The following is a 57,671-nucleotide window of genomic DNA, read 5'->3' on the forward strand; positions in this document are numbered from 1 at the left end:
TTTTTGCTTTATAATTAATTTTAGTATGTGATTTCATTGCAGATAAATTATACTAAAAAACAGGTCGAAGAGCTACCGCTCTTCGGCCTGTTTTACTTTTATGGGCTTTTTATTTTGAAACAGCCCCATATTGTTTTTTACTATAGAGATTATCACATAGGCCATTTTTGGTATATATACCAAAAATGGCCTATGTGATAAATGAAATATAAGATAAGATTGAGGTGTAGGATTTTATAAAAAATTAATGGGGGTAAGATATAATGAAAAAGTTTTTCAGTAATAAGTGGGTTAAAATTATCGGAGGTATACTTTTAGTATTCATTATTATACCTTCAATTGCAAGAGGCAGTTTGCAGGATGAAGTGGACAAGTTGTCAAAAGAATTAAAAACACAAGAGAAAAAGATAAAAACATTGGAGACGGAGAAGGGAACACTAGAAACAGAAAATAAGAAATTGCAGGAAAAGGTAGATGAAGCAAAACCTTTCTTTGATTTAAGTGAGGTTGAAAGAGCTGAGGAAGAAAAAAAGGCGGAAGCTATTAAAGCTAAGCAAGAAAAAGAAAAGAAAGAAAAAGAAGAGGCAGAACGTAAAAAACAAGAAGAAGAAGAGAAAAAAGGGTATGATACTGGTATAACTTATAATCAGTTGGCCAGAACACCTGATGATTTTATAGGAAAGAAAGCAAAATTTTCAGGTAAAGTAGTACAAGTTATTGAAGGAGAAGGAGAAACACAGCTGAGATTAGCTGTTGATTCAAACTATGATACAATACTTCTTGTTACATATAGTGATGAAATAACAACAGAAAGAATTCTTGAGGATGATATTATTACAGTAATGGGAATTTCATCAGGACTAATAACTTATAAATCAACAATGGGTGGAAATATAACAATACCAGCTATGCTTGTAAATAAAATAGAATTTCAATAAGGAATATAACTTAAAAGGTTTATGATAATTAAATATATGTAATACAATTGTACTTATAGAAATCATGAAATTTTAGGGCCAAAATATGGCCTTATTTTTTTATAATATTTATATTTATTAAATTTTTTTTACATAATAATCATTTAGCGGACTAGTAGAAAATATTTCAAGAAATTATAATAATATTTGTATTGACTAGACTATAAGATGGTGGTATTATTACTTATATCCTTAGCCGTCTAAGTAAATATATAGGAGGTAAATATGAACAAAGTAGATAAAGATTCCTTATATTATGTATTTTTAGAAATATTAAGACTCCATTATTATCGTACCCATGTACTTCTTGAAGAAGTAGGTGTTTATCCTGGTCAGCCACCTATGCTTTTTATTTTAAATGAAAAAGATGGTCAAAGTCAGAAGGAATTAGCAGATAAATTGCAAATAAAGTCTTCTACTATAACAGTAATGTTAAAAAGAATGGAGAATTCAGGTTTAGTAACACGTAGGAAAGATGAATTAGATCAGAGAATAACTAGAGTATACATTACAAAAAAAGGGAAAGAAATATGTAATGAGGCAATTGGAGTAATGAATAGAGTTGAAGAAGAAATGTTTAGGAATATTACGATAGAAGAAAGGATAATTCTTAGAAGGTTATTTATGCAAATAAGGGAAAATCTTAATAATGCACTTGATATGAAATAAAAAGGCTGTAAAAGTTAATCAAGTTTAATTTAGGGAGGAAAATGATGAAAAATATTTTAAAACAGCTTAAACCTTTTACTATATTTATATTGATAATAATAGCTCTATTATTTGTTCAGGCGATGACAGATCTTGCTCTTCCTGATTATATGTCAAATATAGTTAATATAGGAATACAACAAAATGGGATAGACAATGCTGTACCACAAGTAATTAGAGCTGCAGAAATGGAAAAAATAAAGTTATTTTTAAATGAAGAAGAAAATAATTTAATAGATAATAACTATAAATTAATAAATAAAGAAAATTTAAATGAAAAGGAATATAATAATTATTCTAAGAAGTACAAGGCATTAGAAAAAGAGAGTCTCTATATATTAAATACGTCAAATAAAGAAGATATTGAAAAGATGAACTCTTTTTTAGGAAAGGCTATACTTACTAAATATAGTATAGAAAAAGGTACACCTCAAGGTATTACTTCAGGTGATAGAAACAAGATAGAAAATCCTTTTGAAAAATTTCCAGAAGGTACTGATCCTTTTATAGTGCTTAAAAATTTACCTAAAAAGGAATTTGACACTATGAAAAGTGAAATAGATAAACAATTTAAAAGTATTCCAGATACTATGATAACTCAATCTGCTATAAATTATATAAAACTTGAATATGAAACTATAGGAATAGATATGAATAAAATTCAATCTAATTATATTCAATCTACAGGAGGAATAATGTTACTTATTGCTCTAATAGGAATGGTAGCTTCAGTAATTGTAGGACTTTTAGCTGCAAGAGTTTCTGCTTCTCTTGGTAGGGATTTAAGAGATAAAGTATTTAAAAAAGTTACTTCTTTTTCATCTCCAGAGTTTGATAATTTTTCGACTGCATCTTTAATAACTAGGAGTACTAATGATATACAACAAGTACAAGTATTTGTAATGCTGTTATTAAGACTAGTATTTTATGCTCCAATTCTTGGAGTTGGTGGAGTAATAAGGGCTCTTAATACAAATACTTCTATGGCGTGGATAGTGGCAGTAGGAGTTATAGCTATTCTTGTTCTTGTAACAACTCTTTTTATGATTGCTATGCCAAAGTTTAAAAAAGTTCAAAAACTTGTTGATAAAGTAAATCTTGTAATGAGAGAATCTCTTAATGGAATAATGGTTGTAAGGGCTTTTAATACACAGAAATTTGAAGAAAAGAAATTTGATAATGCAAATAAGAATTTAACAAAAACCCATTTATTTGTTTCAAGATTGATGACTATAATGATGCCAACTATGATGCTAATTATGAATGTTATAACATTATTAATAGTATGGGTAGGGGCTCATGAAATAGATAAAGCTACTATACAAGTTGGAGATATGATGGCATTTATTCAATATGCAATGCAGATAATTATGTCATTCCTTATGATATCTATGGTTTCTTTGATTCTTCCAAGGGCTTCAGTATCAGCACAGAGGATAGCAGAAGTATTAGACGAAGATATAATAATTAAAGATCCTCAAAATCCAAGAAAATTTAATAATGATATAAAAGGATTAGTTGAATTTAAGAATGTTAGCTTTAAATATCCAGGGGCAGAAGAATATGTCCTTAAAGATATAAACTTTATTGCAAGACCTGGAGAAACTACTGCTTTTATAGGAAGTACAGGGAGTGGTAAATCTACTTTAATTAATCTAATTCCTAGATTTTATGATGTTACAGATGGAGAAATTCTTTTTGATGGTGTAGATATTAGAGATATTACTCTTGAAGATTTAAGAGAAAACATAGGATATGTTCCTCAAAAAGGAGTATTATTTACAGGTACTATAGAAAGCAATTTAAAGTATGGAAAAAACTTGAATGTAAATAATGAAGATGTATTAAAGGCTGTAGAAATATCTCAAGCAAAAGAACTTATAGAAGGAAAGGAAAAAGGTATACTGTCTAATATAGCTCAAGGAGGAGGAAATGTATCGGGAGGTCAAAAGCAAAGACTTTCAATTGCAAGGGCATTGGTTAAGAAACCAAAGATACTCCTATTTGATGATAGTTTTTCAGCTCTTGATTTTAAAACAGATGCTTTATTAAGAAAGGCAATTAAAGGAGAAATTAAAAATAGAACTATGTTAATAATAGCTCAGAGAATAAATACAATAAAAGATGCAGAAAAGATTATTGTTTTAGATGAAGGAAAAATAGTAGGAATGGGAAATCATAGGGAATTATTGCAAAATTGTGAAGTTTATAAGCAAATTGCCTTATCCCAGCTATCAGAGGAGGAACTTGTATATGAGTAAAACCAATAATAGAAATAGAGGACCAAAAGGTCATGGACATATGGGAGGAAAGTTTGAGAAACCAAAAGATTTTAAAGGAACTTTCTCTAAACTTCTCAATTATTTAAAGCCTTATAGAATCAAACTAGCTATTGTAATAATCTTTGCTATAGGAAGTACAGTTTTTTCAATAGCAGGTCCCAAAATATTAGGAAAAGCAACAACTAAAATATTTGAAGGATTAATATCAAAGGTATCTGGTGGCAAAGGAATTGACTTTAATTATATAGGAAACATAATTTTAACTCTAATAGGATTGTATGTACTATCTGCATTATTTTCTTATATACAAGGTTTTATAGTAACTGGAGTTTCTCAAAAGGTATCCTATAATTTAAGAACAGAAATTTCTCGAAAAGTGAACAAGTTGCCTCTTAAATACTTTGACTCAGTTAGTTATGGTGATGTATTATCAAGGGTGACCAATGATGTAGATACAATAAGTCAATCCTTAAATCAAAGTTTAAGCCAAATAATAACATCTGCTACTACTTTAGTAGGTGTACTCATTATGATGTTATCTATAAGTTGGCAGATGACTATTGTTGCACTTTTGATTTTACCTATATCAATGGTTATAGTAATGGCTGTAGTTAAAAGAAGTCAAAAATATTTTAAAACACAACAACAATCCCTTGGAGAAGTTAATGGACATATAGAAGAAGTATATGCTGGACACAATATAATGAGTGCTTTTAATGCCAAGGAACAAGTAGTTTCAGAATTTGAAGATATTAATGCAAAACTTTATGATTCTGCTTGGAAGGCTCAATTTCTATCAGGGATGATGATGCCTATTATGAGTTTTGTTGGCAATTTAGGATATGTTGGAGTTTCAATTTTGGGAGGTTGGCTTGCTATAAGAGGAACTATAGAAGTAGGAGATATACTTTCTTTTATTCAATATATAAGGAGTTTTACCCAGCCTATAACTCAAGTAGCCCAAATAAGTAATGTATTACAATCTACTATGGCTGCAGCAGAAAGGGTATTTGAATTCTTAGATGAAGAGGAGGAAATAAAGGAATCTCAAGGTCGTGTTAAACTTAAAGAAATAGGTGGGAGAGTAACTTTTGAAAATGTCAAGTTTGGTTATGATGAAAATAAGATAATAATAAATGATTTTTCTCAAGACATTGAAGTAGGGCAAAAAGTTGCTATTGTTGGACCTACTGGAGCAGGAAAAACTACTATAGTTAAACTTCTTATGAGATTTTATGATTTAAATGAAGGTAGAATCCTTCTTGATGGACATGATATAAAAGATTTTTCCAGAGGCGATTTAAGAAAGAATTTTGGTATGGTTTTACAGGATACATGGCTTTTTAGTGGTACTATAATGGAGAATATAAGATATGGAAGGCTGGATGCCACAGATGAAGAAGTAGTTAGAGCTGCAAAATTAGCTCATGCTCACAGATTTATAAAGACTTTGCCAGATGGCTATAATATGGTTATAAATGAAGAGGCAAGTAACATATCTCAAGGGCAGAAACAGCTTCTTACTATAGCAAGGGCAATTCTCTCAGATCCTAAGGTGCTAATATTGGATGAAGCTACATCTTCTGTAGATACTAGGACTGAAATACTTATCCAGAAAGCTATGGAAAATCTTATGAAAGGTAAAACAGCCTTTATAATTGCTCATAGACTTTCAACTATAAAAGATGCAGATTTAATTCTGGTTATGAAAGACGGAGATATTATAGAACAAGGTAGCCATGAAGATCTATTATCAAAAGATGGATTCTATTCTTCACTTTATAATAGTCAATTTGAAGATGTAGAGGTATCTTAAAACTGTCCTTTTGCCTAAATTTTATATTTTCAAGATGGTAAAATTTATTTTATAGTATTAGACATTTAATAATTAATATATTATTTTAAAGTTAAGTAAGTGCTCTTTTCTGGTAAAATAGATGTAATGCTAAAATAGAAAAGAGCATTTATTTTAATCTAGTTACTTAAAATTAATTTCTTTGTCTACTAAAATAACTTTAAGTTTTAAATTCTCCCAACATCTTTTATATAAAGTAATAACCTAAAAAACAAAACTAGCTTAGATAGAAGAATGTTTTAGAATAATAGATAAAATAAGATAAAAATTTATGCTTTATAAAAATAAAAGGTTAATCATGTGGGTATAAATACTGAAAATATGTTTGCTAATTGAATCTATGCTTTAGGTAATTTTGTATGAATATCACAGATTGAAGTTTGGGTATGGAGGAATTATATGAGTAGAATTAAAAGGGATATAAAAACCATGAGGAGAAAAATTAAAAATTCACTTTTTATTATTAGAGGATGTACTAAATACATATCATAATAAAATAATATTTGATGATACTATAAATTATATGGGGGAATTAATATGGGTTGTAAACTTGGAATGCCAACATTAATAGAAAAAGATAATATTATTGATAATATTATTTTATGTAAAGAATTAGGTCTGGATTTTATAGAGTTAAATATGAATTTACCCTATTGTATGCCTGAGTATATATCATCAAAAGAATTATCAAAGTTAAAAAATAAGTATGATATAGAATTTACCATTCATTTTCCTGAAGATATAGATTTTGGATATTTTTATGAAGAAATAGGACAAGCTAATATAAGATTGTTTCAATCTATTGCTAGATGGGGAGCTGAGTTTGGAGTAGAGAAAATAAATCTTCATTTAAACCCGGGAGTATATTTTACGTTGCCTCATGAAAAAATTTTTGTATATGAAAAGAATGAAAAGTTTTTTTATGAGAAATTTTTAGGTTCTATTGTACAAATAAGAGATATTGCTGAACCTTTAGGAATAAAAATATGTGTAGAAAATATGCAAGTACACAAATTTGTAGAAAAAGCTTATGAAAGTCTTTGCAATATTCCTAAAGTATATTTTACTTGGGATATAGGTCATGATGCTATGTGGGGATATAAAATGGAAAAAATATATTTAAAGAATCCTCAGAAAGTTAAACATATGCATTTTCATGATTATGATAGAAAAAGTGATCATCAAGTTCTTTTTACAGGAACTATTCCATTAGATGAAAGGCTAAAATTTGCTAAAGAGAATAATTTAACTGTAGTGATAGAAACCAAAACTACTGAAGCCTTGGTAGAATCAGTGAAAAAGCTTAAAGATAGACAAGAATAACTAAAAAATATAGTCCAATATTGGACTATATTTTTTAGTTATTCTTGTCTAATTTCTTATATATTTTTATAAATCTTTTTATTAAATTTTTTTCTGCCATAGCAGTCATTAGATGATCTTGAGAATGAATTATTAAGAAACTTGGCTGTTCGCTAATTTTTCCTTGTATCAATAAACTTTGATATTTATGCCCTTGTGTGAATTCTTCATCTGCTTCATATAATAGTTTTTCAGATTTTTCAAATTTTCCTTCTTCTGCCGCATCTAGTGCTTCATAAGCTTTAGCTCTAGCGTTTCCAGCATGAAGGACTAAATTGAATACGATTTCTTCTAAATTTAAACTTTTTTCAGTCATATGGTTTACCTCCTAAGTAGTACCTTATCTAGTTAGAATTTGCCTTTACTTCCATTTCATTTTTCACTAGCTGTGATTCATAAGTTTTAAAGAAGGGATAGTATATAAAACTAGCAATTATTAAATTTATTAATTGTAACAATGCTCCCTTCCAGCTACCTGTAGCTATTATTCCACCTAAGAATATTGGTACTGTAAAAGGTGGTTGTATAATAGTTCTAGGAACAAGATTTGTAGCAAAAGCAATATAATTTATAGTTGTGGATACAGCTGGTGCCAATATAAATGGTATAAACATTATTGGATTTAGCACTAAAGGTGCCCCAAATATTACAGGTTCATTTATGTTGAAAATTGCAGGTATTAAAGAAGTTTTTCCAATGTTTTTTAACTGTTCTGATTTAGACAGTAAGAACATTATTACCAGAGGCCAAGTTAACCCAGAACCACCTATGTGGGCAAACATATGGAAGAAAGGTTCTGTAACAATACCTGGTAAGGCTTGACCAGATACTGCTGCTTCAGCATTGGCAGCTAGTTGAGTCATCCAGAATGGATAGGCTACTGATGATACTACATTCATACCATGTATTCCTAAAGACCATAGAAGCATCATTAAAACGATTTGAGCTAAGGCAGCAGGGTAACTATCAGAAACAGCGACTATTGGTTTAAATAAATCCAGTATCAATTGGGGGAGTGTAACATTGAAATTAGACCATACTATCCACCCAATAACCCAGAACAATGTAGTTGTTACGAAAAATGGGATTAAGGATCTAAAGGTTCTTGTTACATAAGGTGGAACACCTGCAGGCATTTCGAATACTAAACCTTTTTGAGTAAATATTTTAATAATCCAAGTAGTAGCAATACCTACTAATATGGCGACAAATAATCCTTGACCTCCTAAATAATCTAATATCTCTCCAAAAGGAATTTTAGTAATATCTGTTGCAGGGAAACTAACTATTAAAAAGGATAGCATTGATATAATACCTGCAATAGTATCGTCTAAATCCCATCTAGATGCTAAACTATAGGCAGTTCCAAAAGCTACCATCAAAGACATCAATCCGAAAGTTAATTGAAAAGGTATCAATATTTGCCCTTGAATAGGTTCTATAGCTTTAGCCCATGCTTGTATGAAGCCCCATTTTATTGCAACAGGTGGATTAGCAATAATTAAAAAAAGAGCTCCAGTAATTATTACTGGCAACGCAAATACTGCAAAAGCATCTCTGATTGATTGTAGATAAATATTTTGTGCAATTTTAGCTAATATTGGCATAAGTTTGTTTTCCATCCAACCCATAAAAGAATTATTTTTCAATTTTTATACCTCCAATCTTATTTTTTAAATAGATTTAGTATTTGATCTAATACTTTTTTACCATTAAAAGTGGCAAAGGCTTGCATATCTATTAAATCAATTTTTACATTATGTTTTTCACCTATTTCTTCAATTTCTTTTTTAAGATGGCGTATTTGAGGTTCTAATAAAGCTACATCGTAATTATTGGCTTTTTTCTTAAAATCTATTGTACTTCCTGCATCTACTTCCAAATCTATATTTTGTTTTTTTGCTTCATCATTTACATTTTTAGCTAAACTACTAGATGTAGCGCCCCAGCTACATAATATAATAGCTTTCATATTATTTTCCTCCCTTATTTTCTAAATTGTTATTATAGATTTTAAGCATTTTTGTGGAATATTTTTGAATAAGTTTAAAAACTATCAAAAACATAGAACTAAAAATTATCATGGGTACCCCAATCTTATAATCATATTTAAATAAAGTGTAAATACCTATTCCTAGCCATACAATAGTTAAAAGCATTGTAAAAAGTTTTATTTGAAATTGAGAAATACTTATTTTTTTATCTAGATTCAATATATCACTCTCCTTATTTCTTTATAATATTTAAAAAGTAAAGTATTCTCTAAGGACATAAGCACTTCTTTTTTATTTTTAGAGTTGTGCAGTTCTTCAACAAATTTATCATCTTCAATTATGGCTGAGGAAAGATCTCCTAAAGTTTCAATACTTTTTTTATTTTTAGGAGCAATTAATAAAAAGGATGTAGAAATTGGTTCGTTTTTACCTAATATGTTTTTCATATCAACTAAATTTTTAAATTTTCCTACAGTTATTAATATTTCATTTACATAATCAGTAGCTAAATGGTATAATACAAATTTTTTGTTGGGTAGTATAATTGGAGCTAATTGATTCCTTTTTATTAATGCCTTTAATATTTTATTTTTCTCATATTTAGTTATTTTCTTATTTGTACAATGAATATCTAATAGTTCCTCTATAATATTTTTAGTGTCTTTTGATTTGTGTACTATCATATCAGTATTATTTAGAATTTCTATAATATTGGCTCCATATATAGCAAGATTTTTTAATTGGCTTTTTCTTTTGCCATTGGGTTTATACTCATTATTAGATTGAATATTAAGAAGATTAGGAATACTTAATTTTTGTTCTATTTTTCGTATATCATCATCTAATAAAAGTGGTGTTATTACTACAGTTTTTACATCTAAATTTGATAAAGGAATAGTAGATATAATTAAATCTATTTTATTATTTTTTATTACATTTTCTAACTCTACTAAGGAACAAGATTTTAAAATATTTAATTGAGGAAAATTTTCTAATTTTGAAAGTAACATCTGTGATGATCCTATACCGCTAGAACACACAACTACAACATTATATACTTTAAAATTGTTTCCTATTCTTTCAATAGCAGCACCAAAGTGAATGGTTATATATCCTACTTCATCTTCTGGAATATCTATTTTATATTTGCTTTCAACAACCTTTATTATTTTTTGAGTTTTTTCAAATAGTAAACTATATTTTTCTTTTATTTCCTTTATCATAGGATTTCTAATAGTCAAATTAGATCTAATTCTAAACATTGTATACATAAGATGATTGGTTAAACCATTTATTAATATTTCATCTTGAAAAAAGTCTATATGGAATATTTTATTGGCTTCTCTAATAATTGTGGAGACTATTTTTTCGATAAAAGCTTTATATTTCATATCATGAGAACTTTTATAATCTAATCCTAATAGGTGCATTGTAATATATCCTATTTCATCCTCTGGTAGACTAATGTTTATAGCCTCTTCAATATATTTAGTTAAAGTTTTTGCCATTTCAAACTCTTTAGTGCTTTTTAGATTATTTAAGGTATCCGTATCTAGTACAATCTCTTCTCCTGATTCTATCCTTTTTATTGCTAATGCAATATGTATAGTCAGATTTATATATACCTTATCAAGTATAGGATAGTTGTATTTTTGTTGTAATTTTATAATAGATTTTTCTATTTGTGATATAACTTCTAAATCGAGTAGATCTAATAATTTACTGTCTTTTAAATTTTTTTTACTTTCATTATAATCCTCATGTACATACTTCATTATAGAATCTAGTTCTATATTTTCATATATAAAGTTTGTAGTTGCTTTTCTTATGTTTTTTTCACTGCCTTCTATTTTTACACCTACTCCTGGTTTTGAAACTATAAAAATATTGTCTTTTTTTATCCACCTTTCTATATCGTTTAGATAGTAGCTAATTGTAGGGGCAGTAAGATTAAATTTCTTAGCAAAATAATCTAGCTTTATTGGTTCTTTAGAAGTTAGCAACTCCGCAAGTATTAATTTTTTCCTTTCTATAGGAGTTAGTTCATGATAGTTGTTGGAAATTATATGTTCTAGCTCTAATAAATTATCTTGGCATCCCTTTATAAGATATTTATTTTTTTCTTTAGTCAAGGACATGTTTAATAAGGACAATTCTTCGGTAATTTTTTCAATATCTCTATATATAGTTCTAGATGATACTTTATTTTTTCTAGCTACATCATTAATATTAATTTTTTGCTTATCTAAAATATCTTTTAAAATATCTTTTTGCCTAATAGTCAAAATTAACATAGGTGCACCCCTTTTGACATAACTTTAATATTTATTGTCCCTGTATTAGACTTTATACTACAACTATTGTATTTACAACATAAAGATGCCATAGTATTGTCAAAGAAAAATGACATTGTTTTAATAGTTTTTAACTTGGAAGAAAAATTCAAAAAAGAAATAGCATAGATTAAAAGAGGAAATAAGAGGAAGATGTCGAAAGTTAATATATGAGAAATAAAAATAAAATAGAAGGTGGGGCCTAATTAGATGAAAAAAGTAATTTCAGTATTTTTAATTGCATTTTTAACTATTAGTATGACTGGATGTGTTAAAAACCATCCTCAAGATACTGTAGAATCTTATCTAAATGCTATAAAAAGTGGTGAGCTAGGAAATTTAGATGAATATTTATTAGAAGGTAAAGAGAAAAATGAAGAACATGAATTTATTTTAAAAGATGAATTTGAACAAGCTATGATAAATGCATATTCCAAGTTAGAGTATGAAATTTTAAGCACAGAAATAGAAGGGGATAATGCAAAAGTAGAAACAAAGATTAAATCACCAGATCTAGGTAGTGCAATGGAAGATACTATAATGGAAGTAATTCCAAAATTACTTGAAGATGCATTTAATGAAGCTTTCAATGAAAATGCAGAAGATAATTTTGATGAAGAAGCTACTCAAAAGGAAATAGAAGAGACTTTTATAAATAAAATCAATAAAGATAAATTACCAATGGCAGAAAATACAGTAAAAATCAAATTGGTGAAAAAAGACAAAGAATGGTTAATAGATTTAGATAAAGAATTTTCTAATGCTTTATCAGGAGATTTAGAGAAAAGTTTAGATGGTCTTGATAATATTGAATAAAATATAGAACAGGTCTAAAAATGTCATAAAAAGATAATTTTTTTAGACTTGTTCTAATTAGCTAAAAGTTTGAGCCTATTTTTTTATATTTATTGCCATCACTCCAACACTTTCCAACTATATTCCCAGATTCAATATAAGACTTGTTTGGCATCTCAAATAATATAGGTTTTACTTTTTCATAGCCTAATTTTTCAGAAGAATCTAGTATATTTTTATTTACATAGATATTCAATATTTTAAATATGAAATTATCTTCACTTTCAATTTCATAATTGTCTATAAGTTTACATTCCATGAAAATAGGAGAGTCTTTAATTATGTGTCAATGGTGTGATGATAATATGGATATTGAATAGTGAAGTTATATTTTTATTTTGGTAAAATAAATTAGAAATGACTTTTAATGAAATAATAGGAGGTTTTTATGGCAGGTTTTAAATATGATATTAAAGAACATATAGGAAATATTTCAGAATCACCTAAAGGTTGGACAAAAGAATTGAATCTTATTAGCTGGAATAATAGAGAACCAAAATACGATCTAAGAGATTGGGCTCCAGAACATGAAAAAATGGGGAAGGGAGTTACATTTACAAAAGAGGAATTAAAAGAATTGAGAGATATACTTAATGAGATAGATTTATAAATCTTATGAGACTAAAGTCATGAATGTTTTTTCATATTATGAAAAATCGTCTATATTTAATATGGTAAAAACTCTTGTATATAGACGATTTTTCATTTTTTGACTACATTAAAATTGTCTCAGTTTATCTTATTTTGTAATTTTTTCGTAACTTATAGAGAAGAAAAAGATAGTATTATATATTAAGAATAGAAATAAGATATGGGGTGAGACATATTGAGAAAACAAGACAGATTTAGGATACCTAGAAAAAAGAAATATAAATTGAGTAGAAGGGCTAGGAGAATAAATTTTATTGTACTGTGTTTAGTTGTATTTGTGGCTTTTGTAGGAATTGGGAAAAGTATTGGCGAAAAATTAACTTCAAAGACAGCCAGTGGAGAAGAGTTGGATAAAAAAGAACAAAAGTCAAAATTAGATAAAAAACAGATAGAAAAGCAAGAAAAAGAAAAAAAGAAGGAAGAAGATAGAAAAGAAAGTAAAAATACAGAAAAAGGCAGTGAGAAAGATAATAAAAAATCTAAAGATATAAATGAAAAAGGAAATAATAAAGTAGAAGAACAAAAAAAAGTTCCTGATGATGGTAGAAAAGTAGCTTATTTAACTTTTGATGATGGTCCATCGGTTAATGTTACGCCCCAGATATTAGATATATTGGATAATTACAATGTAAAGGCAACTTTTTTTGTAATTGGTTCATCAGCAGAAAAAAAACCTGATCTAGTAAAAAGGGAACATAATAGTGGACATGCTATTGGGAATCATACCTATTCTCATAACTATAAATATATATATGCCAATGTAAACAATTTTTTAACAGATATGGATAAATGCGAAAATGTTTTAAAGAATATTTTAGGAAATGATTTTCATAGCAGTGCTTCTAGATTTCCAGGAGGTTCCTTTGAAAAAAAGAAACAACCTTTTAAAGATGCTTTAGATAAGAAAGGTATTGCTCATATAGATTGGAATGCTCTAAATGGAGATGCAGAGGGGCATAATATTCCAAGCAGTAATTTAATACAAAGAGTGGTGCAGACAACTCAAGGTAAGAATAAGGTTGTAATACTTATGCATGATGCAGGAGCTAAAAGAACTACAGTGCAGGCTTTGCCAGGTATTATTAATTATTTGAAAAAACAAGGGTATGAATTTCAAACCTTAGACCAGGAGGCTATAAATGGGCTCTAGAAGGGAAAAAACCAATAAAAAGAAGATGATAAAAAAAAGAAGATTTAAAAGAGTATTAATTTTAATAGGCATTGCAGTTTTAGCAAGTTTTGCTTATGTAAATGCTCATTTAAATAATATTAAAACAGTTAGTATTTCTAAAAAAAATGAAGACTTAGGTATAAAAGATGAAGAAGATGGAAGGGAAGTTATAAATATAGCTTTATTTGGAGGAGATAGTAGGAAAGAAGGAGATGTAGTCCATTCGGATGCAATAATGGTTTTAAGTATAGATAAGGCTCATAAAAAAGTAAAATTATCTTCAATTATGAGGGACACCTATGTAGATATTCATAAACATGGTAAAACGAAGTTGAATCATGCCTATGCATATGGAGGACCAGAGTTAGCTATTAGAACAATAAATGAAAATTTTAATTTGAATATTAGGGATTATGCTTTTGTCGATTTCTACAGTTTTGAAAAGTTAGTGGATGCTGTAGGTGGAGTTGATGTAGATATAAAAGATATGGAAGTTAAAGAAATAAATAGATGTATAAAAGAAATAGCAGAACTTAAAAAAACAAAACCTATTTTAATTAAAAACTCTGGAATGAATCATTTAAATGGTGAACAAGCAGTAGCATATTCTAGAATAAGAAAAGTAGGTGGAGGAGATTTTGAAAGGACAGAAAGACAAAGAAGGGTAATAAATGAATTATTTGAAAAAGGTAAAAATGTAGATATAACAAAATATCCAAAAATACTAGATAGTATTTTACCTTATGTGGAAACTAGTCTTTCAAAAACAGAAATAATGAAGCTGGGAACTTATGTTTTAACTAACAATATACAAAGCATAGAGCAAAATAGATTTCCTACAGATGAACATAGTGAAGGTCAATTCATAGGTGATATATGGTATTTAGTAACAGATTTAGATGAAACAGAAAAAGAAATTCATGATTTTATATATGAAAATATGGAGGAATCCAATATAAATTAAAAAGGAAGTCTATTTATGTACTTCCTTTTTAGTCATATATAAGATATAATTAGAGGAATCAAATAAGTTTTGTAGAAATATATACTATATGTTAGGTAATAAAGTAAAGAAAGGGTGGTGAATCTTCTGGTTCATTGATTTTTTAGAACTAGAAGCGGGGAAAATGAAGAAAAAAAGAAATATAATAATAGTAGTAGTACTTGCTTTAATATTGGGCGTATTCTTGTATGGATACTCTTATTTAAACGATATTAAGACTGTGAAGATATCTAAAAAAGATAAAGACTTAGGTATAAAATCCAAAAAAAATGATGAAAAGAATAAAGAAGTAATAAATATTGCTTTATTTGGTGGAGATGGAAGAAATGAAAAAGATGTATCAAGATCTGACTCTATAATGATACTAAGTATTGATAAAACTCATAAAAAGTTAAAATTATCTTCAATTATGAGAGATACTTATGTAGATATACATGGTCATGGTATGACAAAGCTCAATCATGCCTACGCATATGGAGGACCAGAGTTAGCTATTAGAACAATAAATGAAAATTTTAATTTAAATATTAGAGATTATGCTTTTGTAAATTTTGATAGCTTTGAAAAAGTTGTTGATACTATAGGAGGAGTAGATATTGAACTAAATCAATCGGAGGTAAATGAAATAAATAAAAATGTCCAAGGTAGTTCAATTGGAGGGACTGGAATGAACCATTTAAATGGTAAACAAGCCCTTGCTTATAGTAGAATAAGAAAAATAGGAAATGGAGATTATGAAAGAACAGAAAGGCAAAGAAGAGTTATGCAGGAGATATTTGATAAGGGAAAGAACATAGGAATAACTAAGTATCCAGAAGTAGTAGATAGTGTTTTCCCTTATGTAGAAACAAGTTTTTCAAAAATGGATATAGTTAAGCTTGGAAGTTATGGTTTAACTAATAATATTAGAACTTTAGAACAAAATAGATTTCCTAAAGATGAACATAGTCATGGACAATTTATAGGTGAGGTATGGTATTTAGTTACCGATTTAGAAAAAACAGAAAAGGAAATCCACAATTTCATATATGAAGATATTAATAACTAGGGTCAAAAGCCCTAGTTATTAATATTTTGTTTAACTTTTCATAGTCAATATTGAAGATTTTCACTTTTCCTACTTTATATACTTCTTTGATAAAAAATAACTATAGTTTCTATAGTTCACATATATATAATAATATGATAGAATTGTTAGAGTTATCTTTTATAGTAGAATAATTTGTAAAGGGGGAGTCACATGGATAAAACTATGTGGAATGATAAAGTGTTTTTTAAAGCAATGATAAGTATTGCTCTTCCTATTGCACTTCAAAATTTAATTACTTCTTCTCTAAACATGGTAGATACATTGATGATTAGTAGTCTAGGGGATGCTAGTATAGCAGCAGTTGGATTAGCTAATCAAGTATTTTTCTTTTATATGCTTATAGTATTTGGCATAAATAGTGGTTCGTCTATATTTATATCTCAATTTTGGGGAAAGGAAGATATTAAGAATATAAGAAAAATACTAGGATTAGCAATTTGTTTAGGTAGTATAGTTGGAATAGTTTTCACTATTGCTGCTTTTTTCATGCCTGAATTTTTAATGAAAATATTTACTAAGGATGCAGAAGTTGTTGTTCTAGGTGCAGATTATTTAAAGATAGTATCTTTGAGCTATATTATAACAGCTATTGGTTTTTCCTATAGTGTAGCTGCTAGAAGTATAGGACAGGCTAGGATGCCTATGGTAGTTAGTGCTATATCTTTTGTAACGAATACTTTTTTTAATTATTTACTTATATTTGGGAAATTTGGTTTACCTAGACTAGGAGTTAAAGGGGCTGCATATGGAACGTTGATAGCTAGAATAGTAGAGCTAGGATTCATATTATATGCTATTTATTCAGAGAGAGGGGTTTTGTCAGCAAGTATAAAAGAATTAACTAGTTGGGAGAAGAATTTTTTTATAAAATATATAAAAACTACCTATCCTGTTATTTTAAATGAAGCAATTTGGGCTTTAGGAAATATTATGTATTCTATAGCCTATGCAAGAATAGGTAAAGAGGCTATAGCAGCAGTTCAAATAGCTACTACTGTGCAAAATATATTTATGGTGATTTCAAGGGGATTGGCTAATTCAGCAACTGTAATGGTAGGAAATAAAATAGGTGCTAAGGAGGAAGAATTAGTAGTTGAGTATTCAAAAAGATTTTTAATGATAGCTACTATGACTGGAGTTGTTCTTGGGATTGGACTGTTTTTCTCATCAGGAATAGTACTTAAACTTTTTAGAAAATTAACTCCTGAAGTATATGAAATTGCTAAAAGAACTCTTAAGGTAATTGGAATAGTTTTCTTTTTAAAGATGTTTAATGGAACTATGATAGTAGGTGTATTAAGGGGTGGTGGTGACACAAAGTTTTCACTATTTCTAGAATTAGGTGCAGTATGGTTAGTAGGAGTACCTATGGCTTTTCTAGGAGCATTATTTTTAAAATTACCAGTACATATAGTTGTAGCATTAGTATCATTAGAAGAAGTAGTAAAAGCTGCTATCGGTGTACCTAGACTTATTTCTAAGAAATGGGTTAGAAATGTAACTGAAAGTATGTAAGTTAGAAAATATATTTATTATGCTACTAGCATAATAAATATATTTTAGAAAGTCTATCCCTCTTCCTTAATTTTTTAATAATTTTAAGAATTGTATTCTTGGGTAAGAATAAATTATATGCAGAAACTCTTTATTTTTTAGATTAAGAGGGGGAATATTTATATGAAAATCTTTAGACAATTAGTTATAATATTTGGAGTACTTCTTATGGGACATATGCTTGAAAATATTATAGGATTGCCTATCCCAGGGACTATTATAGGAATGGTAGTTCTTTTAATATGCCTTATTATAGGAGTTATAAAAGTTGATATGATAGAAGATGTAAGTAAGTTTCTGTTAGAAAATATAACTTTTTTCTTTATACCAGCAGCAGTAGGGATAATCTCCTCATCAGAACATATTAAACAGCAATGGCTTCCAATTTTAATGGTTACTATATTGTCAACTATTATAGTTATAGGAGTTACTGGATTTATAGTACAAGCATTGGAAAGACTACAGAAGGGAGATGGAGGAAATGACTAAATATATTGATACACCTATATTTGGAGTTTTGATTTCTATTTTAGCTTTTGAAATAGGAGTATTTATAAATAAAAAAACTAAAATAAGTTTTTTCAATCCTCTTCTTATTTCTGTAACAATCATTATAAGTTTTCTATTGATTTTTAATATTGATTATAAAACTTATAATAAAGGTGGAAGCATAATAAGCTTTTTATTGGGACCAGCTACTGTAGTTCTTGTAGTGCCGTTATATAAGCAAATTGAAAACCTTAAAAAAAATAGTTTGCCTATTTTAGTAGGAATATTTGTAGGTGTATTGACAGCTATAATAAGCATATACTATTTAAGTAAATTATTTGGACTAGATGAAATTATAGTGTTGTCTCTTATACCTAAATCTGTAACTGCAGCTATATCTATGGAGGTATCTAGAGAAATAGGGGGAGTACCTAGTTTAACAATGGCGGTAACAGTTATTACAGGAATTGTTGGAAATATAGTAGGTCCCTATATATATAAAATATTTAAAATTGAAAATGAAATAGCTCAAGGAATAGGATTAGGCAATGGAGCTCATGCATTAGGAACAGCTAGGGCTATGGAATTAGGAGAAGTTCAAGGAGCTATGGGATCTTTATCTATAAGTGTTGCAGGACTTATGACTGTTTTTTTAGCACCGTGGTTAGTTAGTTTGTTTAACTAATTTATTTTTAGTAGCCTTAACTTTTAGTTAATATGGGTATACTAAGTATGAGGTGATATATATGAAGGAAATAGTTTTGGCAGGAGGTTGTTTTTGGGGAGTAGAAGAGTATATATCCAGAATTGATGGGGTTAAAGAGACAAAGGTAGGATATGCTAATGGTAGAGTAAAAAATCCTAGTTATGAAGAAGTGTGTACAGGAATGACTGGTCATGCGGAAGCTTGTTATGTAAAGTATGATGAAGATATAGTTTCTTTAGAACAATTATTATATAAATTTTGGAAGATAATAAATCCTACGTTATTGAATCAACAAGGTCCAGATATAGGACATCAATACAGGACAGGTATATATTATATAGATGAAAGTGATTTTCCAACTATTGAAAAAACTTTAAAAGAAGAACAGAAAAAGTATAATGACTCTATTGTTACAGAGATAAAACCCCTTCTTTGTTTTTATGATGCAGAAGAATATCATCAAGATTATTTAAAGAAGAATCCAGGAGGCTATTGTCATATAAATTTGGATGCATAGTTAGAAATTAGACTATGTTTGATTTTAAATATATATAATTAATAATCTTCCTATTGTAAGTTAACATTATTAATGATAGTATGAAGACACGTTAACTAAAACAGGATGGGGTGAAGTAATGGAATACAAAATAGTTAGTGATAGTAGCTGTGACTTAAATGAAGAGTTAAAAGAACAAATGAACATAGGATTAGTACCATTAAAAATCAATATAGATGACAAATCTCTTGTAGATGATGAAAATCTAGATGTATCTAAATTACTAACTGATATGAAAAATAGTAAAGATCATGTGAGAACATCTAGTCCATCTCCTGGAGATTTTCTAAAAGAATATGAAAAAAAAGATAATATTTTTGTAGTAACATTGTCTTCTCAATTAAGTGGGACTTATAATGCTGCTATACTTGCTAAAAATATTATTGCAGACAATATGGAAAAGTTTATACATGTATTTGATTCTAAAACAGCTTCAATAGGAGAAACATTGATCACCATGAAGATATTTGAACTTATACAAAAACAATATAATAAATTAGATATAGTTAATAAAGTAGAGGAGTATATTGATGGACTAAAGACTTTTTTCATCTTAGAAAATTTAGATAATTTAATTAAGGGCGGAAGAATGACTAAAATTGCAGGACATATTGCTTCTATTTTATCTATAAAACCAATTATGGGTTCAGATAAAGATGGCAATATTAAACTAGTGGATAAAATAAGAGGAACCAAAAGGGCTTTTAAAAGATTGGTAGATATAATAGGAGAAGAGGGAAATAATTTTGAAAATAAAATTCTCGGAATTTCTCACTGTAATGCAGAAGAAAGAGCAATTAAACTTAAAGATGAAATAAGTAAAAGATATAATTTTAAGGATATTATAGTTGTAGAAATGGCAGGACTTAGCTCTGTTTATGCTAATGATGGGGGAATAGTTATAGCTTTTTAAGTTAAAACAATGAAGAGAACCGAAAAGGGTTCTCTTTTTTAATGACATATATAGGATATAGTTGACTAAAATGGTAAAAATATTTTAAAAGCACATTGACACAATATATGGTAATCTGTTATCATATAATAACAATATGTAGTAAATTCCATATAATTAAAAGATACACTAATATAGTTTATCACAAAAAATAAAAAATAAAAGGGCAAATATAACAAGGAGGCAAATTATATGATTACAAAGATTAAAAAAAGGGATGGGAGAGAGGTGCCATTTAATATAGAAAAAATTGCAAATGCAATTTTTAAAGCAGCTCAAGCTGTTGGAGGTCAAAATTATGATACTGCATTAAAATTGGCTGAAGAAGTGGCAATATGTCTAGAAGAAGACCATACAGGAGAAATACCAGGTGTTGAAGATATTCAAGATATAGTTGAAAAAGTACTTATAGAATATGGTCATGCACAAACTGCAAAGGAATATATTCTCTACAGGGCAGATAGAACCAAAGCTAGAGAAATGGACAATAGACTTATGAAGGTGTATGAAGATCTAACTTTTAAAGAAGCCAAAGACAATGATTTAAAGAGAGAAAATGCAAATATAGATGGAGATACAGCTATGGGAACTATGCTTAAATATGGTTCTGAGGGAGCAAAACAATTTTATGATCTATTCATACTAAATCCAGATCATTCTCATGCCCATAAAAATGGAGATATACATATACACGATTTGGATTTTTTAACATTAACTACTACCTGTTGTCAAATTGATTTATTAAATTTATTTAAAGGTGGATTTTGTACAGGTCATGGATACTTGAGAGAACCAAAGGATATACAAAGCTATGCAGCATTAGCTTGTATTGCTATACAATCAAACCAAAACGATCAACATGGAGGCCAGAGTATACCTAATTTTGATTATTCAATGGCTCCAGGAGTGAAGAAGACTTATAAAAAGATCTATAGACAAAATTTAGTTAAGTCTATATCCTTTGTAGTAGGAAAAGACTCTGAATCAGATTTAATGGATATATTTGAGAAAATAGAAGAAGAACATGGATTAATTCCCACTTTAGAAGAGAATGAAGAATATAAAAAATTAGAGAAGAAATACCTTTTGAATTTTTTTCAAAAAAATTCTATATCAGATTTTCTAAAGAATGAGTCTTTAGTTAATAAAATACAGGACTTTGTTGAAAAAAACTCCATTAAAGAAGTGGATAGAAAAACTTATCAAGCCATGGAGGCCCTTATTCACAATTTAAATACAATGCATAGCAGAGCAGGAGCACAAATACCTTTTAGTTCTATAAATTATGGAACTGATACTTCACCAGAGGCTAGAATGGTTATGAAAAATCTTCTTCTTTCTACAGAAGCTGGCCTTGGAAATGGTGAGACACCAATATTTCCTATTCAAATATTTAAGGTTAAAGAAGGAATAAATTATAATCCAGGAGATCCAAATTATGATTTATTTAAATTATCCTGTAGAGTAAGTGCAAAAAGATTATTTCCTAATTTCTCTTTTATAGATGCACCTTATAATCTACAGTATTATAAATCAGGTCATCCTGAAACAGAAATAGCATATATGGGATGCAGGACTAGGGTAGCAGCTAATGTATATGATCCTTCTAAGGAAATTATATATGGAAGAGGAAATTTAAGTTTTACTACTATTAATCTTCCAAGATTAGCTTTGAAAAGTGAGAAAAACATTGATTTATTTTTTGAACAATTAGATGAAACTATAGATTTAGTCGTAAATCAATTAGTAGAAAGATTTGAAATTCAGGCTCGTAAAAAGGTAAAGAACTATCCTTTCTTGATGGGGCAAGGTGTTTGGCTAGATTCCGATAAATTAGATAGAGAAGATGAAGTAAGGGAAGTTTTAAAACATGGCACTCTTACTGCAGGATTTATTGGTCTTGCAGAATGTTTAAAAGCTTTAACAGGTAAACATCATGGGGAATCAGAAGAATCTCAAAAATTAGGTTTAGAAATAATAGGACATATGCGTAAGAGAATGGATGAAGCAAGTCAAAAATATAATATGAATTTTTCTCTTATAGCTACTCCAGCAGAAGGAACTGCAGGTAGGTTTGTAGAAATGGATAAGAAAGTTTTTGGAGATATTGAAGGAGTTACAGATAGAGAATACTATACAAATAGTTTCCATGTACCAGTATATTATGAAACTAATGCTTTCCATAAGATTAAAACAGAAGCTCCTTATCATGAACTTACTAATGGAGGACATATTACCTATATAGAACTAGATGGAGATCCAACTGAAAATCTTGAAGCTTTCGAAAAGATAGTAAGGGCAATGAAAGAATCAGGAGTTGGATATGGTTCTATAAATCATCCTGTAGATAGAGATCCAGTATGTGGATATACAGGTATTATAGGAGATACATGTCCTAAATGTGGAAGAGAGGAAGGAGATATAAAGTTCCAAAGAATTCGCCGTATAACTGGGTATCTTGTAGGAACACTAGATAGGTTTAATAATGCAAAAAGAGCTGAGGAAAATGATAGAGTGAAACATTTTTCCTGCTCTCATAAATAAGAGGTGTCTTATATGAAGACATATATAAAGGTGGCTGGAATAGTAGAAGAATCTATAGTAGATGGTCCAGGAATAAGATTAGTAGTATTTGGGCAAGGATGTAGACATCATTGCCCAGGTTGCCATAATCCAGAAAGCCATTCTCTTGAGGGAGGCAAGTTTATGAAGATAGATGACATAATAAATTTAATAAATGAAAACCCATTATTAGATGGTATAACGCTAAGTGGTGGCGATCCCTTTGAACAAGCAGAAAGTTTTGCTATTTTAGCTAAAAAAGTTAAAAAATTGGGCTTAAATGTAATGACCTATACAGGATATATCTATGAAGAAATTTTAGAAAAATTAGATTTAGTTCCAGGGTGGAGAGATTTATTTTATACTACAGATATATTAGTTGATGGAAGATTTGAATTAGATAAAAAAAGTCTAATGTTAAAATTTAAGGGTTCTTCTAATCAAAGAATAATTAATATGAAAGAATCCCTTGAAAAAGGAAAGATTATTGTTATAGGTTAGGTAAAGTATGATTATTTAATATTTAATAGGGAAGATATTAAATAAGAGAATATTTTGAAAGGTTGATATTATGAGGAAAAGAGATTTTAGTACTGAGATTTTAAAGGAGATAAAAGAAAGATGGTCGCCAAGAGCTTTTAGCAAAGAAAAGATATCTGATGAAGATATAATAGCTTTATTGGAAGCAGCAAGATATGCTCCTTCCTGTTATAATGAGCAGCCATGGAGATTTATTGTGGCTAAATCTGATAAGGAGCTAGAAAAAATGAGGAGTGTAATTGTTGATTCTAACAGAGTTTGGTCAGATAATGCTCCAGTACTTATAATGATTTTATCTAAAAAAACTTTTGATTACAATGGAAAGATAAATAATTGGAGTATATTTGATGCAGGTACTGCTTGGGGTTATATGTCTATAGAGGCTGAAAGAAGAGGGCTTATTACTCATGCAATGGGAGGATTTAAAAAGAAGAAATCTAGAGAAGTATATAATATACCAGAAGATTATTCAATTATAACAGTTATTGCAGTAGGAAAATACGGGGATAAAGAAAAGTTGCCTGAAGATCTTAAGAAAATGGAAGAGCCCGGAATAAGGAAGGATATACAAAGTTTAATATTTAAATAAAGGTAAAATAAAGTAGACGAATTTCTTTTAATTTATAGAAATTCGTCTACTTTATTTTAGTAGATATTGTATTAATCAATACTACACCTTTCTACAGTAGACTATGAAACTATAAGAAATAGTTCCGACAAAAGATTTTGAAATAAAAAAGGAATTTAACTTTGTATATTTAGATAATGGACCTAAAGAATTTATAGAAGATTTTGTAAAATTTTGTTTAAACATCTAGCTAAAAAGTTAAGTGCTTTTTGCTTTAATTATGATAATATTAGTGTATAAAGGGAGGTGTTTTAGTGAAAAGAATAATTAGAATATTGTTAACTTTGGTAACTATATTTTTGCTTATGGGATGTAATAAGAAAGAAGAACAAGTTGGAATAAAGGGAAAAATAACAGAGATACATATTGTAGAAGAGGAAATAACAAGTGTTTTAATTGAAGGAGATATAGAAGAGAATGCTATGTATGATAAGGCTAACGTAGCCATTAAAGATAGCACTAAGATATATAAAGATGATGAGGAAATAAATGCCGAAGATTTAGAAGAAGGACAAATTATTGAAGTTATATTTGATGGTCCGGTGGCTGAATCTCATCCAGTGCAAGGTACTGCAAAAACTATTAATATAATAGAATAATGGCTTATTTAAAATAATTGGCTGTCTTAAAAAGACAGCCAACTCCAAATTATTCCTTAATTTTTTCTAATTTAAATACCGTTATAACTTCAGCATCAGGGCAAGAAACTAGAATATCACCATCTTTATTTTTAGGCAATTCTCCTCCATATCTTAATATATCTATATAAGGAAACATAGTATGGCTAGCCATAGGACATGGTTTTCCACGATCTGTACTAAAATTAAAAGTATCTCCTATTTTATGAGCATAATGACAATTGCCTTTTTCTTTTTGTCAACAACAGTTATTTTTATCTCAGGTTTTCTTATTAACAAATTCCCTTATATTTCATGTATATTAATTATCTCTAGTATAGCTTCATATTCATCGTCGTACAAAAATCTATCTTCATATTCTATTTCCCCAATTTGATTGTCAAAAGGATCTTGCCTATAGTGTTTTTTAGCAGGTATAAAATCATAATTCACCTCAGAATTTGCAACCATTCTAAATGGATCAAGATTTCCAAAAAAGAAATTCCACTTTTTTTCATTTCCGTTTCTTAAAGCACCGCCACCATGAGATGGATCTGCAAAAATCCATCCATAAGGTTCAATATAAAACTCCGTCCAATCATGACAACCTATATAATAAGGGCTTGAATAAAGGCCTGATTGCCATCGGGCTGGAATATTAGCAATTCTACAAAGAGTTATAAATAATATTGCTTGAACACCGCAATCTCCTTTTAAATTATAAGCACAATATTCTGGAATATTTGTTATAGTTGCATATTGAGGCATATAAGAGTATTGTACATTTTTAGTTATATAATCATATATTTTTCTTGCCTTTATAAGTGGATTTTTTTCATCTTTTATTATTTCATTAGTTAACTCTACTAAGAATGGAGTAAATCTAATATGGGGAATCCATTCTTCAGTATAAAAACTTGGCTGATTTTTTGAAACTATTTCTGGCTTTAGATCATTATATTTAATATGATTTTCATATGAATATTCTACAGTAAATATATCTCCACCATTTACTTCTTCTTCAAAATAAATTGTTCTTTGAGGATGATTTTCTGGTGCTATAAACTTTGGATTATGAGATGTATTGTGTATTTTAATGTTTTTTATTTGCTGTGCATTTTGGGGAATAGGAATATGCACTTTAACTGACTCACCAACTCTAGCTTTTCTTTCTTTTAATTTAATTCCAGTTCTAAGATGAATAAAATATTTTTTTTCTCTACTTGATATTATTTCATCTATAGTTTTTTCAACTAGTTGGGAATCCTTATTATCCGTATTCTTATCTATAAGTCTTTTTTTAAAATTTTTATTGACTTTAATAATATTATTTAAAAATGAATCAATGAACTTGACTTCTCCATCAATGTAAACCCATTCTGCATACCTTTCATCTTTCATTTTTTCTAATTCTTCTTTTGCAAATCCTTCAATTTTTGATGAAGCTAACTCAAAAGCTTCATCAAAACTATAGATATAGTCATCTTTTAACCTCCTAATTCTATCTTTTTCATACTCTAGTCTATTCCTAAGTATATTTGGAATATTTCTATCCATGTATATGTCTATGAGTTTCAATGCCTTGTCATAATCACCAAAATAGATAGTTTTTTTAATATCTTCAGGAAGTTCTACTATTAAGGAATTGTATATATCCATAAAGTCTCCCCCTTATATTGTTATTTAAATAGGATTATATCTTAAAAAAATAATAATATAAAGGGGAATAAAGGTATTTTTAAAAATTTATAGAATAAAAGCTATATAAGAATTTTTAAAGGAGGAAAATATGGGTGGGAAATCAATAATAAATGAGCTTCCTAATATATTAAAGAATGGTAAAATAGAAGTAGAAAAGATTTTAAATGAAGATCATAATATTAAAACGGAAGCTATAGTAGTTCCGTCTAGGGAAAGAGATGGATTATTCAAAGGGAAAATTAGCCAATATAAAGAAAGGGAAATTACTAATAGATTTATTTATGGCGATAACCTATATACAATGAAGTCAGTTTTAAAAGGAGAAGGTTGTTCTTCAATGAAAGGAAAAATAGACCTTATATATATAGATCCTCCCTTTTTATCAAAAGCTAATTATAATTCAAAAATAAGATTGCCTTTAAATGGCAAAACAGTTACTGTAGAAAAATTTGCCTACTCGGATTTTTGGGAAGAGGGAGTGGTTTCCTATTTAAAAATGCTATATCCTCGACTTTTACTTATGAAAGACTTATTAAGTGATAAGGGAAGTATCTATGTACATCTTGATTGGCATATAGTTCACTATGTAAAAATTATTATGGATGAAGTATTTGGCAAAGATATGTTTTTAAATGAAATAATTTGGAATTATAAATCTGGAGGAGTAAGTAAAAAATATTTTGCAAGAAAACATGATACTATATTATTGTATTCCAAAACGAAAAATTATATTTTCAATTCTCAGAAAGAAAAGTCCTATAATAGAGGATTAAAACCCTATAGATTTAAGGGGGTAGAAGAATTTGTTGATGATATAGGTTGGTATACATTAGTTAATATGAAAGATGTTTGGAATATAGATATGGTAGGAAGAACTTCCAAGGAAAGAGTAGGGTATGCAACCCAAAAGCCTGAAAAACTTCTAGAAAGAATAATATTATCATCAACTGATGAAAATTCAATAGTGGCAGATTTTTTTGCAGGAAGTGGTACTACTGGAGTAGTAGCAGAAAGGCTTAATAGAAGATGGATATTATCAGATATAGGTACTAATTCTGCTCTAACCGTAGAAAAAAGGCTTATAGATATGGAGGGAGAGCAGTTCTTACTTCAAGGGTTAAAAGGTTACGATTTAGTACATAATGGAGAATTAAGTATTGGAGAAATCCATAAAAAAAGTTTAGAAGATGAGAAGGAACTAATTAGCTTTAGTCTAGAAGGGTATAAAATAGATATAAATAATATTCCAATTGAAGAAAAATACAGAAAAATAGTTAAGGATGTATTGAAGGAGAATTCTCTAAATTTAATAGATTATATAAGTATCGATCCAGATTATAATGGAGAGATATTCATTAGTAGATGGCAAGATTTCAGAGAAGAAAATATTTATGAAATTAATAGATTCGTTGAACTAAAAGTTTCCAAAAAGGATAGAAGAAATATAGCTATAAAAGTAGTAGATGTATTTGGATTTGAAAGTAAGTATATACTAGAAATATAAATTATGAAGGGATGATTTTATGTCAAGAATTTTGGAAAAGATAACACCAGAAAGAGTATTTTATTATTTTGAAGATTTAACTAGAATACCACGTTGTTCGGGAGAAGAACAAAATGTAAGTAATTATTTATTAAATTTTGCAAAAGAGCATAATCTTGAGGTGATTCAGGATAAAGCGTTAAACATTATAATAAAGAAACCTGGTACAAAAGGATATGAAAATGCACCAACAGTAGTTTTACAAGGCCATATGGATATGGTATGTGAAAAGGATGCTGATGTAGAGCATGATTTTTCCAAAGATCCAATTAAGCTCCAAATAGATGGAGACTATATAAAGGGGACTGGTACTACACTAGGTGCAGACAATGGAATTGCAGTTGCTATGTGTTTAGCAATCCTTGATTCTAAAGATATTCCTCATCCACCATTAGAAGTACTTGCAACTACTTCGGAGGAGACTGGAATGGATGGAGCAAATGCATTAAATCCAAAGGATATTGAGGGGAAAATTTTAATAAATATAGATTCAGAGGAAGAAGGCAAGTTGTTAGTAAGTTGTGCTGGGGGAGAAAGAGATAGAGTTGAAATACCTATAATATGGGAAAAAAGTGATGAAAATAAAGCTCCTTATATAATAGAAATAACAGGTCTTCAAGGCGGACATTCAGGTATGGAGATAGATGAAGGTAGAGGAAATGGAAATAAGTTGATGGGAAGGTTATTGTATGAGCTTAGAAAGAAAATAGATTTTAATCTTGCTGAGATTGAAGGGGGAGCAAAGACTAATACTATTCCAAGAAGTGGAAAGGCTTTAGTTACAATTAATGAGGATAGTAAAGAGATTTTTGAAAAAATAATTAAAGATATGGAGAAAACATTTAAAAATGAGTTCAAATTAACAGATAAAAATATTAGAATAGAAATGAAGAAAAGCGAATTAAATATAAACAAAGTATTTAGTGATGATACTACTAAAAAAATAATTGGAACTTTAATATTAATGCCCAATGGTGTTCAAACTATGAGTAGGGAAATAGAAGACTTAGTAGAAAGCTCAAATAATCTAGGTATAGTAAAAACTCTAGAAAATGTAGTTATTTTTGAAAGCTCTATAAGGAGTTCTGTAAGAAGTTTAAGAAAAGATATAGCAAATCAAATGGCTATTATAGCAGATATGCTAGGTGGGAATTGGGAAAGCTATGCTTCATATCCAGAATGGGAATATGAAGAAGATTCTTATATAAGAAAAGTGTTTCAAAGGGTTTATAAGGAAAAGTTTGGGAAAGAATTAGAAATAGCTGCAATTCATGCAGGTCTTGAATGTGGACTTTTTAAAGCAAAATTCAAAGAAATGGATATGGTTTCCTTTGGACCAAATATGTATGGGGTTCATACTCCAGAAGAAAAATTGAGTATATCTTCCACTAAAAAGACATGGGAACTCTTACTTGGAGTTCTTGAGGAAATAAAATAAAATTTTATATATACTTATAATCTAAAATAGGATATTATAAGCATATGTATTAAATAATAAATTATAAAGGAGAATGAATATGACTAATAAACATGAAGAAAACCATGATTGCTGCAATCATTCAGAAGAGGATTGTGAATGTGGTTGTCACCATGACCATGATCATGAAGAACCTGGTATAATATATCTTACACTAGAAGATGGTAGTGAAATGGAGTGTAATGTACTAGGTTTGTTTGAGATAGAAGACAAGACATATATTGCACTAGTTCCTATGGGGGAAGATGAAGTACTTTTATATGAATACATGGAAGTTGAAGATGGAATAGAATTAGAACAAATAGAAAGTGATGAAGAATTTGAACTAGTTTCAGAAGCTTTTTATACATTATTTGTAGATGAGGAAGATATTGAAGAAGAAGAATAGAAAAAATTTATTTTAAAAAAGTACTTCAACTTTTAGTTGGGGTACTTTTTTAAAAAAAATAAATGGAAAGGATGATTTTTTTGACTAAGGAATTAAACTTTGCTCAAGATCTAATAGACTTTATTGGGAAAAGTCCAAGTGCTTTTCACGTGGTAGAAAATGTTAAAGAGGAACTGGTTTATAATGGATTTACAGAATTGAATTTCAGTGAAAGATGGAATATTAAAAAAGAAGGAAAATATTTTGTAACTAAAAATGATTCTGCTCTTATTGCTTTTGTAGTAGGAAAAGGAGATATTGAAAAAGAAGGTTTCAAACTTATAGGTGCTCATACAGACTCACCTACATTTAAAATAAAGCCTAATCCAGAAATAATAGAAGAAAATACCTATCTAAGACTTAATACTGAAGTATATGGTGGACCTATATTAAACACTTGGTTTGATAGACCATTATCATTGGCAGGAAGAATAACAATAAAAGGGAAAGATTTATTCTCTCCAAAAACTTATCTTATAAATATAGACGAGCCTTTAATGATTATACCAAATTTAGCTATACATATGAATAGAAAAGTAAATGAAGGAATCAAGTTAAATACTCAAAAAGAGACTTTACCTTTGCTTTCTATAGTTAATGAAGAATTTGAAAAAGAAAACTTTTTAGCTAATAAAATTGGAAGAAAATTGGATGTAGAGGTAGAGGATATTTTAGACTTTGATTTGTTCCTATATGAATATGAAAAGGGAAAAATAATGGGATTAAATAATGAATTTATATCTTGTGGAAAATTAGATGATTTAGCTATGGTCCATGCAGGAATTAAAGGACTTATAAACTCAAAAGTGAACAGAAAAACTAATGTAATGATATTATTTGATAATGAAGAAGTAGGAAGTCAAACAAAGCAAGGGGCAGCAAGCCCTATGTTAAGAACAGTTTTAGAAAGAATATGCTTATCTCTAGGAGGAGATAGAGAAGATTTCTATAGAAGTCTTTCTAATTCATTTTTAATATCAGCAGATATGGCTCATGGAGTACATCCAAATTATGTAGAAAAACAGGATCCAACGAATAGACCCGTTATAAATGGTGGTCCTGCTATAAAATTAAGTGCAAACCAAGCTTATACTACAGATAGTATATCTTCTACTGTATATGAAAGTATTTGCAAAGTTGCAGGAGTACCTGTTCAGAAGTTTGTAAATAGATCGGATGAAAGAGGCGGCTCAACTATTGGACCCATTTCTTCTACACAGTTAGATATTCCATCTGTAGATATAGGAAACCCTATACTTAGTATGCATTCAGTAAGAGAATTAGGGGGAGTAGATGACCATTATTATCTTTACAAATCTTTTATTGAATACTACAATTATTAGAACAGTAAAATATGAAGGGGACTTAGGTGATATAGATGTATAAATTAATTGCTATTGATTTAGATGGTACATTGCTTACTGATGATAAAAGAATATCGGAGGAAAATCTAGAAACTTTAAAGAAAGCAATTGATAGAGGTTATGAAATAGTTATTGCTACAGGAAGAAGGTATTGGTCTGCTAAAGAGAAGGTTAAAAATATAGATAGTGAGTTAGTTATAATGGCTAACAATGGAAATATAGTTAGAAGAATGAAGGATGACGAAATATTAATACAAAAATATTTAAATATAGATGATTTTCATATTCTAGTAGAGGAAGGAAAAAAGAAAGGATTGTACCCTATTGTCCATGTAGATGGTTATGATGATGGATATGATATGATTATTGAATTAGATAAAGATAATTTTAAATATCACAATTATTTAGCAGACAATATTGATAGATTTAAAAAGGTGAAAAATGTTTTTAAAGTTTCCAATCCTAAGGTTTTGGCAGTGGTATATATGGGAATAAAAAAAGAACTGGAGGAATTTTATTTATATTTAATAGATAAATATCCTGAAAAATACAATTCACATATAATGTATAATTTAACTGGTTCCCATATAAATGATAGAGTTGGACTTTTAGAAGTAATGAATCCATGTGGTACAAAATGGCTAAGTTTAGAGGAGTATGGAATGAAAAAAGGGATTTTACCTGAAGAGATTATCGCAATAGGTGATGACAATAATGATATAGCAATGATTAAAAATGCAGGACTTGGAATAGCTATGAAAAATGCTACGGAGATGACAAAAAAGGTCTCAGATATTATAACAAAAAAAAATAATAATGAAAATGGTGTTGCTCATACTTTAAAATGGGTATTAAAATTGTAAAGGAGTGAGCAAAATGAAAGCACTAAATTTTACATTGAAAGAAACTAGTGGAAGAGAGATTTCTTTAGAAGATTATTTAGGAAAAAAGAATGTAGTTCTTTATTTTTATCCAAGGGATAATACCAAAGGTTGTACAATAGAAGCTTCAGAGTTTAGGGATTTACATGAAGAGTTTGAAAAACTAGATACTATAATATTAGGAATTAGTAAAGATAGTTTGAAATCTCATGCTAAGTTTATTGATAAATTAGATCTTCAATTTTTATTATTAAGTGATGAGGATAAAAAAGTACATGAAATATATGATGTATTAAAACCTAAAAAGATGTACGGAAAAGAATATATAGGCGTTGAAAGATCTACTTTTATTATAGACAAGGAAGGAAATATTGTAAAAGAGTTTAGAAAAGTTAAGGCTAAAGGACATGCAGAAGAAGTATTAAATTTTATAAAAGAAAACCTATAAACTAAACGTAGGTCAGTATATAAATACTTGACCTGCGTTTTATTGTATAATACTATTTTAAATAGTATTTAAATATTAAAGGATGTGATATTTTGAGCAGTATAACTGTATATAATGTTTATTCAAATTATTTAAAAGATAGATTTGGAGAAAAAGTTTATAAACTTCCTATAAAACTACCTCTAACTTGTCCAAATAGGGATGGATGTGTAGGAGTTGGTGGATGCATATTTTGTGGTGAAGAAGGAGGTTCTTTTGAGAACTTACCTAGTAGAATTTCTGTAAAAGATCAGGTTATAAAAAATAAAGAATATATAAGCAAAAGGTATAAAGCTAATAAGTTTATAAGCTATTTTCAAAATTTTACTAATACCTATATGCCTATAGAAGAATTTAAAAAGGTGATAAAAGAATCTATAGTAGAGGATATAGTAGGCATATCTATATCTACTCGTCCAGACTGTGTTAATGAAGAATATTTGCGATTTTTATCCGAAATTAAAGGAAAATACAATTTGGAGATTACAATGGAAATAGGTCTTCAAACTGTTAATTATCACACTCTTTATAAAATAAATAGAGGACATACATTGGCTGAGTTCATAGATAGTGTTTTACTATGTAAAAAATATGGAATCAGAACTTGTGCCCATTTAATACTAAATTTACCTTGGGATGATGAAAATGATGTAATAGAAAGTGCTAAGATTGTTTCTGCTCTTAAATTAGATGAAGTAAAACTTCATGCTCTTTATATTTTAGAAGATACGGTTTTAGGAAGTCTATACAATGAGGGAAAGATATCTATAATTTCAAAAGAGGAATATATGGAAAGAGTTATTACATTTTTAGAGTATTTAAATGAGGATATAATAGTTCAAAGAATTATTGGGAGAGCTCCGAAAGAAAATTCTCTTTTTGTAAACTGGAATGAGAGCTGGTGGAAAATTAGAGATAGTATTGTTAAAAATATGGAGATGAGAAAAACTTATCAAGGAAAGAGATGCAACTATTTAAATGGAAAAGCTTTAAAAAAATTTAAGAAATAATGAAAAAAATGAAGGAAAAACTATTTCTTTGTAGAAAATATACTTATACAAGGTTTTTAAATATAAGGTTGGAGGAGTGGTAGAAATGGTGAAATTTATTTGTGGTACTAAAGGTACTGGTAAAACTAAGCGTTTAATTGAAATGGCAAATGAAGAAATAAAAATCGGAAATGGAAATATTGCTTTTATTGATGTGGATGACAACCATATATTTAGTCTTGATTCTTCAGTAAGATTGATAAATGCCATGGAGTTCAATATAAAAAATATTGAATCTTTCTATGGCTTTTTATGTGGTATTATTGGCATGGATTATGATTTAGAAAAGATTTATGTAGATGGTATATATAAAATCATAGACATAGGCACAGAAGATTTAAAAAACCTATATGAAACCTTAGAAATAATAAGTGAAAAGTTTAATACAGAAATTTATATTGGGTTAGATTATACTTTAGCTCAGATTCCTGAAACTTTAAAAGTAAAGGCTGAAGAATTAGAAATAAAATAAGGCAGAAGATTCTGCCTTATTTTATCCTCTTGTAGTTGGAGAGAATGTTGCGCAATCTGTTTCTTCTGTAGAGGTAGCATTTCTAGGTTGAATTTCTATGGCTTCGGCAGTACAATAATCTCCTTGCTCATGGTACTGACAAGTATTAACAACACATTTAACACCATCTAATGGTGAATCAGTCTTATCTACTCTCAATAGTATTCTCCTTTCTATATTTGTTATAGAAAATATATTATTATTTTATCTTATTTCATATAAATTATTCTAATATCAATACTTTGAAATAAATAATAAAAATAGTGTATAATATAATTGTAGAGTAGATTAAGGAGGGTTCAATGATTAAAAAAGAACGATTAGATAAAGTACTTTCCAATATGGGATATGGTAGTAGAAAAGAAATAAAGCAGTATATAAAAAATGGTAGGGTAATAGTCAATGGTCAGGTTGCAAAAAACAATTCAATAAAAGTTGATCCATATAAAGATGAAATAAACATAGATGGAGAAATAGTAGAATATAAAAAATATATTTACATTATGATGAATAAACCTAAGGGAGTGATTTCATCTACTAGAGATCCTTTTTTTAGCACTGTTTTAGATCTATTAGATAGAAAATATTTATCTTTTAATCCATATCCAGCAGGAAGGTTAGATAAGGATACAGAGGGACTTTTGATACTAACTAATGATGGAAGATTTACTCACAAATTATTGTCACCTAAAAATAGAGTAAATAAAAAATATTATGTAGAAGTAGATGGATATGTAGATGAAAAGTATATTAGTTTGTTTAAAGATGGAATAATTTTGGATGATGGATACAAGACTTTAGATTCTAAATTAGAAATAATTGAGTCAAATTATATATCTAAAGTTTATTTAACAATAATTGAAGGGAAATTTCACCAGGTAAAGCGAATGTTTGAAGCTATAGACATGGAAGTTGTGTATTTAAAAAGAATGTCTATGGGAAATATTAAATTAGACGAAAAGCTTCTTCCTGGAGAATATAGGGAGCTAAGTAAAGAAGAAATCCAAAATTTTAAAAAAGAATAATAAAAAATATTAACGTTAAAGTGAACAAAATCTCTAAATTAATGATATAATATAATTAGTAATTGAGAAATATGATATTAGATAGGGTGTTTAAAATTGGCTTATTGCAGGAGAAGAGGTCTGTTCGATAATTTTTTTGACCATAGAAACTCCCTTATAATCCAATATAAGAATGGAGATATAAGTAAGAGAGAGTTTTTAGAAGGTAATTTTGATTTTGTTGAACAAATGAATGTTAAACCTTTTTCACAAATAGATAGTTATGAAAAAGGTATGTACAATTATCAGTACTATAATGTATTAGCTAAATACTATACTATGCTTGCTAAGGATATGAAAAGAGAAGGTCAGTCCGATAAATATTATACTTATTATCTTAACGAAGGCAATTATTATTATAGAGAAAAAGATAGGGCAACATTGCAATTATTAAGGTTTTTAGATTTTAAAAATATAGAAGCATATTTTATTAAAGTGGAATCTAAATTTTTGAAAGACAAACTTTATGAAATAGTATTAAAAGATTATGAATATGCTATATTTCACTCTAAGAGCAAATGGTTATTGGAGATATTAAGAAAAGAAGGAATATTTATTGAAGGAAAAAAGGTTTCGTTAATAGATGAATATATAAATGAAACCTATTAAGAAGTAAAAAAATAGTAGCCTAGGCTACTATTTTTATTTGCTTAATTTTTTAATAATATCTTCCATTGAAGAAGATTTATTTATTTCGTATTCACCATATTTTAAACCTGTCTCTAAATTCATCTCTTTAACTTTGGCCATAAATTCAGATTCATCTTTTATAAGGCCATTATCTTTTAGAATTTCAGCAATATTTTCGGAAACAGATCCTTTGGGGATACTAACTTTTACTAATTCTTCCTTTTTCGATTTATCATCATTTTTATCATTTTCTTTTTTATCTTCTTTCTTGCCCTCTTTTTTCTCTTCCTTTTTCACATCTGTTTTCGATTTCTTGTTGCTTGTGCTATTTCGACTAGCTATTTTTTTATCCTTTGATGATTCGATTTCTTTTCCTATAGGAGACCCCTCAGTAATACCATCATCAAATAGCACATCTAGTCTCCATCCTATGATACCTGCAACTGCTACTATAATAACTCCCATTAATATGTAGTCAATAGCATCATAAAAGAAATCTTTTAGCTTCTCGCTAAATTTTTTCACTTTTTTCACCTCTTTTTTCTACAATACAATAGATAAATAGAGTAGAGTTTTTATTAAGGGTTTGTGTATAATGTTATTATAACATAATAAAATAAAATAGAAAGAAGAAAGGTGAAAGAAATTTGAGGGAATTAATTGTAAAAAAGAACGATAGCAATCAAAGAATTGATAAATTTTTAAAAAAATATTTACCCAAAGCTCCCCAAAGTTTTATATACAAGATGATTAGAAAAAAGAGGATTAAACTCAATAACAAAAGAGTTAAACCAGATAATATTATTCTAGAGGGAGATAAAATTCAACTTTATATTGCTGATGAAACTTTAAATAAATTTATGGAAAAGAAAAAATTTATTGATACATCTTTATCTATTCCCAAAATAATATATGAAGATAAAAATATTATTCTAATGAATAAAGCTAAAGGAATATTGTCTCATTCAGCAGATGAAAATGATAAAAACAATATAGTTGATAGAATGATAAGTTATCTTTATAAAAGTGGGGAATATAATCCAGAATATGAGAAAACTTTTACTCCATCTATTTGCAATAGATTAGATAGAAATACTAGTGGTATTATAATAGGAGCTAAAAATCATGAGGCTTTAAAGGAAATGAATGAAGGAATAAAAAATAGAAAAGTAAAAAAATATTATAAGACTGTAGTAAAAGGAGAAATTAATAAGGATATATTGCTTAAAGGATATCTAGTAAAAGATGAAAAAACCAATACAGTAAAAATAATTAACAAGAATACTAAAGAGGGAAAAGAAATTTATACAAAAATAAGATTATTGTATACAAATGGAAAATTTTCCTTGTTAGAAATTGATTTAATTACTGGAAGAACACATCAAATCCGAGCACATCTTTCGTCTATTGGGCATCCTATTTTAGGAGATATAAAATATGGAGATAAAGAAACAAATAAAATATTTAAGGAAAAATATGGTTTAAAAAATCAATTTCTACATGCATATAAAGTCAAGTTCAATGGACTATCAAATTTAGATTATTTAAATGGAAAGGAGTTTATTGCTGAATATCCTAAGATCTTAAAAGATATTGAAAAGAAGATATTTAAATAAGAATTAAAAAAAACAAACTACATATCCTAATATTGAACTATTATAAATTATAAAGGAGATGGTAGTTTGAAAGTTAAAGATGCAATGACTAGAGAAGTTAAAATAGCAAGAGAAGATAGTACCATAGAATATATAGCAAATGAAATGAAGGATTTAAATATTGGAAGTATTCCTGTTTGCGATCTTAATAATAGGCTTTTAGGCATTGTAACAGATAGGGATATTGTAGTAAGAGGCTTATCCCAAGGAAAAGGTGAAAATCATACAATAAAAGATGTAATGACTAAAAATCCAATTTCTGTTTCATCAGATACAGATCTTGATGAAGCTACAAAACTCATGTCACAACATCAAATAAGACGTTTACCAGTAGTAGACAATGGAACTTTAGTAGGGATTTTGGCTATAGGAGATGTAGCAGTAAGAGATAATTTTGTAAATGAAGCAGGAGATGCATTATCTAGTATATCAGAACCAAGTAAACCTAATATATAGAAAAATAGCGGAGGCAACTCTGCTATTTTTTATGATAAGTAGTTTATTGTTCTATATTAATATATAATAAGTATAATATAGTTAAAGTCTTAATAGGGGGAATAAATATGAGCAAAATAAAATTATATATAGAAGGAATAGGAGAAAAAACACTAGACAAAGGTTCTACGTTGGAAGAAGTAGCAAAGTTAGTATATAAAGAAGAACATAAAAAATATTTAGGAGCTAGAATAGATAACGAAATTTTTCTTTTAACAGATATAGCGGAAAAAGGAAAAAGAATAAAATTCATAGATATTAGTGATAAGGACGGATATAAGATATATACAAGAACTTTAACTGTTGTATATATAAAGGCATGTGAAGAGTTGTTTCCAGATGCTAATGTAAACATTGAACATTCTTTAGGTGAAGGACTTTATACAGAAATTAAGAAAAGTAAACCTATAAATTTTAAAGAAATAAGAATGATAAAAGAAAAAATGGAAGAAATAATAAAAGAGGACAAACCTATTTTAAGGGAAAAAATCAAAAGAAAGGATGCAATTAAATTATTTAAAGAAAAGGGTTATATGGACAAGGTGAATCTCTATAAACATGTAGAGAAGGATGAAATACATATATATAAAATAGATGATCATATAGATAGTTTTTATGGATATTTGGCTCCGTCTACAGGATATATACAAATGTTTGACTTAAAATACTATTATCCTGGAGCTATACTTTTTTCACCATCTGAAAAAAACAGATTCGTAGTTCCAGAGTTTGTAGAACCAAGACAACTAGCAAGAGTTTTTAAAGAAGCAGAGGATTGGGTTGATATTCTAGATCTAGGTTATATAGGAAGCTTAAATGACAAGGTAGTGGATGGTTCTATTGATGAAGTTATTAGAGTATCAGAAGCTTTGCACGAGAAAAAAATTGCTAATATAGCAGATACAATATGTGAAGATGATAATGTAAATGTTATATTAGTAGCTGGGCCTTCATCTTCAGGGAAAACTACTTTTTCCCATAGATTAGCAGTACAGCTTAAGGTCAATGGAAAACGACCAATATCTATATCGGTAGATGATTATTTTGTAAACAGAGAAGATACGCCTAAGGATGAATTTGGAGAATATGATTTTGAGTCTTTAGAAGCTATTGATATTAAGTTGTTTAATGAAGATTTAATTAAACTGCTAGAAGGTGAAGAGGTAGAATTGCCAAAGTTCGATTTTGTAAAAGGCATAAGAGAACATTCAGGGAAAATTGTAAAAGTTGATGAAGAACACCCTATAATAGTCGAAGGTATTCACTGTTTGAATTCAGAACTTACTAAAGCTATTCCAGAAAAGAATAAATTTAAGATATATGTAAGTGCTCTAACTCAATTAAATGTGGATGCTCACAATAGAATACCTACAACTGATACAAGAATTATAAGGAGAATAGTTAGAGATAGCAAATTTAGGGGGAATGATATTAGAAGGACTTTTAAACTATGGGAATCAGTAAGAAGAGGAGAAGAAAAAAACATATTTCCTTATCAAGAGGAAGCAGATATAATGTTTAATTCTTCATTAGTATATGAGTTGTCTGTACTTAAAAAATATATAGTGCCTCAACTAAAGACCATAGATAGAACTAGTGAATATTATTCTGAAGCTAAAAGACTTCTTAAATTTTTAGAGTACTTTAAAGATGTAAAAAACGAGTCTATAATACCTCCAACTTCAATTCTTAGAGAATTTATTGGCAATAGTTGTTTCGAGTAAAAATATATTGTGAGGAGTGTATTTTATGAAAAAATTATTAGATGAATTAATTGAAAAGAATCGACATTTGACTAAAAAAGGGAAGGTTGCAGACTATATTCCAGCATTGAAAAAGGCTAACTCAAAAGACTTAGGTATTTGTATTATAGATATGAAAGGAAATATATACACTTCTGGTGAATATAAAACTAAATTTACCATTCAAAGTATATCTAAAACTTTATCACTTATGTTGGCTATTATGGACAATGGAGTAGAAAAAGTATTTAGTAAAGTGGGAATGGAACCTACAGGAGATGCTTTTAATTCTATGTATAAATTAGAAATGCCAGATGTATATAAGCCTTTAAATCCTATGATAAATGCTGGAGCCATAGTTGTTACTTCTCTTATTAAGGGTGAAAGTTCTGAAGAAAAATTTGAAAGAATTTTAAACTTTTTTAGAAAGATAACTTGTAATAACAAATTAAATTTAAACGAAGAGGTGTATTTATCTGAAAAGGAAACAGGAAATAAAAATGTAGCAATGGCTTATTTACTAAAAGATATGGGGATTTTAGAAGGTGATGTAGAAGAAATATTGGATATTTATTTTAAACAATGTTCTATTGAAGTAGATTGTATAGATATAGCAAATATTGGGCTTTTTTTAGCTAATAGAGGAAAAATTTTAAAAACTGGTGAAGCTATTACTACAGATTATATTGCAAGAATCGTTAAAACTCTTATGGTAACTTGTGGAATGTATGATTTTAGTGGAGAATTTGCGATTAGAATAGGTATTCCAGCAAAGAGTGGTGTTTCAGGTGGAATCATGGCTTCTGTACCTCATAGGATGGGAATTGGAATATATGGACCTTCATTAGATGAAAAAGGAAATTCAGTAGCAGGATATGAAGTTTTAGAGGATTTGTCTAAAAAACTAAATTTAAGCATATTTTGACAAGTTTTGTTTTAATTCATTGCACAAAATTTTTAAGATGGTATAATTTACTTAATGATATATTGAGGAGGGTTTTAATGAAAATTCGTGATATTCAAGTAGGGGAAATTAAAATACCCTTGAAAAAACCTTTTAGAACAGCTTTAAGGGAAGTATATACTATAGAGAATGCAATAGTTAGAATAGAGACTGATACTGGAAATGTAGGATATGGAGAAGCAGCTATAACCCCAGTAATAACAGGAGATACTATGGGTTCTATTAAGTGGGCAATTATGGAACATATAAGGCCAAGCTTAATAGGGATGGATATAGAAAATATTGAAGAGATAATGAATAGAATTGATAATTCTTTAGTAAATAATTCAAGTCCTAAAGCTGCTGTGGATATGGCCATATATGACTTATATGGACAACTATATAATACTACTGTATACAAATTATTAGGTGGATATAGAAATAAAATAACTACAGATATAACTGTAAGTGTAAACGATCCTGAAGAAATGGCACAAGACAGTATAGATGCCCTTGAGAGAGGATATAAAACTATTAAAGTAAAGGTTGGTAAGGATTGGAAGGTAGATCTTCTAAGGCTTGAAACTATAAGAAAAGCTGTAGGAAACAAAGTAAATATAAGAATAGATGCAAATCAAGGTTGGACTCCAAAAGAAGCAGTAAGAGTAATGAGAATGATGGAAGATAAAGGTCTTGATATAGAGTTAGTAGAACAACCTGTAAAGGCTTATGATATTGAAGGGCTTAAATATGTAACAGATAATATAGACACTCCAGTTATGGCTGATGAAAGCGTATTTTCTCCTCAAGATGCAGTAAATATAATTATAAACAGAGCAGCTGATTTGGTAAATATAAAACTAATGAAAACTGGTGGAATTCATAATGCAATAAAAATATGTAATCTTGCAGAGATTTATGAAATGGAATGCATGCTTGGTTGTATGATGGAGAGCAAAATAGGACTTACAGCTGCTTGCCATTTAGCCGGTGGAAAGAGTATTATAACTAAATTTGATTTAGATGCTCCAAACCTATGTGCAGAAGATCCAGTAGATGGAGGAGCTATTTACAAAGAATCTTTAATAGTATTAGAGGATGATTTAGGATTTGGTTTTAGAAAAATAGGAAACATTATTTATGATTAAAGGGTGAGAATAATGCTTAATGAATATGACTATGTAGAAATGTTTACAAATATGATGTCTGAAGGATTTATAGTTATAGATAATAATGGTATCATACAGGTATATAATAATAAAGCTAAGGATATTTTTGGCATTTTACACAATCAACAAATAAGCCATAAATCAGGACAAATAGAAAATGGAGACATAGTCATAATAGGAGACAATGCTATAGGTAAAGATGATGGAAACCTTACTTCTTCATCGTTAAGATATATAGGAGTAGAAGATGAAAATATTGAAAAAGGAGATGCACTAATTGTAGTAGGAGTATATGGAAATAAGGATATAAAGCCAGTATATCTTTATCAAAAAAGCAAAGATATTACTGATACTTTAAAAATGAATACAAGTTTTTTAGGAGTAGAAATAGGAGTTGTAGTGGATTTTGTAAATAAGATAATAACTATTGAAGTTGATAGTGAGAAATATACTATGACCTATATAAATTATATAGGTCATATGGTTATATTAGATGGTCAAACAAAAAGAATGAAGTTTTATCAAGCACAAGGGTATACTGCAAAGGGCGAAAGTGTAAATGAGATATTAGAAGGGAAGAGCTATAGAGCAAAAGGTGAGAATTCAGAATTATTAAATGTAATAGGGAAAAATATATTTGAAATTCATAAATCAGGTTCTACAATTAAAGAGTTTTATGAAGCTGGAAAAGGAAAAAATATAAGTTATGTGAATGAATTTAAAGAAATAAATGGGTTTCCCACTATTTGTACCTTACTTCCAGTTAACCAAGGTGAAAAAAGATTAGGTGCTGCATTGAAAGTAGAAGATATCTCTGAAATTAAAAGAGCTTTAAAAGAAAGAGATGAAGCCTTATCAAATCTTGAAAAGATGGAGAGAAAATTAGATGAAGAAAGAGAGATTGTGGAAGCTTTTCCTAACATAATTGGAGAAAGTAAAGAAATCAATTATGTAAAGAAATTAGCTTTAAAGGCGTCTAAAACTAATTCTACAGTCCTTATACTAGGTGAAAGTGGTACAGGAAAAAACCTTTTAGCCAGGGCTATTCACGACAATAGTTCTAAAAAAGACAAACCATTTATTCATGTAAATTGCGGTGCAATTCCAGAAAATCTTCTTGAATCTGAATTATTTGGCTATGAAAAAGGTGCTTTTACAGGAGCAAGTAATTATGGAAAAAAAGGTTTCTTTGAATTAGCTAATGGAGGGACTATATTTCTTGATGAAATTGGAGAAATATCACCTAGTTTACAGGTTAAACTATTGCAAGTACTCCAAGATGGAAGTTTTTATAAAGTAGGAGGTCAAGAAAAGGTCAAGGTAGATCTAAGGATAATATCTGCTACTAATAAAAATTTAGAAGAAGAAATGATAGAGGGAAGATTCAGAGAAGATTTATACTATAGAATCAATGTATTTCCTATTTGGGTTCCTCCTTTAAGGGATAGAAAAGAGGATATATACCTATTGGTAAAATCCATATTGCCTAAAATATGTAAAAAAGTTGGATGTAAGAACAAAAGAATATCAGGAGAATCTTTAAATATTTTATTAAAACATAGCTGGCCTGGAAATGTAAGGGAGCTTGAAAACATATTAGAAAGAGCTGCTAATTTATCAGAAGAAAATACTATTCTATCTAAACATTTAACAATTAGAACAAAAAATAAAAGTGAAGATTTAAATGATGAGATATTACCCTTAAAGAAATCTACACAGAAATTTGAAAAAAGGGCTATTAAGAAGGCTTTAGAATACTATGAAGGGGATAAGAAAAAAGCAATGAAAGCTTTAGGTATAGGTAAAACTACATTTTACGAAAAAATAAAAAAATATAATATAAATAATTAGTATAAAATTTTGGAAAAACACCTTTTTTGAGGAATAGTTAAAAGAGACTACTTTATAGTAAAATAGATGATTTAAGAATAAGCAACACTAAAATAGTGCGAATAATGGGAAAAATCTAAGATTAAATTTTGAAATAGTTAGCAGAAGTAGGAGCTAAAAAAGAAGAAATAATACTAGAAGGAGATGGATCAAGTCTACTGAATTCACCATCAGAGTGTATATTTCATACTAGACGTAAATATGCAATAGATATTGTAAAGAACTTGAACCAGAATTTAAAAATCTAGGTAATGACTATTATTGGGTTTGCCATTTTATCATATTAGGATATAAAACAGCTTTACAACTATAGGGAGGTTAGAAATATGGTATTAAATTATGGCATTGCAAAAAATGGAGTAGTATCTATAAGAAGTAAATCTAATCTAGAGTCAGAACTAGCTGATGAAATTTTATTTGGCATGACAGTTAAATTGTTAGAAGAAAAAAGTAATGGATGGTATTATGTTGAAACTAGTTATAATTATAATGGATATATAAATAAAAATGATTTATATTTATATGATGAAGAAGGATTAAAATGGGATAAAGAAGCGAATTATGTTATAGATTGGAAAGTAGTAGATGTGCTTAAAGAACCAAAGTACCAAAGTTATCCTATAAAGCAATTAACAAAGGGCTCTATAATAAAACTTTCAGGAGAAAAGGTAGATAATTGGGTGGAAGTATTATTTCCAGATGGAGAAAAAGGTTGGATTAGAAAAGAGTGGACAGTTGAGAGAATAAGAAATGGAAAAAAGGTTAATGAAGAAATACTTAGAAAGAATGTTGTAAATACTGCTCTATCTTATTTAGGCACCCAATATAGATGGGGTGGCAAAAGTCCATTAGGAATAGATTGTTCAGGACTTTGTTCAATTTCTTATTTGATAAATGGAATTGTTATATATAGGGATTCTGAGATAAAAGAAGGATATAGTGTGAAAAAAATTAGTAGAGAGAATATGAGATCTGGAGATTTAATATATTATCCAGGACATATAACTATGTATATTGGCAATGATAAATATATACATTCAACTGGTTCCTCTGGAGGAGTAGTCATAAATAGCTTAAATCCAGAAGATATGGACTATAGAGAAGATCTAGTAGATATGAAGGAAGTAGGAAGTATATTTTAAATAAAATCTTGGTGTAAAAACCAGGATTTTATTTTTGCACTTATAAATTGTCTTAAAAGGTAGAATACTTTATAATATAATCTAAACTAATTTAGCCAAAGAGAAAAGGGATGATAATATTGAACAAAAAAAGAAGCTTTTTTATAATTATATTAACTTCTATTTTATTACTTTCTAGTTGTACATATAAAGGGAAAGAAGAAAAGAATCAACGGAAAAATAGAAAAAATAAAGTGGATATTATAAAAGAAAAGGTAGATAATATGAAACTTGAAGAAAAAATAGGTCAGTTAGTAATGGTAGGATTTGTAGGAGAAGAATTAAATGATAATATAGAAAAGATGCTTGATAATTACTATGTGGGAGGAGTTATACTGTTTGAAGAAAATATAAAAAATACGGATCAAACTTTAAATTTAATAAACTCATTAAAAAAAATTAATAGAAAAAATAATATTCCATTATTTATAGCTGCTGATGAAGAAGGAGGAAAGATTACAAGATTATCTAACATCTTTGGGAATATGCCAAGTGGCAAAAATATTGGGGAATTAGATAATGAAGACTATTCTTTTGAAATAGGTAGTCTTATTGGTTATAGACTTAAATCTATTGGATTCAATTTAGATTTTGCTCCTGTATTGGATATTAATTCTAATCCTCGAAATCTCATTATTGGGGATAGAGCCTATGGAACCACTAAAGAATCAGTATCTAAACATGGTATCCAAGTTATGAAGGGAATACAATCTAATAATATAGTTCCCACTATAAAACATTTTCCAGGTCATGGAGATACATATATAGATTCTCATTTGGATTTGCCAGTAGTAGACAAAGATTTGAAAGAGCTTAAAAGCATGGAATTAGTCCCTTTTAGAGAGGCAATAGATAATGGGGCAGATATGGTAATGATAGGACATATACTTTTTTCCAAAATAGATAAGGAAAATCCAGCTACTTTTTCTAAAGAAATAATTACAAATATATTAAGAAAGGATTTAAATTATGATAAAGTAATAATAACAGATGATATGGCTATGGGAGCTATTACAAAAAATTATAATATAGGTGAGGCAGCTATTAAATCATTGAAAGCAGGAATAGATATAATACTTGTTTGCCATGATTATGAAAATCAGGTTCAAGTCATAGAAGCTATAGATAAAGCTATTAAATCAGGGGAACTTACAGAAAGTGAAATAGATGAAAAAGTTTATAGAATAATTAAATTGAAAGAAGAATATGGAATAAAGGATGAAACTATAGATTTTGTGGATATAGATAAAGTAAATAAAAAAATGAAAGATTTAAAAAACATAGAAAAAAGGTGATATTATGTATATTGTAAGTGCTTGCCTTGCAGGAATTAAATGTAGATATGATGGAAAGGACAATGAAAACAATGATATAATAAAACTTATAAAAGAAGGAAAAGCTATTCCAATTTGCCCTGAAGTCTTAGGAGGACTTTCAATTCCAAGAGTACCTTGTGAAATATTAAAGGATGAAAATGGAGACATAAAAGTTATAAATAAGGAAGGTATAGATTGTACTTTGGAATTTATAGAAGGAGCAAAAAAAGCATTAGCTATAGCGGAAATAGTAGAGGCAGATGCTGCTATACTGAAGTCTAAAAGTCCTTCCTGTGGATGTGGGAAGATATATGATGGAAGATTTACTGGAAGGCTTATTGACGGAGATGGGATTACAACAAAACTTTTAAAAGAAAATGGCATAAATATATATACTGAAAATACTTTTACCTTGGACGAATAAACTAAAGGAGTGTTTTTATTGGATATAAATAGAATAGGGAAATTAGGTACAGTTGATGTTATGTCTTTAGCTGAATTAAAAGAGGACAATTATTTCAATAAGATAGATGATAATAAAATTAAATATTATATTGAGGAATCTATTAAGATTGGAGAAGAAGTAGCAGAAAACATTTTGGATTTTTATAATGGTAAAAATATTAAAGAAATTTATAAAGACAAAGATATTGAAATTGAAATTACAAAAGAAGAATATAAAAATGAAATAAAAAAGTTAAGAGCCAAGTATGATGAATATGATGAACAAATGCTTTTATATCACTGGTCTATAAAAGATATGGAAGAAAAATTTAAAAAAATAAATATGGACAAGCTATTTAATTATGAAAGTATCATAGATATACAATTAACTCATGAACTATTTCATTATCTAGAAATTGAAGAAATAGGGGCTACTTATGAAAAGTTAGAAGAAATTTCAGTATTCAAAATAGGACCTTTTAAAAGGTCCTATCCCATTAAAAAGACTAGTGATATAGCTGCTCATATTTTTTGTAAAAAGATATTGAATTTATCTTTCCATCCTAAGATAATGGATTATTATTATCTAGTAGGAGGAAATTACATAGATATTAGTTTTTTAGAAAGCTATTTTAAAGAATTAAAGGAGGATTTAAATGCAAAAGGTTATAGGTATTGATTTAGGGGGAACAAAAATTAATGGCGGTGTTGTAGATGAAGAGGGAAATATTTTAAAGAAATTGAGAGTAGATACACAGTCTAAAGCAGGTAGAGAAATTGTATTAGAGAATATCAAAAATCTTATAAAAGAATTAATAAAAGATGAAAAGATTGAAGGAATAGGATTAGGTTCTCCAGGTTTCATAGATACAGATAAAGGTAGAGTTGTTTATAATGGAGGCAATATAGAAAATTGGGCAGGTGTATATATAAAAGAAGAGCTTTCTAGAGAATTTGATAATATACCTGTTCATGTAGAAAATGATGCTAATGTAGCTCTTATATGTGAAGAATGGGTAGGTGCGGGGAAAGGATTAGATACTATTGTTATGATTACATTGGGAACGGGAGTAGGAGGAGGAATTTGGTCTAAGACTCAGGGAATTTGGCATGGTAATAACTATCAAGGTGCTGAATTAGGTCATTCTATTCTATATCCAATGGGAAGACAATGTAATTGTGGACAGAAAGGTTGTGTAGAGCAATATATTTCTGGAAGAGGAATAGAAAAGACTTATTTTCAGAAAACAGGGAAAAATTTAAAAGGAGTAGAGATTTTTAAAAACAGAGAGAAAGATAAGATATGTAATGAAGTAGTAGAAATATTTATTAGGGATTTATCTATATTTTTAGTTTCTATAAAAAATATATTTGATCCAGAGGGCTTAATAATAGGTGGGGGAGTTATAAATTCTAGAGAATACTGGTGGAAAGATATGCTAAAGTATTATAAATCCTATTGCAATGCCCCTATTGGAATGAAAATTCTCCCAGCAAAATATTTAAATGATGCAGGAGTAATAGGAGCAGGGAAATTAGCTTTTGATAATATTTTATAACCTACAGTTTTGCTGTAGGTTATAAAATTAAAGGGAGTGGGATATATGGCTAATAGGATAGTATTTTATGGACCTGTAAATAATAATAAGAGAAATGATTTACTTAAATTATCTATAGATTATGTAAAAAAACATAAGGCTAATAATTTTTTTTATATTTTACCTAATAGAAAATTATTAGAAAAATGTAAAAAGGTACTTCTTAAAGATAGAATGGGAGCATTTGATTTAAATGTATTTACTTTTGATGATGTAGTAAAAGGATTGTTAGAAGAAAAACTATATACTAATATAGATTTAGAGATTAAAGAGATTATTTTACAGAAAACATTAAAAGGGCTATATGAAAAAGGTGAAATAAAATATTATAAAAATATGATAGATAAGGATGGGTTTATAGAAGATGTTTCCTATATAATTGGTGAAATAAAAAGATCTCTATTAACTCCAGAAGAATTTAATAAAAATACACCAGATATTTCTTTCTATAAAGAAATAGGGCTGATTTATAATGAGTACGAAAAATTTTTAAATGATAATAATTTATTAGATACTGAAGAAAGTTTCTTAAAGAGTTTAAATGTACTTAAGGATAATACAGATTATTTTAAAAACATAGATTTTATAATAATTGACGAGTTTTTTGACTTTAAACCTCAAGAGCTAGAGTTATTAAGAGAAATGATTAAGCAGCCTTTGGATATCTATATAAATATTCCTTATAAAAGAGAAAGTGAATTTACCTGTGTAAAAGAAACACTTAAATTTCTTCAAAGCGTAGGTTTTGAAATAGTTGAAGTGAAGAAAAAAGAAGAAAAGAATTTATTTGAAGTAATTGGAGACAATCTATTTTTAGAAAAGGGTTATAGTTTAAAAGAGACAGATAATATTACTCTTATAAAAGCAGCTAATAAATATATAGAAATAAAGAGGATATGCCAAGAAATAAAGATTCTATACAATAAAGGAGTTCCACTGAAAGATATAGGTATAGTAATTACAGATTCCCAAGAATATTTGCATTCAACTTTCAATGTATTTAAAGAAGAAGGCATTCCTTGTTTTATAAGTGAAGAAATTCCCCTTATAGATATGCCTTTAGTAAAAGAGTTTTTAAATATTATTGAACTTAAAATGAATAAATTTAATAAAGAAAGTATTATTAAAAGAATTAAAAATAGCTATTTCAATATTTATTCTGGGAAAGAAAAAGATAAAGTTGAATATATTTTATACAGTTTAAACTATAACAATATAAATGAATTAAAAACTATGATTATGGAAGAGGGAAATAGAATTTTAGCTTTGTCTCAAGACGAGAATGTAGAAGAAAAATGGGAAGAACTAAATTACTTAATGGATTCAATAGAAAGTTTGAATAATGAAGGAGATCTGATTCCAGATAGAGGAGGTATTGAAGAAATAGTAGATATATTAATAGACATTATTGATAGTTATAATATAATAGAAAAAATAAATAAGATTTATAGAGAAACAGAAGACTATAGTATTTTCCATAGAGATATGTCTTCGCTATCTAAATTGAAGCAAGTATTAGAAAGAATTAAACTAGAAATACCTTTAGTCTATAATGATATAGATTTAGAAGATTTTTATAATTTACTTTTGAGATATTTAGAAAGAGAAATTGTTATAGGAATATTAGGAGATAGCAAAGGAGTGAATATACTTACTATACCTCTTTTACGAGGATTAAAGTTTCAAGCATTATTTATTACAGGATTAGTAGAGGGAAAGTATCCAAAATTGAAGGAAGAAAATTTTTTCTTTAAAGAAGACAATTATTATAATTTAAAGAAAATAGGATTTAATGTGGAAAATTTTTATGAAAAACTAGACAAAGAAAGTCTAGGCTTTGTTATTGCTATTACTAGATGTACTAAACTTCTCTATTTAAGCTATCCAGAGAACTCGCTAAAAGATGAAGTAAATATTCCTTCTATATTTTTAGATGAGCTCATAAGCTTATTTCCAGAAGAGAAAATAAATATTATTGAATTAGATATGGATTATTTAATTAAAAATGATTTTAAAGAAATAACTACAGAAAAAGAATTAATAAATCATTTATTGTATAGGTATTTTGAAGGGGAGGAAGTTACTAATTATATTAAAATGCTCAATAGTATAGATGATAGCATTTTGGCAAAAATTAATGAGAAGGTAGAGTGTGAAATATATAGAAATAAGGAAGAATTTAATAAATACAATGGGTTTATAGGTGATAGGAGTATAGAAGAAGATTTGAAATTGAATAAAAAAGACTCTGTTTTTTCTATAACCTATTTTGAAACCTATGGAAAATGTCCTTATAAGTTTCTCATGGAACGTATTTTAAAATTAGAAGGTATGGAACGATTTGTAGAAGAATTTACTCCATTAGATAAAGGAAATATATTTCATCAGGTTCTTAAAGATTATTATTCTCTTTATAGAAAGCATATGAAGCTTCATATAATGGGAGAAAAGATATTCGAAGTAGAAAATACTCTGCCTGAGATAAATAAAAGAATTGAAAAAATTCTTGAGAATAATGGTATTAAAACTACAAATAAATTATGGTGTATTAGAATAGAGAATATGTCTAATACTATCTTGAATTTAATAAAAAAAGATTTAGATAGATTGTCTGCTTCAAGATATAAAATGGTACCTTATGATTTTGAAGTGGAATTTGGGTATATAGAGGATTTTTCTTTAGACACTGGAAATGAGAAATTAAAAATATTTGGGAAAATAGATAGAATAGATAAATTTTTAGATTTTGATAAATACATACTCTATGATTATAAAACATCTTCTTATGGAATAAAAAAACTTAAGGATATGAATGAGGGTATTTCATTCCAATTGCCTGTATATATTATGTCTCAAAAACATAAAGACATAATATCTGGCGGATATATAGACATTTCTAAAACTAATGTACATATGGAATTAGTTAAGGAAAATGAAAAAGAGTTGGTGAACAAGAAAAGAGGAAATGGAATTTTAGATAAAGAGAGTTGGGATATGTTAATGAGGGGAATGGAAAATACTATGCAGGAATATATAGAGTCGATATATAGAGGAGATTTTTCTATAAACCCTAAGGAATGTGATAAGTATTGTCCCTATATAGAAGTATGTAGGTATAACTTTAGATAATTTTAAGGAGGTGAAAAAATGGTAGAACTCAATAAAAACCAAAAGAAAGCTGTTGAAACTATAGATAGGAATGTGGCTGTTAATGCTGGAGCAGGTTCGGGGAAAACTAAAGTATTAGTAGAAAGATATTTATATATATTAGAAAATGGTAAAATAGAAGAAGGTAAGGAAATAGAATCTGTTGTAGCTATAACTTTTACTAAAAAAGCTAGTCAAGAAATGAAAGAACGAATAAGGGAAGAACTAAAAAGAAAATTTCCATTAGATAAGAAATGGAGAAGAATATATAAAGATTTGGAAAGGGGAAATATTTCTACTATACATAGTTTTTGTTCAAATTTACTAAGAGAAAATCCTGTAGAGGCTAATATAGACCCTCAATTTAAAGTATTAGAAGACTATAAATCAGATGAAATATTATATGAAGTAATAAAAAATTATTTTATAAATGGAATAGAAGAAGATAAGAAAATATATGAATTTGTAAAAAGCTTTAATTCATATAATTTGGACAATCTTGTTTATACAATAATGGAAGTATACAAGAAAATAAGAAGTACTGGAATAAGCTTTAATGAAGTAGGAGAAAAGACATTAAATAATATAGAAAGTACTAAATTTAAGGAAGAAGATATATTTGAAATTAAGAATGTATTTAAATATTTAATGAATAAGGGAAGGAAAAATTCAAAAGTAGTTAAACTAAAAGAAGATCCAGTGTGGGGAGAATTTAGCAAAAAAGAAAATTATGATGAAGAAGTTTTAAATATACTTCCTTATTTAAAGGACAATATAGGTAGTATGAAGGGTGAAGAGGATAAAATATCATATCTTATAGAAACTATAGACAATGTTTTAAAGGTAAGAGAATATAAAAAGAAAGAATTATATGAAACTTTAATTCAAGTATTAATAGATGTAGATAGGCTATTTACAAGGAATAAAAGAAAATTAAGATATGTAGACTATGAGGATCTTCAACTTATGGTATTGAAGCTTTTAGATAATTATGATATAAAAAAGAAATACCAACAAAAATTTAAATATATAATGGTAGATGAATTTCAAGATACTAATGAACTACAAAAAGGTATTATATATAAACTAACTAGTGTAGATTCTAAAATAGACAGGGAAAATTTGTTCATTGTAGGAGATCCAAAACAGTCAATATATGGTTTTAGAGGAGCAGATGTAGAAGTATTCTATGATGTAATGGAAGATATTGAAGAGGTATCAAAATCAAAGCCAATAAAGCTTGGAGAAAATTATAGAACAGTTCATACAGTTTTAGAATTTGTAAATATAATATTTGAAAAGATAATGGGAAGCAAATATATAGCGTTAGAACCAGTTAAAAGGTCTTTAAATAATTTAGATGTAGAAATATTAGAAAATAAAGATTTAGAAATACCAGAAGGAGAAAATCAAGGGGATTATAATAAATATTACGAAAGTAGATTAGTAGCAAAAAGGATAAAGGTTTTAGTAGAATCTGGAGAATATGAATATAAAGATTTTGCAATTTTATTTAGGTCTAGTACAGAAGACTTTATATATGAGAAAGCATTGAAAGAATATGGTATACCATATTATAATCTGGGAGGTAAAGGATTTTATAAACAAGAGGAAATACTAGACTTAATGAATGCCTTAAAGGGAATATCTAATATATATGACAATATATCTATTGTTGGAGCCTTGAGAAGTCCTATGTTTGGACTTTCTGATAAGACAATTTATTGGTTGTTGAAACAAAAAGAAGAATCTATTATAGAATCTTTAAATGAAGAAATACCTTATATTGAAGAAAATGAAAGAAAAAAAATGAAAAATGCGTACAACATGCTTAAACAATTTGTTTTGAAACGGAATATGTTGAATCCTTATGAGTTAATAATTGAATTAATAGAGAAGACTTATTATAATCAAGTTTTAATGCTAAAGTATGGTGGGAAGCAAAGAATTGCAAATGTCTATAAGTTCTTAGAAATGGCAAAAGAATATACAGAAAAAGAAAATGGAACTATTGAAGATTTCATAAATTATATAGAAAATATGAAAAGAAAAAATGTTGATGAATCTCAAGCTAAGATACAATCAGAAGATGGAGATAGTGTAAAAATTATGACCATTCATAAATCTAAGGGTCTTCAGTTTAAAGTAGTTATTATTCCTCAAATGGCTAAAGGTTTTAACAAGGATACTTCTTCTATATTATTTGAAAAGAATCTAGGTTTGGGTATTAAGCATGAAGATTTATCACCAATATATAATGAAATTTATAATTCTATAAAGGAGAAAGAGGAAAGAGAAAACAAAAGAATATTATATGTGGCTATGACTAGGGCTGAGGAAAGATTGATTTTAGGAAATCAAGGGAAAAATACAGGATTTAAAAAAATGATAAATAGTTTTTTAGATTTTGTTCAATATGGGATAATAGAAGAATTAGATATGAAAAAAGAATTAAAAGATGAAGTGAAAGGTTTAAAGGATGATTTAAAAGAAACTAAACCTATTAAAAAGGAGCTGTTTCCTATACTTGGAGAAATTTCAGGGGTAAATAAAAGGACCTTTGAACGTTTTTCTGTAACTCAATATATAACATTTAGAGATTGTAAAAAAAAGTTTTTTATGAAATATTATAAAAATTTACCTGTAGATGAATATAAAGATAATAATAAAGAAGGTAAATATATATTAAAACCCACTATTAGAGGTAATATAGTCCATAAATTTTGTGAATTATATAGAATTGGACTTGATCAAAATAATTTACTCTATAACATAATAATGTCATTTGGCATTAAGCCAATACCTAGTGTTTTATCTGAAGTCAAACCTTATATAATAAATTATGTAAATAATTATAAGGAAGATTATGATGAAATGTTTAATGAGAGAGAGTTTTATTATAAATCAAATGACAATTTTATTTTTGGAATAATTGATAGAATGTATATTAAAAATAATTTTATAGAAATAATAGATTTTAAAACTAATAGAGTAACTAATAAAAAATGGTTTTTAGATAAATACTCACCCCAGTTACAGTTATATACAAAAGCTTGTCAAGATATATATGGTATGAAAGTAAAAAGAGCCTCTTTATTTTTATTAGAAACTGGCGAATTATTAGATGTGAATATAGATGAAGAAATTTTAACTAAAAACTTAAATAATATAGATGAATTTATAAAGTATGTTTCTCGAAAAAATGATATAAAAGATTACGGAAGAAGAGAAAAATGTAGTCCATATTGTGAATTCAATATGATATGTAATAATTAAGTTGTTTTCATTTTAATGGAATATAGGGAAAATAGGAGGTGAATAAATTGGATGATATCATTATTTTGACACCTGGTCAAAGACTGAAAGCTGTAAGAAAAAAACTAGGTTTAAGGCAAAGAGATTTGGCAGGGAAGAATTTATCAGAAAATTATATTTCTATGTTTGAAAATGGTAAAAGAAGGATAAATATTATAAATGCTACCTATTTATCTCATAGAATAAATGAAGCAGCTGAAGAAAAGGGATTAGATTTTAGAGTAGCTGCTAACTATTTTGTAAAGAGTGAAAAAGATATAGTCAAGGATAAATGTTCAGAATGGTTATCTCAATGCAGAAATCCAGGAAATGATGGTTATTACGATATTTACTCCAATATATATAAATCTATTTTCTTATCTAATAAATACAATCTTTCAGATATTCTAGCAGACTCCTATTTTTTAAAGGGAAATTATCTCTATACCAATGGACTTTACCGATGTGCTATTATACATTTTTCTCAAGGCCTTTTATATTATATAAAAAATGGGGAAATAGAAAAAGAGGGAAATTGTTATTTTAATATGGCAAAAGTATATTATAAAATGGAAAACTATGATCTTGCTATTGGATATTTTAATTTAGCAGGTTCAACAAAAAAAGTAGATGAGGAAAAGATAAAGCATTATAAAGCCTTGTCTTTTTACAAACTTAAACAATATAGTTTAGCCAAAAGTAATATAGATAATATATTGTTTAAGAATGGAAGAGTATTAGAATTAGAAAATAATATTACTAAGAAACTGACTAGGAATGAGAAAAATGAAATGTAGAAAAAGAGGTGTTTTTTATTGCTTGTTAAAGGAATAATATTTATCATTTTAGGTATATATGTTACAATTAGTGATAAATATAAACTTAAAACAAATGAAACTGAAAAAGAAATTATTAAGAATGAAGATTTTGAAAAAGATAGACTTTATAAATATAAAGTAATAGTAGGAATATTTGCTATTGTAATAGGCGTGTTCAGTGTACTTAATTATATTTTATACTAAAGGGTGTTTTTATGAAAAAAAACAAGAAAATAGCTATCCTTTTAATTTTTATAATAATATTGATAAGCAAAGTAAGTTGTGCTGCAGAAGCAGAAGATGAAAAAACAGTATTTATATTAATTGATGAAATGGATTTTGAACTAATGGAAAAAATAGATGGTGAAAGGTTTTCTACAGGACTTATGAATTCTAAAACTAGAGGATCTTATGATGAATTAAGTTATGTAACAACAATTGCTACTGGAAGAAAAGTGAAAATAAAAGAAGGAGAGTTTAAGGGTTTAAAAAGACAAGAGAATGGGAGCATTAAAGTATTAGGATATGAATCTATTATAAAAGATTTAAATAGTAATTATCCAGACTTTAGTAAGAAAATTAAATTTTTTGGAGAAAAGTTAAAAGATGAAGGTGTTTCATACATAGGAGATGACTTTTCGGCTTTAATAGCTTGCAATAAAGATGGAATTATTAAAGATGGGGAAACAGAAATTGTATATAATGAAGAATGGTTAAAAAATAAAACAAAATCATCTTTAAAAGATTCAAATATATTGATTTTGTCTTATAATATAGAAAATGAAGGAGATAGAATTAATATATTAAATAATTATTTAAGAGATATAGAAGATTCCAATATTATTATTATTCCTAAAAAAGTGCCTAATAGCATGAAAAAAATAGTTAATAATTCTTTAGTGCCAATAATGTACAAAAACCCTTATATTTCACCTGGTGTTTTAACCAGTAGCTCCACAAATCGGAAAGGTGTAGTTGTCAACTTAGATATATTTCCACATATTATGTCTATCTACAATATAGATGATAATATAAATATAGGTAAAAGTTTTAAATTATATCCCAGTGACAATACTATAGAAGATTTGAAAATCATACATAAGGAAGTTATAAATATGACTTGGATAACATATATTTTTCATGGTATAGTTTATCTCATTCAAGTTTATTTTACTTATTTTTTTGTTAAAAATAGAAGAGATAAGTATAGAGATATGGCATTTTATTATAATTTCCTAATAATAACTATATTTGTTTCTTTTGTAATGGGATTTTTTAATATTCATAGAAGCATTTTAGCTTATTTAATCACATGTATTATGATAAGCTATAGTATTTCCACGTGGGTTGTAGATAAAAAGTTAAATGGAGCTGGAATATTTTCTACATTGACATATATAGTAATGATTATTGGCATGTTATTTTATCCAGAATCCATATACAATTCTTATATGGGTTATAATAATTTAATTTTAGGTGCTAGATACTATGGATTTAATAATGGGGCAATGGCTATACTTTTATCAAGTTCTATAATAAGCTATTTCACAGTAAAAAAATATTTACCAAATAGAATATTAGAAAAGATAGTTTTGCTTTTATATGCTATTTTGAATATTGTGGCTCTATCATCTAGATTTGGGGTAAATACAGGAGGATTTTTTACTTCTATTATATTATTTTTAATAATGGTATATACAGTATTTTTTGAGGGAGAATTTACGTTTAAAAATACTATTATTTTAATCCTTTTAGGATTCTTAATACTTTATGCAAATCTATATATAGATCTAAATAGTTTAAATAGAGGGCATGCTGGTAGTTTAATATATAGAGCAAAGATATTAGGAAAGAAAGAAGTTTATGATATAGCAATTGTTAAATTGAAAGAGCTTTTTAAATTTACTATATCACCGCCATGGATTATAGTTTTAATTAGCCAGATAATATTTATAAAAAA

General features: G+C 28.0%; 54 protein-coding genes and 1 pseudogene (1 of these 55 running past the window's edge). 45 read left to right on the forward strand and 10 right to left on the reverse strand.

The genetic code is table 11. The features are described 5' to 3' along the window. The first annotated feature begins 263 nt into the window (after positions 1-263). The 5 genes from NSA23_RS13010 (at position 264) to NSA23_RS13030 (ending at position 7,145) form a co-directional block, all read left to right on the forward strand. Positions 264-938: a hypothetical protein gene (locus NSA23_RS13010; RefSeq protein ID WP_042682739.1), complete on the forward strand. Its 675-nt coding sequence runs from the start codon at positions 264-266 to the stop codon at positions 936-938. 264 nt (positions 939-1,202) lie between these two features. Continuing rightward, positions 1,203-1,646 (forward strand): MarR family winged helix-turn-helix transcriptional regulator, encoded by a 444-nt coding sequence (locus tag NSA23_RS13015; protein WP_042682737.1) that lies wholly within the window; start codon positions 1,203-1,205, stop codon positions 1,644-1,646. Between the two features lie 44 nt (positions 1,647-1,690). Continuing rightward, complete coding sequence (locus NSA23_RS13020; protein ID WP_042682734.1) at positions 1,691-3,946, forward strand: ABC transporter ATP-binding protein; 2,256 nt, start codon at positions 1,691-1,693, stop codon at positions 3,944-3,946. Then, positions 3,939-5,783: an ABC transporter ATP-binding protein gene (locus NSA23_RS13025; protein ID WP_042682732.1), complete on the forward strand. Its 1,845-nt coding sequence runs from the start codon at positions 3,939-3,941 to the stop codon at positions 5,781-5,783. Before NSA23_RS13020 ends, NSA23_RS13025 begins: the two co-directional genes overlap by 8 nt. Positions 5,784-6,359: 576 nt before the next feature. Further along, complete coding sequence (locus NSA23_RS13030; RefSeq protein WP_042682729.1) at positions 6,360-7,145, forward strand: sugar phosphate isomerase/epimerase family protein; 786 nt, start codon at positions 6,360-6,362, stop codon at positions 7,143-7,145. A 34-nt stretch (positions 7,146-7,179) separates the two neighbouring features. Here NSA23_RS13030 and NSA23_RS13035 read toward each other — a convergent pair whose 3' ends face one another. Genes NSA23_RS13035 through NSA23_RS13055 form a run of 5 tightly spaced genes read right to left on the reverse strand, consistent with a single transcriptional unit; the run spans position 7,180 to position 11,472 of the window. Next, positions 7,180-7,500: a PTS lactose/cellobiose transporter subunit IIA gene (locus NSA23_RS13035; protein WP_042682727.1), complete on the reverse strand. Its 321-nt coding sequence runs from the start codon at positions 7,498-7,500 to the stop codon at positions 7,180-7,182. A 28-nt stretch (positions 7,501-7,528) separates the two neighbouring features. Next, positions 7,529-8,833 carry a PTS sugar transporter subunit IIC gene (locus NSA23_RS13040; protein WP_222704797.1) on the reverse strand — a complete coding sequence of 435 codons (1,305 nt, stop codon included), beginning with the start codon at positions 8,831-8,833 and terminating at the stop codon, positions 7,529-7,531. Positions 8,834-8,850: 17 nt separating this feature from the next. Beyond that, a complete protein-coding gene (locus NSA23_RS13045; RefSeq protein ID WP_042682724.1) occupies positions 8,851-9,156 on the reverse strand; it encodes a PTS sugar transporter subunit IIB in 306 nt (101 codons plus the stop codon). Between the two features lies 1 nt (position 9,157). Continuing rightward, entirely contained in the window at positions 9,158-9,397 is a 240-nt protein-coding gene (locus tag NSA23_RS13050; RefSeq protein ID WP_042682722.1) for a hypothetical protein, read from the reverse strand. Continuing rightward, positions 9,394-11,472, reverse strand: a complete 2,079-nt coding sequence (locus NSA23_RS13055; RefSeq protein ID WP_042682721.1) for a BglG family transcription antiterminator — start codon at positions 11,470-11,472, stop codon at positions 9,394-9,396. The genes NSA23_RS13050 and NSA23_RS13055 overlap by 4 nt, the downstream gene beginning before the upstream one ends. A gap of 249 nt (positions 11,473-11,721) precedes the next feature. Here NSA23_RS13055 and NSA23_RS13060 point away from each other — a divergent pair, with 249 nt between their 5' ends. Then, on the forward strand, positions 11,722-12,327 hold the full coding sequence (locus NSA23_RS13060; RefSeq protein ID WP_042682720.1) for a DUF4878 domain-containing protein: 606 nt from the start codon (positions 11,722-11,724) through the stop codon (positions 12,325-12,327). 61 nt (positions 12,328-12,388) lie between these two features. Here NSA23_RS13060 and NSA23_RS13065 read toward each other — a convergent pair whose 3' ends face one another. Then, positions 12,389-12,625, reverse strand: coding sequence for a hypothetical protein (locus tag NSA23_RS13065; protein ID WP_050069843.1), 237 nt, complete (start codon positions 12,623-12,625; stop codon positions 12,389-12,391). A 129-nt stretch (positions 12,626-12,754) separates the two neighbouring features. Between NSA23_RS13065 and NSA23_RS13070 the strand changes: the two genes are divergently transcribed. From NSA23_RS13070 to NSA23_RS13130, 13 genes are all read left to right on the forward strand, one after another. Beyond that, positions 12,755-12,976, forward strand: a complete 222-nt coding sequence (locus tag NSA23_RS13070) for a YdbC family protein (RefSeq protein WP_042682719.1) — start codon at positions 12,755-12,757, stop codon at positions 12,974-12,976. Positions 12,977-13,192: 216 nt separating this feature from the next. Next, the gene (locus tag NSA23_RS13075) at positions 13,193-14,167 is read left to right on the forward strand and encodes a polysaccharide deacetylase family protein (protein ID WP_050069842.1); all 975 of its coding nucleotides are present in this window, start codon (positions 13,193-13,195) and stop codon (positions 14,165-14,167) included. After that, positions 14,157-15,152: an LCP family protein gene (locus tag NSA23_RS13080; protein ID WP_042682718.1), complete on the forward strand. Its 996-nt coding sequence runs from the start codon at positions 14,157-14,159 to the stop codon at positions 15,150-15,152. The genes NSA23_RS13075 and NSA23_RS13080 overlap by 11 nt, the downstream gene beginning before the upstream one ends. 163 nt (positions 15,153-15,315) lie before the next feature. Further along, the gene (locus NSA23_RS13085; RefSeq protein ID WP_042682715.1) at positions 15,316-16,239 is read left to right on the forward strand and encodes an LCP family protein; all 924 of its coding nucleotides are present in this window, start codon (positions 15,316-15,318) and stop codon (positions 16,237-16,239) included. Positions 16,240-16,431: 192 nt separating this feature from the next. After that, positions 16,432-17,796, forward strand: coding sequence for an MATE family efflux transporter (locus NSA23_RS13090; protein WP_042682713.1), 1,365 nt, complete (start codon positions 16,432-16,434; stop codon positions 17,794-17,796). A gap of 162 nt (positions 17,797-17,958) precedes the next feature. Then, positions 17,959-18,324, forward strand: a complete 366-nt coding sequence (locus tag NSA23_RS13095) for a CidA/LrgA family protein (RefSeq protein WP_042682711.1) — start codon at positions 17,959-17,961, stop codon at positions 18,322-18,324. Then, positions 18,317-19,009, forward strand: coding sequence for an LrgB family protein (locus NSA23_RS13100; protein WP_042682709.1), 693 nt, complete (start codon positions 18,317-18,319; stop codon positions 19,007-19,009). The genes NSA23_RS13095 and NSA23_RS13100 overlap by 8 nt, the downstream gene beginning before the upstream one ends. Positions 19,010-19,070: 61 nt before the next feature. Next, positions 19,071-19,547: a peptide-methionine (S)-S-oxide reductase MsrA gene (msrA, locus tag NSA23_RS13105; protein WP_042682707.1), complete on the forward strand. Its 477-nt coding sequence runs from the start codon at positions 19,071-19,073 to the stop codon at positions 19,545-19,547. Positions 19,548-19,665: 118 nt separating this feature from the next. Beyond that, complete coding sequence (locus NSA23_RS13110; RefSeq protein ID WP_042682705.1) at positions 19,666-20,499, forward strand: DegV family protein; 834 nt, start codon at positions 19,666-19,668, stop codon at positions 20,497-20,499. Positions 20,500-20,730: 231 nt separating this feature from the next. After that, positions 20,731-23,082 carry an anaerobic ribonucleoside triphosphate reductase gene (locus NSA23_RS13115; protein WP_042682702.1) on the forward strand — a complete coding sequence of 784 codons (2,352 nt, stop codon included), beginning with the start codon at positions 20,731-20,733 and terminating at the stop codon, positions 23,080-23,082. A 12-nt stretch (positions 23,083-23,094) separates the two neighbouring features. Further along, a complete protein-coding gene (gene nrdG / locus NSA23_RS13120; RefSeq protein WP_042682700.1) occupies positions 23,095-23,601 on the forward strand; it encodes an anaerobic ribonucleoside-triphosphate reductase activating protein in 507 nt (168 codons plus the stop codon). A 70-nt stretch (positions 23,602-23,671) separates the two neighbouring features. After that, entirely contained in the window at positions 23,672-24,229 is a 558-nt protein-coding gene (locus NSA23_RS13125) for a nitroreductase family protein (RefSeq protein WP_042682698.1), read from the forward strand. A gap of 293 nt (positions 24,230-24,522) precedes the next feature. Continuing rightward, a complete protein-coding gene (locus NSA23_RS13130; RefSeq protein ID WP_042682695.1) occupies positions 24,523-24,867 on the forward strand; it encodes a DUF3221 domain-containing protein in 345 nt (114 codons plus the stop codon). A gap of 49 nt (positions 24,868-24,916) precedes the next feature. On the opposite strand, the pseudogene NSA23_RS13135 reads toward NSA23_RS13130, so the two are convergent. After that, positions 24,917-25,129, reverse strand: a pseudogene (locus NSA23_RS13135) (TIGR04076 family protein); the annotation flags it as partial. Between the two features lie 62 nt (positions 25,130-25,191). Further along, positions 25,192-26,544 carry a transglutaminase-like domain-containing protein gene (locus NSA23_RS13140; protein WP_042682692.1) on the reverse strand — a complete coding sequence of 451 codons (1,353 nt, stop codon included), beginning with the start codon at positions 26,542-26,544 and terminating at the stop codon, positions 25,192-25,194. 130 nt (positions 26,545-26,674) lie between these two features. Between NSA23_RS13140 and NSA23_RS13145 the strand changes: the two genes are divergently transcribed. The 8 genes from NSA23_RS13145 to NSA23_RS13180 all read left to right on the forward strand — a co-directional run bounded on the left by NSA23_RS13145 (position 26,675) and on the right by NSA23_RS13180 (position 34,286). Next, positions 26,675-28,090 (forward strand): DNA methyltransferase, encoded by a 1,416-nt coding sequence (locus NSA23_RS13145; RefSeq protein WP_050069841.1) that lies wholly within the window; start codon positions 26,675-26,677, stop codon positions 28,088-28,090. 19 nt (positions 28,091-28,109) lie between these two features. After that, positions 28,110-29,567, forward strand: a complete 1,458-nt coding sequence (locus NSA23_RS13150) for an aminoacyl-histidine dipeptidase (RefSeq protein WP_042682690.1) — start codon at positions 28,110-28,112, stop codon at positions 29,565-29,567. A gap of 79 nt (positions 29,568-29,646) precedes the next feature. Further along, on the forward strand, positions 29,647-29,994 hold the full coding sequence (locus tag NSA23_RS13155; protein WP_042682688.1) for a DUF1292 domain-containing protein: 348 nt from the start codon (positions 29,647-29,649) through the stop codon (positions 29,992-29,994). An 80-nt stretch (positions 29,995-30,074) separates the two neighbouring features. After that, entirely contained in the window at positions 30,075-31,376 is a 1,302-nt protein-coding gene (locus NSA23_RS13160) for a M18 family aminopeptidase (RefSeq protein WP_257490598.1), read from the forward strand. Positions 31,377-31,411: 35 nt separating this feature from the next. Next, positions 31,412-32,260: a Cof-type HAD-IIB family hydrolase gene (locus NSA23_RS13165; RefSeq protein ID WP_257490599.1), complete on the forward strand. Its 849-nt coding sequence runs from the start codon at positions 31,412-31,414 to the stop codon at positions 32,258-32,260. Between the two features lie 13 nt (positions 32,261-32,273). Continuing rightward, complete coding sequence (locus tag NSA23_RS13170) at positions 32,274-32,726, forward strand: peroxiredoxin (RefSeq protein WP_257490600.1); 453 nt, start codon at positions 32,274-32,276, stop codon at positions 32,724-32,726. Positions 32,727-32,818: 92 nt separating this feature from the next. Then, positions 32,819-33,775 carry a tRNA modification radical SAM protein MnmL/YtqA gene (gene mnmL / locus NSA23_RS13175; RefSeq protein ID WP_257490601.1) on the forward strand — a complete coding sequence of 319 codons (957 nt, stop codon included), beginning with the start codon at positions 32,819-32,821 and terminating at the stop codon, positions 33,773-33,775. A gap of 85 nt (positions 33,776-33,860) precedes the next feature. Beyond that, entirely contained in the window at positions 33,861-34,286 is a 426-nt protein-coding gene (locus NSA23_RS13180) for a hypothetical protein (protein WP_257490602.1), read from the forward strand. Between the two features lie 21 nt (positions 34,287-34,307). On the opposite strand, the gene NSA23_RS13185 is transcribed toward NSA23_RS13180, so the two are convergent. Continuing rightward, positions 34,308-34,484 (reverse strand): DUF1540 domain-containing protein, encoded by a 177-nt coding sequence (locus tag NSA23_RS13185; protein ID WP_075052130.1) that lies wholly within the window; start codon positions 34,482-34,484, stop codon positions 34,308-34,310. A 143-nt stretch (positions 34,485-34,627) separates the two neighbouring features. Between NSA23_RS13185 and NSA23_RS13190 the strand changes: the two genes are divergently transcribed. Both NSA23_RS13190 and NSA23_RS13195 read left to right on the forward strand, forming a co-directional pair. Further along, positions 34,628-35,350: a pseudouridine synthase gene (locus tag NSA23_RS13190; RefSeq protein ID WP_257490603.1), complete on the forward strand. Its 723-nt coding sequence runs from the start codon at positions 34,628-34,630 to the stop codon at positions 35,348-35,350. A gap of 96 nt (positions 35,351-35,446) precedes the next feature. Then, entirely contained in the window at positions 35,447-35,998 is a 552-nt protein-coding gene (locus tag NSA23_RS13195; protein ID WP_257490604.1) for a DUF6648 family protein, read from the forward strand. 33 nt (positions 35,999-36,031) lie between these two features. Here NSA23_RS13195 and NSA23_RS13200 read toward each other — a convergent pair whose 3' ends face one another. Next, positions 36,032-36,544, reverse strand: coding sequence for an endolytic transglycosylase MltG (locus NSA23_RS13200; protein WP_257490605.1), 513 nt, complete (start codon positions 36,542-36,544; stop codon positions 36,032-36,034). Between the two features lie 122 nt (positions 36,545-36,666). Here NSA23_RS13200 and NSA23_RS13205 point away from each other — a divergent pair, with 122 nt between their 5' ends. The 16 genes from NSA23_RS13205 to NSA23_RS13280 all read left to right on the forward strand — a co-directional run. Continuing rightward, a complete protein-coding gene (locus tag NSA23_RS13205; RefSeq protein ID WP_257490606.1) occupies positions 36,667-37,635 on the forward strand; it encodes an RluA family pseudouridine synthase in 969 nt (322 codons plus the stop codon). Positions 37,636-37,701: 66 nt separating this feature from the next. Further along, positions 37,702-38,130, forward strand: a complete 429-nt coding sequence (locus tag NSA23_RS13210; RefSeq protein ID WP_042682670.1) for a CBS domain-containing protein — start codon at positions 37,702-37,704, stop codon at positions 38,128-38,130. Positions 38,131-38,237: 107 nt separating this feature from the next. Continuing rightward, positions 38,238-39,893 carry a nucleoside kinase gene (locus NSA23_RS13215; protein WP_257490607.1) on the forward strand — a complete coding sequence of 552 codons (1,656 nt, stop codon included), beginning with the start codon at positions 38,238-38,240 and terminating at the stop codon, positions 39,891-39,893. Between the two features lie 25 nt (positions 39,894-39,918). Then, a complete protein-coding gene (gene glsA, locus NSA23_RS13220) occupies positions 39,919-40,836 on the forward strand; it encodes a glutaminase A (RefSeq protein ID WP_257490608.1) in 918 nt (305 codons plus the stop codon). A gap of 77 nt (positions 40,837-40,913) precedes the next feature. Further along, positions 40,914-42,002 carry a dipeptide epimerase gene (locus NSA23_RS13225; RefSeq protein ID WP_257490609.1) on the forward strand — a complete coding sequence of 363 codons (1,089 nt, stop codon included), beginning with the start codon at positions 40,914-40,916 and terminating at the stop codon, positions 42,000-42,002. Positions 42,003-42,014: 12 nt separating this feature from the next. Further along, complete coding sequence (locus NSA23_RS13230; RefSeq protein ID WP_257490610.1) at positions 42,015-43,874, forward strand: sigma-54 interaction domain-containing protein; 1,860 nt, start codon at positions 42,015-42,017, stop codon at positions 43,872-43,874. Between the two features lie 365 nt (positions 43,875-44,239). Further along, positions 44,240-45,055 carry an SH3 domain-containing C40 family peptidase gene (locus NSA23_RS13235; RefSeq protein ID WP_042682657.1) on the forward strand — a complete coding sequence of 272 codons (816 nt, stop codon included), beginning with the start codon at positions 44,240-44,242 and terminating at the stop codon, positions 45,053-45,055. Between the two features lie 119 nt (positions 45,056-45,174). Further along, the gene (nagZ, locus tag NSA23_RS13240) at positions 45,175-46,389 is read left to right on the forward strand and encodes a beta-N-acetylhexosaminidase (protein ID WP_187116681.1); all 1,215 of its coding nucleotides are present in this window, start codon (positions 45,175-45,177) and stop codon (positions 46,387-46,389) included. 4 nt (positions 46,390-46,393) lie between these two features. Next, entirely contained in the window at positions 46,394-46,834 is a 441-nt protein-coding gene (locus NSA23_RS13245) for a 2-thiouracil desulfurase family protein (RefSeq protein ID WP_042682653.1), read from the forward strand. A gap of 18 nt (positions 46,835-46,852) precedes the next feature. Beyond that, the gene (locus tag NSA23_RS13250; RefSeq protein WP_042682650.1) at positions 46,853-47,533 is read left to right on the forward strand and encodes a hypothetical protein; all 681 of its coding nucleotides are present in this window, start codon (positions 46,853-46,855) and stop codon (positions 47,531-47,533) included. Then, positions 47,511-48,413, forward strand: a complete 903-nt coding sequence (locus NSA23_RS13255) for an ROK family protein (protein WP_042682649.1) — start codon at positions 47,511-47,513, stop codon at positions 48,411-48,413. Before NSA23_RS13250 ends, NSA23_RS13255 begins: the two co-directional genes overlap by 23 nt. A gap of 45 nt (positions 48,414-48,458) precedes the next feature. Beyond that, entirely contained in the window at positions 48,459-51,581 is a 3,123-nt protein-coding gene (locus NSA23_RS13260; RefSeq protein WP_042682647.1) for a PD-(D/E)XK nuclease family protein, read from the forward strand. Between the two features lie 18 nt (positions 51,582-51,599). Beyond that, entirely contained in the window at positions 51,600-54,875 is a 3,276-nt protein-coding gene (locus NSA23_RS13265; protein WP_042682645.1) for a UvrD-helicase domain-containing protein, read from the forward strand. A gap of 47 nt (positions 54,876-54,922) precedes the next feature. Further along, entirely contained in the window at positions 54,923-55,690 is a 768-nt protein-coding gene (locus NSA23_RS13270; protein ID WP_042682643.1) for a helix-turn-helix domain-containing protein, read from the forward strand. Positions 55,691-55,708: 18 nt separating this feature from the next. Further along, the gene (locus NSA23_RS13275; protein WP_042682641.1) at positions 55,709-55,915 is read left to right on the forward strand and encodes a hypothetical protein; all 207 of its coding nucleotides are present in this window, start codon (positions 55,709-55,711) and stop codon (positions 55,913-55,915) included. A gap of 11 nt (positions 55,916-55,926) precedes the next feature. Beyond that, positions 55,927-57,671 carry the 5' portion of a hypothetical protein gene (locus tag NSA23_RS13280; RefSeq protein ID WP_042682639.1) on the forward strand. It continues 196 nt past the right edge of the window, so only the first 1,745 of its 1,941 coding nucleotides appear in the window; its start codon is at positions 55,927-55,929; its stop codon lies off the right edge, out of view.

Origin of the sequence: Anaerosalibacter massiliensis, from assembly GCF_024623155.1 — a bacterium.
In the GTDB taxonomy this organism is placed as follows: Bacteria; Bacillota; Clostridia; order Tissierellales; family Sporanaerobacteraceae; genus Anaerosalibacter; species Anaerosalibacter massiliensis.

Bases quoted from the DNA above. Each gene is read 5' to 3' on its own strand.
- NSA23_RS13010 (WP_042682739.1), top strand. From the start codon at position 264: ATGAAAAAGTTTTTCAGTAATAAGTGGGTTAAAATTATCGGAGGTATA.
- NSA23_RS13015 (WP_042682737.1), top strand. From the start codon at position 1,203: ATGAACAAAGTAGATAAAGATTCCTTATATTATGTATTTTTAGAAATA.
- NSA23_RS13020 (WP_042682734.1), top strand. From the start codon at position 1,691: ATGAAAAATATTTTAAAACAGCTTAAACCTTTTACTATATTTATATTG.
- NSA23_RS13025 (WP_042682732.1), top strand. From the start codon at position 3,939: ATGAGTAAAACCAATAATAGAAATAGAGGACCAAAAGGTCATGGACAT.
- NSA23_RS13030 (WP_042682729.1), top strand. From the start codon at position 6,360: ATGGGTTGTAAACTTGGAATGCCAACATTAATAGAAAAAGATAATATT.
- NSA23_RS13035 (WP_042682727.1), bottom strand. From the start codon at position 7,500: ATGACTGAAAAAAGTTTAAATTTAGAAGAAATCGTATTCAATTTAGTC.
- NSA23_RS13045 (WP_042682724.1), bottom strand. From the start codon at position 9,156: ATGAAAGCTATTATATTATGTAGCTGGGGCGCTACATCTAGTAGTTTA.
- NSA23_RS13055 (WP_042682721.1), bottom strand. From the start codon at position 11,472: ATGTTAATTTTGACTATTAGGCAAAAAGATATTTTAAAAGATATTTTA.
- NSA23_RS13060 (WP_042682720.1), top strand. From the start codon at position 11,722: ATGAAAAAAGTAATTTCAGTATTTTTAATTGCATTTTTAACTATTAGT.
- NSA23_RS13065 (WP_050069843.1), bottom strand. From the start codon at position 12,625: ATGGAATGTAAACTTATAGACAATTATGAAATTGAAAGTGAAGATAAT.
- NSA23_RS13070 (WP_042682719.1), top strand. From the start codon at position 12,755: ATGGCAGGTTTTAAATATGATATTAAAGAACATATAGGAAATATTTCA.
- NSA23_RS13080 (WP_042682718.1), top strand. From the start codon at position 14,157: ATGGGCTCTAGAAGGGAAAAAACCAATAAAAAGAAGATGATAAAAAAA.
- NSA23_RS13085 (WP_042682715.1), top strand. From the start codon at position 15,316: ATGAAGAAAAAAAGAAATATAATAATAGTAGTAGTACTTGCTTTAATA.
- NSA23_RS13090 (WP_042682713.1), top strand. From the start codon at position 16,432: ATGGATAAAACTATGTGGAATGATAAAGTGTTTTTTAAAGCAATGATA.
- NSA23_RS13095 (WP_042682711.1), top strand. From the start codon at position 17,959: ATGAAAATCTTTAGACAATTAGTTATAATATTTGGAGTACTTCTTATG.
- NSA23_RS13100 (WP_042682709.1), top strand. From the start codon at position 18,317: ATGACTAAATATATTGATACACCTATATTTGGAGTTTTGATTTCTATT.
- msrA (WP_042682707.1), top strand. From the start codon at position 19,071: ATGAAGGAAATAGTTTTGGCAGGAGGTTGTTTTTGGGGAGTAGAAGAG.
- NSA23_RS13110 (WP_042682705.1), top strand. From the start codon at position 19,666: ATGGAATACAAAATAGTTAGTGATAGTAGCTGTGACTTAAATGAAGAG.
- NSA23_RS13115 (WP_042682702.1), top strand. From the start codon at position 20,731: ATGATTACAAAGATTAAAAAAAGGGATGGGAGAGAGGTGCCATTTAAT.
- nrdG (WP_042682700.1), top strand. From the start codon at position 23,095: ATGAAGACATATATAAAGGTGGCTGGAATAGTAGAAGAATCTATAGTA.
- NSA23_RS13125 (WP_042682698.1), top strand. From the start codon at position 23,672: ATGAGGAAAAGAGATTTTAGTACTGAGATTTTAAAGGAGATAAAAGAA.
- NSA23_RS13140 (WP_042682692.1), bottom strand. From the start codon at position 26,544: ATGGATATATACAATTCCTTAATAGTAGAACTTCCTGAAGATATTAAA.
- NSA23_RS13145 (WP_050069841.1), top strand. From the start codon at position 26,675: ATGGGTGGGAAATCAATAATAAATGAGCTTCCTAATATATTAAAGAAT.
- NSA23_RS13150 (WP_042682690.1), top strand. From the start codon at position 28,110: ATGTCAAGAATTTTGGAAAAGATAACACCAGAAAGAGTATTTTATTAT.
- NSA23_RS13155 (WP_042682688.1), top strand. From the start codon at position 29,647: ATGACTAATAAACATGAAGAAAACCATGATTGCTGCAATCATTCAGAA.
- NSA23_RS13165 (WP_257490599.1), top strand. From the start codon at position 31,412: ATGTATAAATTAATTGCTATTGATTTAGATGGTACATTGCTTACTGAT.
- NSA23_RS13170 (WP_257490600.1), top strand. From the start codon at position 32,274: ATGAAAGCACTAAATTTTACATTGAAAGAAACTAGTGGAAGAGAGATT.
- NSA23_RS13180 (WP_257490602.1), top strand. From the start codon at position 33,861: ATGGTGAAATTTATTTGTGGTACTAAAGGTACTGGTAAAACTAAGCGT.
- NSA23_RS13190 (WP_257490603.1), top strand. From the start codon at position 34,628: ATGATTAAAAAAGAACGATTAGATAAAGTACTTTCCAATATGGGATAT.
- NSA23_RS13215 (WP_257490607.1), top strand. From the start codon at position 38,238: ATGAGCAAAATAAAATTATATATAGAAGGAATAGGAGAAAAAACACTA.
- glsA (WP_257490608.1), top strand. From the start codon at position 39,919: ATGAAAAAATTATTAGATGAATTAATTGAAAAGAATCGACATTTGACT.
- NSA23_RS13225 (WP_257490609.1), top strand. From the start codon at position 40,914: ATGAAAATTCGTGATATTCAAGTAGGGGAAATTAAAATACCCTTGAAA.
- NSA23_RS13230 (WP_257490610.1), top strand. From the start codon at position 42,015: ATGCTTAATGAATATGACTATGTAGAAATGTTTACAAATATGATGTCT.
- NSA23_RS13235 (WP_042682657.1), top strand. From the start codon at position 44,240: ATGGTATTAAATTATGGCATTGCAAAAAATGGAGTAGTATCTATAAGA.
- NSA23_RS13245 (WP_042682653.1), top strand. From the start codon at position 46,394: ATGTATATTGTAAGTGCTTGCCTTGCAGGAATTAAATGTAGATATGAT.
- NSA23_RS13255 (WP_042682649.1), top strand. From the start codon at position 47,511: ATGCAAAAGGTTATAGGTATTGATTTAGGGGGAACAAAAATTAATGGC.
- NSA23_RS13260 (WP_042682647.1), top strand. From the start codon at position 48,459: ATGGCTAATAGGATAGTATTTTATGGACCTGTAAATAATAATAAGAGA.
- NSA23_RS13265 (WP_042682645.1), top strand. From the start codon at position 51,600: ATGGTAGAACTCAATAAAAACCAAAAGAAAGCTGTTGAAACTATAGAT.